Genomic DNA, 57,103 nt, shown 5'->3' with positions numbered 1-57,103 from the left:
ATGCGAGCCCGGGGCAAGGAACCCCGCCCCGCCCAATTGCGCGGCGGTTCCACCATCACTCAGCAGATCGCCAAGAACCTCCTGCTTTCCGGCGAACGAACCCTGCTGCGCAAAGCCCAGGAATTGATGCTCGCCACCGCCTTGGAACTGCTCCTCAGCAAGGAGCGAATCCTCGAGATCTACCTCAACAACGTCGAATGGGGCGAAGGCATCTTCGGCGCCGAAGCCGCTGCCCAGCGCTACTACAAAAAGCCTGCCTCCAAACTAAGCGTCAGCGAGTCAGCCAAACTCGCCGTCATGCTCCCCAGCCCGAAGTTCTTCGAACGCCGCCAAGCCTCAGGCTACTTGGCCAACCGCTCCGGCACCATAGCCGCCCGCATGCCCGCCGCAGACCTCCCCTGACCCGACCACCCCAGCGGCCGGCGAAACCAGGCCCCCTCGTGAAACACCGCGGAACCGGCTTCGCCGGGCCGCCGGTGTTGCCCCCGGCAGGGGGTGGAGAGCGACACGAAGTGCGCGAGCCTGGGGGCGAGTCAAAATACCCCATGCTCGCCAAGTTCACGGGATGGGGATTGCTGGCCATGATCAGGTTGCTCACCGGCGCACAAGCGCGCTGGTGGGGTTGCCCTCCGAAGGCCGAGCAGCGCATCTACTTCGCCAACCATCAAAGCCATCTGGACCTCGTCATGATCTGGGCTGCGCTGCCCGAAGAGCTGCGCAGCATCACGCGCCCCATCGCAGCGCGCGATTACTGGGCCACGACACCCTTCAAGCGCTGGATCACGACCGAAGTCTTCAATGCCATCTACGTCGAAAGAGGCGGCGGCCCTGCGACCGTGCCGCCCGCGCCACCGGCGCCCATGCAGCCCGAACGCATCGAGCCCTCGTTCGACGTTGCGCCACCTTCGCCCGTCGAGCCTGTCGCCGAGCCGTGGTCGGTTCAAGCCGAGTTGCCGCTCGCCCAGCCTGCCGCAAGCCCAGAGCCGCCCAGCATCCCGCCCGGAAGCGCAGAGGCGCTGGCGCCGCTGCAACCGCTGATCGACGCGCTTCAAAGCGGTGACTCGATCATCATTTTTCCCGAGGGCACACGCGGCCACACTGGCGAGCCGCAAAAATTCAAGTCAGGCCTTTTCACGCTGGCCCAGATGTTTCCTGACGTGGTGCTGGTGCCGGCATGGATTGACAATGTGCAGCGCGTAATGCCAAAGGGCGAAGTGGTTCCGGTGCCTATCCTTTGCTCTGTCACTTTTGGCGCGCCAATCGGGCTTGAAGAAGGCGAGGAGCGTCGTCCCTTTCTCGACCGCGCTCGCGGTGCCGTGATTGCGCTGCGAGATGTCTAGATGAACGAATACCTTCGAAACCTCTCATCGACCCATCAGGTCGCCGCCCTCTTCTTCATTGTTTTCGGTCTGCTGTTCGTGGTGAGTACCGCGGCGTTCATGCTGACTTTCAGGGAGCAGCGCAATCCGATGCACAACGAGGTCTGGCAGCGCGAGCTTCGGCATTTCCGCTCGCTGCTGCGAACGACCTGGGTGATGGTGGTCGTGTTCTGGATCGGATGGGCGCTGGGCGAAACTGTTGCGACCTTGCTATTTGCGATCATTTCCTTCCTCGCGCTGCGGGAGTTCATCACTTTGTCGCCGACGCGGCGGGGCGATCACCGCAGCCTGATCCTGGCCTTCTTTGTCGTGCTGCCGATCCAGTTCTGGTTGGTCGCGACGGCGCACTTCGATCTGTTCACGGTGTTCATCCCGGTCTATGTCTTCCTTGCGATTCCGGTGGTCAGTGCGCTGGCAGACGATCCGAGCCACTTTCTCGAACGCAATGCCAAGCTGCAGTGGGGAATCATGGTCTGTGTCTATGGCATGAGCCATGTGCCGGCGCTGCTGCTGTTGTCGTTCTCGGGCTACGAGGGCAAAAATGCCTTTCTGGTGTTCTACCTGGTGTTCGTGGTGCAGACATGCATGCTGGTGCAGCATCTGGTGTCGCGAAGAAAATCGATGCCCCCAGCGGGCGAACCCATGCCTGAGCCTCCGAAGGGCTGGCTGGGTGCCATCAGGCGCCGGTTGTTCTTTCAGCCGCCGGTCGCGCCCCATGTGAGCCGCAGCTTCAACTGGACGAGTTGGGCGCTGGGCATGATCATCGCGAGCTTTGTGGGCGCGCTGTTCTCGTTCATCACGCCATTCAAGTACGGCCAGGCGCTCGCGATGTCGTTGATCGCTTGCGTGGCGGGCTCGATGGGCCATCTGGTGATGAAGGCGCTGAAGCGCGATCGCGGGATCCCGAACTGGGGGCAGCGGAGTGTCGGCGTCACCGGGGCCAACGGTCTCCTGGATCGCGTCGATGCACTTTGCTTTGCAGCACCGGTGTTCTTCCACGCCGTTCGCTGGTATTTCAACGCGTGAGCATCGAATGCGCATCCTAGGTATCGACCCCGGTCTGCAAACGACGGGCTTCGGCGTGGTCGACGTGGACGGCCATTCGCTGCGCTATGTGGCGAGCGGAACCATCAGCACCCGTCATCTGACAAAGGGCGAGTTGCCGACGCGGCTCAAGGTGCTCTTCGACGGCATTGGCGAAATCAACGAACGCTACAAGCCGGATGCGGCTGCGGTGGAGATCGTGTTCGTCAACGTGAATCCACAATCGACCCTATTGTTGGGACAGGCGCGGGGCGCGTGCTTGACGGCACTGGTCACCTGCAATCTCACGGTGGCCGAGTACACGGCGCTGCAGATGAAGCAGGCTGTCGCGGGGCACGGACGCGCTGCCAAGGCGCAGGTGCAGGAGATGGTGAAGCGGCTGCTTCAATTGCCGGGTGTGCCGGGCAGCGACGCTGCGGATGCGCTAGGTATCGCCATCACGCATGCGCATGTGGGGAGCTCGATGGCGCGACTCGGGCAGGCTACTGTGCTTTCTCGGAGTACGAGTGGGATGTATCGGCAGGGGCGGACTCGGTAGGGGGTGCGGTTGATGTTGTTGAGGGGCCTTTGTGGGGGGCCGCCCGGTATGCCCTGTGGGCTGTGGCGACCCCGCTGCGCCGGTCCTTCGGACTTCCCTGCAGTGCTCGACTCAGGCGGGGTCCGCGTGAAACTCGCTTCGCTCAGACACACGCGGCCCTGATCCGCCTGAGTCTGCGCGCTTCGGCGGCGCAGAAGGGTCGCCACAGCCCACAGGGCATACCGGGCTCAGTGGTTGTGCGCCGATGCGCGCGTCTCGAACGTCCACGGCATGCCAGCTGGTCACAGCCACGGCGGCGGACCAATCACCCCCACCTTACCGGCGGAGGCGGGCGGTGTGCCCTGGGCCGGCCGTTGAGGCACCGCCGAGCAGCGCAGCGGTACGCGGATCAGGGCTCGCGACTGTTTGAGCCGAAGGCGAGTTTGAGCGGGACCCCGCGTACCGCGAGCAGCGCAGGGAAGCCGCAAAGCGGCCGGTGACGTCGGCCGGCCCAGGGCACACCGCCCGCCTCCGCCAACCCCAACCCAAATCCCTAAAACACCCGTTCAGCAATCAACACAGCAAAGAATCCAAACGCCGCGAGCAAGGTCCATTTAAGAACGATCCATCCGAACCGCCGGTACTTCACCTGCCCAGTCCCCGCATAAAAAGCGAACGAGGCCCCGGCCACCAACAGAAGCAACAGGATGGCCCAGCGAAACAGCAGCATCTGCGCTTCTTGCTACCAGGCGCGGGCGACTTCGGTAAACCCGACCGGCGCGCGTCGCTCGTCGTCGAAGGTCACGATTTCGTGCGCATCGTCGTGCGCCAAAAGCTCGCGCAGGAGCTTGTTGTTGAGTGCGTGACCCGAACGGAAGGCACTGTAGGCCGCGAGCAATGGCTGCCCGATGACGTAGAGATCGCCCATGGCATCGAGGATCTTGTGTTTGACGAACTCGTCGTCGTAACGCAGGCCACCCGCATTCAGCACCTTGGTGTCATCCATCACGATCGCGTTGTCGAGACCACCGCCGAGGGCCAGCCCCTTCGAGCGCATGTACTCGACCTCCTTGGTGAACCCGAACGTCCGGGCGCGCGCGATGTCGCGGCTGTACGAGCCGCTGCCCAGGTCGAATTCGACGCGCTGCCCGGTCGAGTTCACGACGCGATGGTCGAAGTCGATCTCGAAGCTGAGCTTGAACCCGTGATACGGCTCCAGGCGCGCCCACTTTTCGTCGGGGCCTTCGCCTTCGCGAACCTCGACCATTCGCGTCACGCGAATGAAGCGGCGAGCCGCGCTCTGCAACTCGATGCCTGCGCTCTGCAGCAGAAAAACAAAGGACGACGCCGAGCCGTCGAGGATCGGCACCTCGTCGGCCGTGATGTCGATCAGCAAGTTGTCGATACCCAGGCCGGCGCAGGCCGACATCAGATGCTCGACCGTTTGCACCTTGGCGCCGCGCGAAGACACGGTGGATGCAAGCCGCGTGTCCGTGACCGCCTCGGCAGTCATCGGAATCTCGACCGGCTCGGGCAAGTCCACGCGCCGGAACACGATGCCGTGGTTCACCGGCGCCGGGCGAAGCGTGAGCTCCACGCGTTGTCCGCTGTGGAGTCCGACGCCGACCGCGCGCGTGATCGATTTGAGGGTACGTTGTGGAAGCACGGGCGCGATTTTAGGAGCGCGAGACGTCCGGCGTACCGCCCGCCTCGCTATGTCCCCGATAGCTTCCACTGCCGCCCCGTCAATCCGCCTGACGGCGCAGGAAGGCGGGGATCTCGAAATCGTCCATGCCGCCCGACGACAGCGCGTCCACCTTGGCGGCGGCCATCGTGCGGTTGGTACGCCACACGCTGGGCACTGCCATGCCGTCGTAGTTCGGCTGGCCGGCCGCATGGCCCACACCGCCGCCGAGCGTCGGAACGGTGAACGGGATGTTGTCGGTGCCAGTGCGGATCACCTCCAGCGTCGGCGCCTGACGACGAGCATCCTGGCGCGAGAGGCCGGTTGCAACCACGGTCACGCGCATCTCGTCACCGAGGTTGTCGTCGTAGGCGGCGCCGTAGATCACATGCGCGTCCGGCGAGGCATAGGCGCGGATCGTGTTCATCGCCAGCTTCGATTCGCTCAGCTTCAGCGATCCCTTCGATGCCGTCACCAGCACCAGCACGCCCTTGGCGCCGGACAGGTCGATGCCCTCCAGCAGCGGGCAGGCCACCGCCTGCTCGGCGGCGATGCGGGCGCGATCCGGGCCGCTGGCCGCAGCCGTGCCCATCATGGCCTTGCCGGGTTCGCCCATCACGGTGCGCACGTCTTCGAAGTCGACGTTCACGCCGCCGTACTCGTTGATGATTTCCGAAATGCCGCCGACGGCGTTCTTCAGCACATCATTGGCATGCGCGAAGGCCTCGTCCTGCGTGACGTCCTCGCCCAGCACGTCGAGCAGCTTCTCGTTGAGCACAACGATCAGCGAATCGACGTTGGCTTCGAGTTCCGCCAGGCCGGAGTCGGCGTTCGTCATGCGACGGCCGCCTTCCCAGTCGAAAGGCTTGGTCACCACACCGACGGTGAGAATGCCCATTTCCTTGGCGACCCGCGCGATCACGGGCGCGGCGCCCGTGCCCGTGCCGCCGCCCATGCCGGCCGTGATGAACAGCATGTGCGCGCCCGCGATCGATTCGCGGATGTCGTCGACTGCCGCTTCCGCCGCATCGCGACCCTTCTCCGGCTTGCTTCCGGCGCCCAGCCCGTTGGTGCCGAGCTGGATGGTCTTGTGCGCATTGCTGCGCGACAACGCCTGCGCGTCGGTGTTCGCGCAGACAAACTGAACGCCCTGTACGCCGCGCTCGATCATGTGCGCGACGGCGTTGCCGCCGCCTCCGCCCACGCCGATCACCTTGATCTGCGTTCCCTGGTTGAACTCTTCGATCTCGATCATTTCGATAGCCATGTTCTGACTCCTTGAATATGCAGTTGCCATGTTTATGAATAAATTTGTTGTTGGAACCGTGAACGATGAAAAGGTGGCCCGGTTCTTCGCCATCGCTCGTTGAAATGAAGGGGCGGCCCGGCACGCGCCAACCAGAGTGATGCGCCATTCATAGCGAAGCTCCCATTCCAGGAACGCCGCGGAACCGGCTCCGCCGGGCCGCCGGCGTTGCCCCCTTGAAGGGGGTGTGCGGCCACACGCAGTGGGCAAGCATGGCGGTCATCAAAAGTTCCCCACGATGAAGTCCTTGAAGCGGCCGAAAGCGGTCTTGACCGACCCGTTCTTCTGCGCCACCTTGAATCCGCGCAAACGCGCATAACGCGCTTCTTCGAGCAAGCCCATCACGGTCGCCGCACGCGGTTGTGCAACCATGTCAGACAACGCGCTTGAATACTTCGGAATACCGCGCCGCACCGGCTTCAGGAAGATGTCTTCGCCCAGTTCGACCATCCCCGGCATCACCGCGCTGCCGCCGGTAAGCACCACGCCCGAGGACAACACCTCTTCATAGCCCGACTCGCGAATCACCTGCTGGACCAAAGAGAAGATTTCCTCGATGCGCGGCTCGATCACGCCGGCCAGCGCCTGCTTGCTCAGCAAGCGCGGACCGCGGTCGCCAAGGCCGGGCACTTCGACCTGCGTGTCCGGGTCGGCCAGCAGTTGCTTGGCATAGCCGTTCTCGACTTTGATGTCCTCGGCGTCCTTGGTCGGCGTGCGCAAAGCCATCGCGATGTCGCTGGTGATGAGATCGCCGGCGATCGGGATCACAGCCGTATGGCGAATCGCGCCGTTGGTGAAGATCGCAACGTCGGTCGTGCCGGCGCCGATGTCGACCAGCACCACGCCGAGTTCGCGCTCGTCCTCGGTCAGGACGGCCTGGCTCGACGCGAGCGGGTTCAGCATCAGCTGGTCGACTTCCAGGCCGCAGCGCCGCACGCACTTGATGATGTTTTCAGCCGCGCTCTGGGCGCCGGTCACGATGTGCACCTTGGCTTCGAGGCGCATGCCGCTCATGCCAATCGGCTCCTTCACGTCCTGGCCGTCGATCACGAATTCTTGCGGCTCCACCAGCAGCAGCCGCTGGTCGCTGGAAATGTTGATTGCACGCGCCGTCTCGACCACGCGCGCGACATCGGCCGGCGTGACTTCCTTGTCCTTGACCGCCACCATGCCGCTCGAATTGATGCCTCGGATGTGGCTGCCGGTGATGCCGGTGTAGACGCGGCTGATCTTGCAGTCGGCCATCAGTTCGGCCTCCTTGAGCGCCTGCTGGATGCTCTGCACGGTGGCGTCGATGTTCACCACCACGCCACGCTTGAGCCCGTTGCTGGGCGCAATGCCCAGCCCCGCCAGCTTGAGCTCGCCGTTGGACAGCACCTCGGCAACCACCGCCATCACCTTGGCAGTGCCGATGTCTAGCCCGACGACGAGATCTTTGTAATCTTTGGACATGAAGCTTCCTCTGTTCGCTCTCTCTTGCTGCTCTACTTTTTCTTCAGGTCGGGAACGACCGTGGTGACGCCGCGCAGCCGCAGCGCATACCCTTCGTTGTGCCGAAGATCGGCGCCCTCGACCGCCGCCATCGTTCTTCCGTACTGGCTCGCCACCGGCGTCACGGTGCGCAGAAAACGCTGCGTACGCGCCACCACTTCTTCGCCTCGCCCGCGCCCGAGTTCGACCGTCGCACCGGTATCGAGCGTCACGCGCCAGCTCCCGCGACTCGACAGCGCCAGCGCGTCGATCGAGAGGTCATAGGGCTGGAACAGCGGCGACAGCACGCGGTACATGCCAAGCACCTGTCCGGCCTGTTCGGCCGGACCATCGAGGTGCGGCAGGTCGTCATCGACTTCGGCCACGTTGGCTTCGAACACTTCGCCGAAGCCATTGATCAGCTTGGACTCGGCTTCGTCGCCCCAATGTGCAACAGGCTGGTGCTCGGTGAGCGTCACGCGCAGCTTGTTGGGAAACTCGCGCCGCACGACCGCCTTGCGCACCCACGGAACCGATTCGAAAGCCGTGCGCGCGCGCGAGAGGTCGACCGTGAAGAAATTGCCGGCCAGTTGCGGCGCCACGTTGGCGCGCAGCGTCACCGCGTTGTTGTGCGTGACTTCGCCATCGACCTTGATGCCCGAGAGCGGAAAGAAAGGCTGGCGCAGCACCCACCACGCACCCGCCGCCAGCAGCATGAGCGAGAACAGCGCGAACACCAGGCTCGCGGTCACGTTCATGAGCTTGACGTCGAAGGGCGCGGGGATGCTATTGGTCATGCCGCTCCTTCGTCTCTGGCCGGTTTCGAATCGAGAGTCGCCGTAGCCAGCACACGCACGCAAAGCTCTTCATAGGAGATGCCGGCCGCCCGCGCCGACATGGGCACGAGCGAGTGGCTCGTCATCCCGGGCGACGTGTTCATTTCCAGCAGGAAGGCCTTGCGGTCGCTGGCCCTGATCATCAGGTCGGCGCGACCCCAACCGCGGCAGCCGAGCTGGTGATAGGCGGCCAGCGTGATGCGTCGGATCTCCTGCTCTTCGTCGGCAGGCAGGCCACTCGGGCAGTGGTACTTGACGTCGTCCGTGAAGTACTTGTTCTGGTAGTCGTACGCGCCCTCGGGTGCGGCGATGCGCACCACGGGCATCGCCACTGCATCGAGGCCGCTGCCGAGCACTGCGCAGGTGACTTCCTCGCCTTCGATGAACTCTTCACACAGCACATCCGAGTCGTACCGCACCGAGAGCGACACCGCATCCTGCATCTGCCTGTCCACGTCATTTGGACCCATCACCTTGGTCACGCCGATGGACGAACCTTCGCGCGGCGGTTTGACGATCAGCGGCAGGCCAAGCACATCCGGCACTGCGTTGATCTGCTCGCGGCTCTGCTGGTCAAAGGCCAGGCGAACATAGCGCGGCGTCGGCAGGCCGTCAGCCTCCCAGATGCGCTTGGTCATGACCTTGTCCATCGCCACGCTCGACGCCATCACGCCAGAGCCGGTGTATGGAATGCCAAGGAGTTCGAGCGCGCCCTGCACCGTGCCGTCTTCTCCATGCCGGCCATGCAGCACGACGAAGCAACGCGCGAAGCCTTCGCGCTTGAGCTCGACCAGCTCGCGCTCGGACGGATCGAAGGCATGCGCATCGACGCCTTGCGAAAGCAGCGCATCCAATACACCCGTTCCCGACATGATCGAGACTTCGCGCTCGGCCGAACTGCCGCCGAACAACACGGCCACCTTGCCGAAGGATTTTGGATCAATCACGTTCACAGCCCACTCCCCTATCGAGCAACCTGCTCGGACTTGCCGGACGCCATCGCGCCGAGTTCAACCACTTTTGCTGGCACCGCGCCGATCGAGCCAGCCCCCATGCAGATCACCACGTCGCCTTCGCGCGCGTTGTCCAGGATGGCTTGCGGCATGGCGCCGATCTCATCGACGAACACCGGCTCGACCTTGCCGGCCACGCGCAATGCGCGGGCGAGCGAGCGACCATCGGCGGCCACGATCGGCGGCTCGCCGGCCGCATAGACCTCGCCGAGCAGCACGGCGTCCGCCTGGCCGATGACCTTGACGAAATCCTCGAAGCAATCGCGCGTTCGCGTGAAGCGGTGCGGCTGAAAAGCAAGCAACAAGCGGCGGCCCGGAAATGCACCCCGAGCGGCGGCGATGGTCGCGGCCATCTCCACCGGGTGATGACCGTAGTCGTCGATCAGCGTGAAGCTGCCTGCGCCGGCCTCGCCCCGCGCAGGCACTTCGCCGTAACGCTGGAAGCGCCGCCCCACGCCCTTGAAGTCGGCGAGCCCGCGCTGCACGGCCTCGTCCGGCACATTGAGTTCGACGGCCACGGCGATGACCGACAGCGCATTGCGCACGTTGTGCTCGCCCGGCAAATTCAGCACGATGTCCAGGTCCGGCAGCGTGACGCCGTTGCGGCGCTGCGCAGTGAAGTGCATCTGCGAGCCGACGGCCCGCACGTTGACTGCACGCACCTGCGCGTCCTCGCTGAAGCCATAGCTCGTGACGGGGCACGACACCTCGGTCACGATCTCTCGCACCGCCGGATCATCGGTACACAAGATCGCCACGCCATAGAAAGGCATGCGATGCAGGAAGTCGACGAAAGCCTTCTTGAGCTTCGCGAAGTCGTGCCCGTAGGTCTCCATGTGGTCGGCGTCGATGTTCGTGACCACGGCCATGACCGGCAGCAGGTTCAGGAACGACGCATCGGATTCGTCCGCCTCGACCACGATGTAGTCGCCACTGCCGAGCTGCGCGTTGGCGCCCGCGCTGTTGAGACGACCGCCGATGACGAAGGTCGGATCGAGCCCCGCAGCCGCGAGCACGCTCGCCACGAGGCTGGTCGTCGTGGTCTTGCCGTGCGTGCCAGCGATGGCGATGCCCTGCTTGAGGCGCATCAGCTCGGCCAGCATCAGCGCGCGCGGCACCACGGGGATGCGCTTCTCGCGCGCAGCCACGACCTCGGGGTTGTGCGCGTGCACGGCGGTCGAGGTGACGACGGCGTCCGCGCCCGCGATGTGCGCGGCGTCGTGTCCGACGTAGGTCGCGATGCCGAGACCGGCCAGACGCCGCAGCGTCGCACTGTCGGCGAGGTCTGAGCCCGAGATCTTGTAGCCGAGGTTGAGCAGCACTTCGGCAATGCCGCTCATGCCGGAGCCGCCGACACCCACGAAATGAATATGACGGATCGCATGCTTCATGAGCGGCCTCCGCGGCTGAGTTCTTCGCACGCGCGGACCACGGCATCTACCGCCTCGGTCTTGCGCATCGTCTGGGCCTTCAAGGCCCGTTGCAGGAGCGCGTCGCGCCCGGTTTTCTGTAGCAAGTCGGCCAACAATTCTGGTGTGAGTTCGGACTGTTGAACGAGCCAGCCACCACCCGCGTCGACAAGAAAGCGCGCATTGGTGGTCTGGTGGTCGTCCACAGCGGAGGGGAAAGGCACGAACAGCGCTGCTGCGCCGACGGCCGCGATTTCGGTGACGGTGCTCGCGCCGGCACGCGCGACGATCAAGTCGGCATCGGCGTACGCGCGGGCGGTGTCTTCGATGAAAGGTGTGAGTTCGCCGTCGACGCCGGCCGCTGCATAGTTGGCGCGGAGTTCGTCGATCTGCTTCGCGCCGCTCTGGTGCGTCACCTTCGGGCGTTGCGTGGGCGCGATCATGGCCAATGCTTTCGGCACCACCGCATTGAGCGCCTTCGCGCCCAGGCTGCCGCCAACGACCAGCAGTCGCAGCGGACCGGTACGGCCCGCGAAACGCTCGGCAGGTTCGCCCTGCGCTGTAAATGCCGCGCGCAACGGATTGCCGACCCACTGCGCCTTCTTCAGCACATTCGGAAAAGCGGTGAAGACGCGATCGGCCACGCTCGCAAGCAGTTTGTTGGCAAGTCCCGCCACGGAGTTCTGCTCGTGGAGCACCAGCGGCTTGCCCAGCAGCACGCTCATCATTCCACCCGGAAAGGTGATGTAGCCACCCAGGCCCACCACCACATCGGGCTTCACACGCCGCACCACGCCAATGCTCTGCCAGAAGGCGCGCAGCAGTCGCATCGGCAGCAGGGCGAGCGTGACGGGACCCTTGCCACGCACACCGCCGAACTGCACGGGCTCGAAGGCGAAGCCACGCGGCGGTACAAGCTGGTGCTCCATGCTGCCGGGCACGCCGAGCCAGTGCACGCGCCAGCCGCGCTCACGCAATGCTTCGGCCACGGCGAGCCCCGGGAAGATGTGCCCACCCGTGCCACCAGCCATGACGAGTGCCGTCCTGCTCATACTCGCCCTCCGCGCATGAGGACGCGGTTCTCGTAATCAATGCGCAACACGACGGCCAGCGCAATGACATTCATCAAGATGGCCGAGCCGCCGAAACTCATCAGCGGCAGGGTCAGCCCCTTGGTCGGCAACGCGCCCAGGTTCACACCCATATTGATGAATGTCTGGAAGCCCATCCAGATGCCGACGCCCTGTGCCACGAGCCCCGAGAAGACGCGATCGAGCGCAATTGCCTGACGGCCGATGTGCATGATCCGGCGCGTGAGCCACAGGAACAGCGCAATGGCGAGCAACACGCCCACGAGACCGAATTCCTCGCCGATCACCGCCAGCAGAAAATCGGTGTGCGCCTCGGGCAGCCAGTGCAATTTTTCGACGCTGCCGCCCAGCCCGACCCCGAAGACTTCGCCGCGCCCGATCGCGATCAGCGAATGCGAAAGCTGGTAGCCCTTGCCGAGCGCGTGTTCTTCGCTCCAGGGGTCGAGGTAGGCAAAGATGCGTTCGCGCCGCCAGGGACTGGTCGCCACGATCGTGCCGAAGGCGACCACCACCAGGGTAGCGATCACGAAGAACATGCGCGCGTTCACACCGCCCAGGAACAGGATGCCCATCGCGATCACTGCGATCACCATGAAGGCGCCCATGTCCGGCTCGGCCATTACGAGCATGCCGACCACGACCACGGCAATGCCCATGGGCAGCACGGCGCGGAAGAAGCGCTCCTTGATCTCCATCTTGCGCACCATGTAGCTGGCCGCATAGAGAACCATCGCGAACTTGGCCAATTCCGAGGGCTGGAAACGCATGATGCCGAGCGGCAGCCAACGGCGCGCACCATTGACGTTGATGCCCAGGTGCGGAATCAGCACGGCCACCAGCAGCAACAGCGACGCCACGAAGAGCCACGGCGCCGTCCTCTCCCAGGTCTTCATCGGAATCTGGAAGGTCAGCAAGCCAGCGACGAATGCGACCACCAGCGATGCCGCGTGCCGCGAGATGAAGTAGGTCGGGCTGTAACCGGCGCGCGCGAAGCGCGGGTTGTCCGGCAATGCGATCGACGCCGAATACACCATCACCAGACCCCACGCCAGGAGCGCGACGGTGACCCACACCAGCGCCTGGTCGAATCCCAGCACGCGCACCGGCGCTGCCTTCGTCTGCGTCATGCCCGCGTTCCCGAGACGCACGGGCAAGTGCATCGGCAATGCGTCGATGCCGCTCTTGGCGCGGCTGAACCAGCCGGCGAAGCGGCTGGCCTTGCCTGAAGTGCCGGAGGTGGCGGACGTCGTGCTCACGCAGGCCCCCCGTCGGCGAGCGCCTGCACGGCGTCGCAGAACACCGTCGCGCGATGCGCGTAGTCCTTGAACATGTCGAAGCTCGCGCAGGCCGGCGAGAGCAGCACCGCATCGCCGGGCTGCGCGAGACTGGCGGCCAGCGTCACGGCCTCGGGCAAAGAGGCGGCGGCTTGCATCGAGACGCCTGTGGACGCCAATGCGGCTTCGATGATCGGCGCGTCGCGGCCGATCAGCACCACGGCGCGTGCATATTGGCGCACCGGCTCTGCAAGCGGCGCAAAGTCCTGTCCCTTGCCCTCGCCGCCGAGGATGACCACCACGCGGCGCTCCTCGCCAAGCCCAATCAACGCGGCGACGGTCGCTCCTACGTTGGTTCCCTTGCTGTCATCGAAGTACTCGACCTCGTTGATGATCGCCACCGGTTCGACGCGGTGCGGCTCGCCGCGGTATTCGCGCAAGCCGTAGAGCATCGGCGCAAGCTGGCAGCCTGCCGCCGTCGCAAGCGCGAGTGACGCCAGCGCATTGAGCGCGTTGTGCCGGCCACGGATGCGCAGCGCATCGGCGGGCATCAGGCGCTGGAAGTGGATCTCCTCTTCCTCGACGGCGGCACCGCGCTTGCGCTTCTGGGTCTCGTCCGCTTCGAGCGCGCGCACCAGCCATGCCATGCCGTTGACGCGCTCGATGCCGTAGTCGCCCGGCCGTGTCGGCATGTCGCCGCCGAAGGTGACGATGCTTCGTGCGGTCTGGCCGCGGGCCAGCTTGACGGCCGCCGGCCGCATGGCCATCACGGCTTCGTCGTCGCGGTTCAGCAGCATCACTCCTTGCTTGCCGAAGATGCGAGCCTTGGCTGCGACATAGGCCGCCATGTCGCCGTGCCAGTCCAGATGGTCCTGGGTTACGTTCAGCACCGTGGCTGCGGTCGGTTCGAAACCTTGCGCGCCATCGAGTTGAAAGCTCGACAACTCCAGCACCCAGACATCCGGCAGCGTGTCCGCGTCCATGCGCTCTGAAAGGGTGTCGAGCAAGGTCGGGCCAATGTTGCCGGCCACGGCGACCGACTTGCCAGCGCGCTCGACCAATTGGCCGGTGAGTGCGGTGACGGTCGTCTTGCCGTTCGTGCCGGTGATCGCCAGCACCGCGGGTGTGTAGCCCTTGGGCGCCGGTGGCGGAACGATGACCGGTGCCGGTGCGGGCGAATCGTCGTCCTCGTCGGCCGCCTCGGTGTCGGGCTGCTGCGTCTCCGGCTCCGTCGACGGGGCCGCCTCGGGCAGGGTCGCAGGCTCTGCGACTTCTAAGCCTTCTGCAACTTCGGCAATGCGCAAATCCGCAAGAGCGTGCGCGAAGAGATCCAGTTCCCCGCCAACATGCAGCCCCATCGCGCGCGCCGCATCGAGCACCGAAGCAATTGACGCCGGCGAGAGACCGGGGGAGCGATACACCGCGCGCACGGAAGTACCTTGGACCAGCGAAGCCGCCAAAGGTCCTCCAACGAATTGCGCTTCGGGAATTTCTTCGCGCAACATGGCGAGTTGCGGCGGCGTCTCGCGCGTGTCCGCCGCGGTGATCTTCGCGCCGTGACGCGCACACCAGCGCGCCATCGCCAGGCCGGACGCACCGAGGCCCATGATCAGGACGTGAAGGTCTTGGAGATGCCGCATCGTCTTACCGGAGCTTCAGGGTGGAAAGACCCACGAGGCACAGCAGCATCGTGATGATCCAGAAGCGCACCACGACCTGCGTCTCGCGCCAGCCGCTCTTCTCGAAATGATGGTGAAGCGGTGCCATCTTGAGCACGCGCCGCCCTTCGCCAAAGCGCTTCTTGGTGTATTTGAAATAGGTGACTTGCGCCATCACCGAGATCGCCTCGACCACGAAGATGCCGCCCATGACGAAGAACACGATTTCCTGGCGCACGATGACGGCGATGGTTCCCAGTGCGCCGCCGAGCGCGAGCGCGCCCACGTCGCCCATGAAAACCTGCGCCGGATGCGTGTTGAACCACAAAAAGGCCAAACCCGCGCCGGCCATGGCCGAGCAAAACACCAGCAGTTCGCCCGAGCCCGGAATGTGCGGAAAAAGCAGGTAGCGCGAGTACACGGCACTGCCCGTGACGTAGGCGAACACGCCCAGCGCGGAGCCCACCATCACGACCGGCATGATCGCCAGGCCGTCGAGCCCGTCAGTGAGGTTCACCGCATTGCTCGCGCCGACGATCACCAGATAGGTGAGGATGACGAAGCCGATGCCGCCGAGCGGATAGCTCACTTCCTTGAAGAAGGGCACCAGCAGGTTGATCTTGGGCGGAAAGTCCAGGTCGAAGCCCGAACGCACCCAGGTGGCGAACAGTTCCAGCACGCGCCAGTTGGAGCTTTCGGAGATGCTGAAGAGCAAATAGAAGCCCGCGACCAACCCGACCACCGACTGCCAGAAGTACTTCTCGCGCGAACGCATGCCTTCGGGGTCCTTGCGCACCACCTTGCGCCAATCATCGACCCAGCCGATGGCGCCGAAGCCGAGCGTCACCCAGAGCACGATCCAGACGAAGCGGTTCGAGAGATCGAACCACAGCAATGTCGAAAGCGCGATCGAGAACAGCACCAGCACGCCACCCATCGTGGGCGTTCCGCTCTTGGTGAGATGCGTCTCCATGCCATAGCTGCGCACCTGCTGGCCGATCTTGAGCGCGGCGAGGCGGCGAATGACGTAAGGCCCGGCGAGCAGGCCGAGGAGGAGCGCGGTCAACGCCGCCATCAGCGCGCGGAAGGTGAGGTACTGGAAGACGCGCAGGAAACCAAACTCCGGCGAGACCGTCTGCAGCCATTGGGCGAAGGTCATCAGCATGCTGTGAATGGGCGCGGCTCATGCGGCATGACCGACCCCCTTGTCTTGTTGTTGTGGTGCAGCCGAAGCGACGATGGCCTGGACCACCCGCTCCATCTGCATGAAACGCGAACCCTTCACGAGCACGCTCGCGGCGCGGGGCAAACCCGCCATCACTGCCGCGTTCAGCGATTCGATGTCACCGAAATGCCGGGCCTCGCTGGCCTCATTGCCGGCGAATGCAGCCACGCTGTGTTTCGATTCCTCGCCGAGCGCATAGACGGTCTCGATGCCGCGCTCGCCGGCCCAGGCGCCGACTTCGGCATGAAACTCGGGTCCCTGGTTGCCGACCTCGCCCATGTCGCCGATCACCAGCATGCGCGGTCCAGGCAGGCTGGCGAGTACATCGATCGCCGCGCGCATCGAATCGGGATTGGCGTTGTACGTATCGTCGATGACGGTGATCGTGCGACCTTCGGCCACATGCAACTCGATGGCCTTGGAACGGCCTTTCACTGGCTCGAATGCGGCGAGCCCGTCGGCGATCTTGTCGGGCGAAACACCGCTCGCGAGCGAACAGGCAATGGCCGCCAGCGCATTGACGACGTTGTGGCGGCCCGCGATGCGCAATGCGCAGCGAACATCGCCCACCGGTGTCCGAGCCTTGAACTGCCAGGCGCCCCGCGTCCATTCGGCAGTGGCGAGCGCGATGTCCGCGTCCTCGTGTTCACCGAAGGTGAGACAGCGGCGAGTCGCACCTTCGCGCGCAATCGACTGCCACAGCGGCGTGAATTCATCGCCGAACGGAAACACCGCCGTTCCGCCATCGGGCAACACCGAAAGGACGGAGGCGTTTTCGCGCGCCACGGCCTCGACCGTCGCCATGAATTCCTGATGCTCGCGCTGGGCGTTGTTGACCAATGCGATCGTCGGGCGGGCGATGGCGGACAGGCGGGCGATCTCGCCCGGATGGTTCATGCCGAGTTCGACCACAGAGCGCTGATGCCGCGCACGAAGCCGCAGCAGCGTCAGCGGCACACCGATCTCGTTGTTGAAGTTGCCCGCCGTCGCGAGGGCGCCTTCGCCGCAGGCCGTGCGAAGAATCGAGGCGATCATCTGCGTCACGGTGGTCTTGCCGTTGCTGCCGGTCACTGCAATCAAAGGCAGGTCGAACTGCGAGCGCCAGCCGGCGGCCAGCGCGCCGAGCGCGGCCAGGGTGTCGGGCACTTCCAGGCCGGCGAGACCGGCCGCTTCGAGGCCGCCGTGTGCAATCGCGGCAACCGCGCCGCGCGCGCGCGCGCTGGCAAGAAACGCGTTCGCGTCGAAGCGCTCGCCCTTGAGCGCCACGAAAAGATCGCCAGCTGCCAGCGTCCGCGTATCGGTATGTACGCGAAGGATCGGTGTGGCGGGGTTGCCGATCAGGCGCGCGCCTGGAATCCAGTTCGCCGCCTGGGCCAGCGTCATCATCGAATCGGAAGCGGACATGGTGTTCATGCCTCGCTCCTTCTGGTGAGCGCGTCAATGGCATGCGCTCGGTCCGAGAACGCGATGCGTTCGCCCGCAATCTCCTGCCATGCCTCATGGCCGCGTCCGGCGATCAAGACCACGTCCTCGGGACGGGCCTGCGCGAGCGCATCTGCAATTGCCTTGGCGCGATCGGGTTCGACCTGCGCCGCCTCCGGACGCGCCAGGCCGAGCAGGATCTGGCTGATGATCGCGGCAGGCTTTTCGCTGCGCGGGTTGTCGCTGGTCACGACGATACGATCGGCCTGCGCCTCGGCCACCGCCGCCATCATGGGGCGCTTGACCGTATCGCGGTCGCCGCCGCAGCCGAACACGCACCACAACTCACCGCCGCGCTGTTGCGCCAACGGACGCAAACCGGCGAGCGCCTTGTCGAGCGCGTCGGGCGTGTGCGCATAGTCGACCACCGCCAGCGGATGGCCGGCGATGCTCAGGCTTTCCATGCGGCCGGGCACGCTGTCCAGGCCCGTGCAGGCGGCAACGGCTTCGTCGAGCGACATGCCGAGAGCGCGCAGAGTGCCCAGCACGCCCAGCAGGTTCGCGACGTTGTACTGGCCGATCAACTGCGTTGAAAGCCGCACCGGCAAATGGCCCTGCTCCACCACGGAGAAGGTGAGGCCCTGCGCGTCATAGCCGATGTCTTGCGCCATCAGGCGGGCGGGAGAGCCCGCGGCCGACAGGGTCCAGACATCGAGCGCGCCGACGCCGGTTTCGATCAGGTTGCCCACCAGCGCAGCGCCATGCACGTCGTCGATATTGACCACTGCGGCGCGCAAGCCTGGCCAGCGGAACAACTCCGCCTTGGCTTGCCAGTACGCATCCATGCTGCCGTGATAGTCGAGATGGTCCTGCGTGAAATTGGTGAAGACCGCGACAGCAATCCGCGTGCCGTCAAGCCGGCGCTCCACGATGCCGATCGACGATGCCTCGATGGCACAGGCGCCGTATCCGCGGTCCGCGAACCCGCGCAACTCTCGCTGCAGCAGCACCGGATCGGGCGTTGTGAGCCCGGTGTAGGTGAGTTCGGGCGGCACACCGACGCCCAGCGTGCCCACGACGGCACACGGCGCGCGGCCGGAGCGCGACAGCGACTGCGCCAGCCACCACGCCGTGGAGGTCTTGCCGTTGGTGCCCGTGACGGCGAGGACGTCGAGTTGCTCGGACGGGTTGTCGTAATACGCCGCTGCGATCGGCCCGGTGGCGGCCTTCAGGCCGGCGTAGGTGGCGATGGCCTCGCCATCGAATGCAAATGCATCGCTGCCCTCTTCTTCGACGAGGCAAGCCGCGGCGCCCTGCGCAAGGGCATTGGCGACGAAGCGCCGCCCGTCGGTGGCGGCGCCGGGCCACGCGATGAATCCGTCGCCCGCGCCGACGGCACGGCTGTCGGCGTGCAGCACCCCGCGCACGCGGGCCTGCAGCCAGCGCGCGGCTTCAGTGGGGTTGCGAAGCATCGTCGTCATCAGAAGCTCTCATCCACGCCCGTGGTCACGACCAGGGGTTTGACAGCGAGATCTGGCGCCACGTTCATCATGCGCAGCGTTTGCTGCACGACCTCGCTGAACACCGGAGCGGCCACGGTGCCGCCGAAATACTGGCCGTTGCTCGGCTCGTCGATCATGACCGCCACGATGATGCGCGGCTTGTCGATGGGCGCCATGCCCGTGAACCACGAGCGGTATTGCTTGCTGGCATAGCCCCGGCCCACCTGCTTGTGCGCCGTGCCGGACTTTCCGCCCACCGAGTAGCCCACGGTCTGCGCGAGCGGGCCCGTGCCGCCCGGGCCGGCAGCCATCTGCAGCATCTTGCGCACCGCCAGCGCGTTCTGGGCCGAGAAAACCTTGACGCCGACCGCCGGCTCCGAGCTCTTGAGGATGGTGACCGGGATGACGCTGCCATCGTGCGCGAAGGCCGTGTACGAATGCGCCATCTGGAACAGCGACGCCGACAGGCCGTAGCCATACGCCATCGTCGCCTGCTCGACCGGTTTCCATGACTTCCATGGACGCAGGCGCCCCGTGACGGCACCCGGGAACTGGATCTGCGGCTTCTGCCCATAGCCGAGCGCCGTGTAGGTGTCCCACATCTCGTGTGGGGTCATCTTCTGCGAGATCTTGAGCGCGCCGATGTTGCTCGACTTCTGGATGACGCCTTCGACCGTCAGCGAGCCGTAGTTATGCGTGTCGCTGATGGTGAAGCCGCCCAAGCTGTAGCGGCCGGGCGAGGTCTCGATCACGGTCTTCGGCGTGATGCGGCCGGCTTCAAGTGCCGTGGCAACAGTGATCGGCTTCATGGTCGATCCTGGCTCGAAGACGTCCGTCATGGCGCGATTGCGCAACTGCTCGCCCGTGAGGTTCTGCCGCTTGTCGGGCACGTAACTCGGATAGTTGGCCAGCGCGAGCACTTCGCCCGTGATTGCATCGAGCACGACCACGCTGCCCGCCTTGGCCTTGTGCAGCGTGACTGCGTCGCGCAGCTTCTGATAGGCAAAGAACTGCACCTTGCTGTCAACGCTGAGCTGGATGTCCTTGCCTTCGACCGGCGGCACCTGTTCGCCGACGCCTTCGACGACGCGCCCGAGCCGGTCCTTGATGACGCGGCGCGAACCGGGCTTGCCCGCCAGGTCCTTGTTGAAGGCGAGTTCGATGCCTTCCTGGCCGTTGTCCTCGACGTTGGTGAAACCCACCACGTGCGCGGCCGCCTCGCCCTCGGGGTACTGGCGCTTGTATTCCTTGCGCTGGTAGATGCCCTTGATGTTCAGCTCGGCAATCTGCTTGGCGATCGGCTCGTCCACCTGCCGCTTGATCCAGACGAACGTCTTGTCTTCGTCTTCGAGCTTCTTGTCGAAGTCTTTCTGCGGCATACCGAGCAGCTTGGCCACCTGCTTGAGCTTGGCCCTGACCTCGGCATCGTCGCGCTCGATGTCCTCGGGGATCGCCCAGATGCTGGGCGCAACCACGCTCTGCGCAAGCAGCAGTCCGTTGCGGTCGATGATCCGGCCGCGATTGGCCGGCAGCTCGAGCGTGCGCGTGAAGCGCACCTCGCCCTGGCGCTGGAAGAAGTCGTTGCCGATCACCTGCACATAGGCGGCGCGGCCCGCGAGCACGACAAAGCCCAGCGCGATGCCGCCGACGATGAACTTGCTGCGCCAGACCGGGGTCTTGCTGGCGAGCAGTGGGCTGGTCGTGTATTGAACGCTGCGACGGGTCATAGGCCCCCCGACTTGAGGCGGCTCGACATCGAACTCATCAATGCGCCCCCTTCGTAGCAGCAGTTCGCGGCGCGGACGCGGTGGGCGCGGGCGCAGCGATGGCGGGGATCACGGTGCCGTCTTCGCGCACGTACTGCGTGATGGCCGGCGTGGTCGTGCGCATCTTGAGCTGCTCCTTGGCGAGCTTCTCGACGCGCAGCGGCGTGGCCTGCGCCCGTTTCTCTACCTGCAGGCGATCGTGGTCCAGTTCGAGCCGGCGCGTTTCGAGCTCGACCCGGTGGAACTCGGTGAAGAGCTGGCGCGACATGTACTGCGTGTGCACGAGATAGATCGCCGAGCCCAGCACGGCGATCAACAGGAGCAGGTTGAGTCGAGCCATGATCTGCTCAGCCCTCGTCCGAAGTGCGCTCGGCGATGCGCAGGATCGCGCTGCGCGAGCGCGGATTGCCATCGACCTCGGCCTGGGACGGCTTGACCCGGCCAACAGAGCGCAGTTTCATTGCCTTGGGCACGGCGAAGGGCGCGCGACGGTCGTAGACCTCGCGTGAATGCTTCGCGATGAACTGCTTCACGATGCGATCTTCCAGCGAATGGAAACTGATCACCGCGAGCCGGCCCTGGGGTTGCAGCACGACGAGACTCGCTTCTAGCGCCTGTTGCAACTCTTCAAGCTCGGCATTGATGAAAATCCGAAGAGCCTGAAATGTGCGCGTTGCAGGGTTCTGGCCCGGCTCGCGGGTTTTGACCGCGCCAGCCACGAGCTGGGCCAACTCGGCGGTGGTTGAAACTGGGCCCCGTTCTTGTCGGCGAGCAACAATCGCCTTTGCAATCTGAACAGCAAACCGTTCTTCGCCATAGTCACGAATCACCTCCGCAATCTGCTGTGGTTCGGCCGTTGCCAGCCACTCGGCCACACTCTCGCCGCGCGTGGTGTCCATGCGCATGTCCAGAGGGCCGTCGAAACGAAAAGAAAAACCCCGCGCGGGGTTGTCGATCTGGGGAGAGCTGACACCGAGGTCCATCAGCAGGCCTGACACGCTCGCAGGCGGCAGCTCTCCAAGGTCCTTGAATCCCTGGTGGCGGATGGAAAAACGCGCATCCTCGATGCGCGCTGCTTCGGCCACCGCTTCCGCGTCCTTGTCGAACGCGATGAGGTGGCCCGCCGGCGCCAGCCTTGCCAGGATTTCCCGGCTGTGGCCGCCTCGCCCGAAGGTTGCGTCGACATACGTGCCGGTGCTGTCCGATCCTTCGGGAAAGAGGGCTTCCACCGCCTCTTTCAACAAGACGGTCGTATGGGTCCATGGCTGTTCCACTTGGGGCCTCAGAACGAGAAGTCCTGGAACACATCGGGCATCTGGCCCTGGGTCGCTTCAGCTTCCTTGGCGTCGTAGGTGGCCTTGTCCCAGAGTTCGAAATGATTGCCCATGCCGAGCAACAGGGCATCGCGGGAGATGCCCGCCGCGGCGCGCAGTTCGGGCGACACGAGCACACGGCCGGTGCCATCCATCTCGACGTCCATGGCGTTCCCAAGGAAGACGCGCTTCCACCACTGCGCCGACATCGGGAGGGCCGCGATGCGATCGCGGAACTTCTCCCATTCGGGGCGCGGGAACACCATCAGGCAGCCGTGAGGGTGCTTGGTGATCGTGAGTTGGCCGTCTGCCGTCGCGCTCAGGACGTCACGATGCCGGGTCGGCACGGAGAGCCGCCCCTTGGCATCCAGACTGAGCGATGAAGCGCCTTGAAACACGACCACGAAACCCCGGTTGCGGAGGCCGCCGCGTACCTGAACGCGGCATTCCCCGACACTTTTTCCCACTTAACTGCACTTTTTTGCACTGTAGCAGGAAACGCCTACCTCGCAACCCACGGTCGTCTGTATTTTTTGTAATGGAATCAACAACTTAGCGGTGTTTTTGCAACCGGCAAAACCGCGAATTTCGTTGTAAGTGAAGCACTTAGCTCGCGCAATGAATGTGTTGCGTGAAGCGTGTATCCGCGCAGGTGCCAATCAGAGGATGAAACGCGAAAGGTCTTCGTCGTGACTAAGTGCCGAAAGACGCGCATCCACGTAGGCCGCATCGATGTGCACGGCCCGGCCGCCGAGCTTGGCCGCATCGAAGCTGACCTCGTCGAGCAAGCGCTCCATCACAGTCGACAACCGGCGCGCGCCGATGTTCTCGGTGCGTTCGTTGACGTCGAAGGCGATGCTGGCGAGCCGGGTGATGCCGTCGGGCGCAAATTCGAGCGTCACGCCTTCGGTGGCGAGCAGCGCCTGGTATTGCTTGACCAGCGATGCGCGTGTCTGCGTCAGGATGCTTTCGAAGTCGGACACCGACAGCGACTGCAGCTCGACGCGAATCGGAAACCGCCCCTGCAGTTCGGGAATCAGGTCGCTGGGCTTGCTCAGGTGGAAAGCACCGCTGGCGATGAAGAGGATGTGATCGGTGCGCACCACACCGTACTTGGTGCTCACCGCCGTACCTTCGACGAGCGGTAGCAGGTCGCGCTGCACGCCTTGCCGGGAAACGTCGGTGCCCTGCGTCTCGTTGCGGGTGGCCACTTTGTCGATTTCATCGATGAAGACGATGCCGTTCTGCTCGGCGTTCTGAATGGCCTGGCTGCGGATTTCGTCTTCGTTGACCAGCTTGGCTGCCTCTTCGTCGATCAGCAGGCGCATGGCTTCCGCGATTTTCAGTTTGCGCGTCTTGCGCTTGACTTGGCCGAGTTGGCCGAACATGCCGCGCAACTGCTCGGTCATTTCCTCCATGCCGGCAGGCCCCATGATCTCGAGCGGCGTGCGGGTTTCGGCAAGGTCGATCTCGATCTCCTTGTCATCGAGTTCGTTTTGGCGAAGCTTCTTTCGAAAAGCCTGCCGGGTCGTGCTGCCGGCGTCGGAAGCGCCGCCGCCGTCAGGGAGGCGGGCCGGGGGCAGCAGTACGTCCAGGATTCGATCCTCTGCAGCATCCTCGGCGCGCATGCGGACCTTGCCGCTTTCGGCTTCTCGGGTCTGCTTGACCGCCATTTCGGCGAGGTCGCGAATGATGGAGTCCACGTCCTTGCCGACGTAGCCTACCTCGGTGAACTTGGTCGCCTCGACTTTGATGAAGGGCGCGTCGGCCAGCCGCGCCAGGCGGCGCGCAATCTCGGTCTTGCCGACGCCCGTCGGGCCGATCATGAGGATGTTCTTGGGCGTAATCTCGGCGCGCAGCTTTTCCTCGACCTGCTGCCGACGCCAGCGATTGCGCAGTGCAATCGCCACGGCGCGTTTGGCGTCGGGCTGGCCGACGATGTGGTTGTCGAGTTCGGAAACGATTTCCTGGGGGGTCATTGGCATGGGAGCGTTTCTCAGTCAGGCTTTCACAGGGTCTCTACCGTGTGGTGCATGTTCGTATAGATGCAGAGTTCGCCTGCGATCTCCAGCGCCTTCTTGACGATCTGGTCGGCGGGCAGGTCCGTGTGATCGACCAGCGCCTTGGCGGCAGCTTGCGCATAGGCGCCGCCGGAGCCGATCGCGATGATGCCGTTCTCGGGCTCCAGCACGTCGCCGTTGCCGGTGATGATCAGCGAAGTCGTCGCGTCGGCCACGGCCAGCATGGCTTCGAGCCGGCGCAGCACGCGATCGGTGCGCCAGTCCTTGGTGAGTTCGATGGCCGCGCGCGCCAGGTGCCCCTGGTGCTTTTCGAGCTTGGCCTCGAAGCGCTCGAACAGGGTGAAGGCGTCAGCCGTGGCTCCGGCAAAGCCGGCAAGCACCTTGCCGTGATAGAGCCGTCGCACCTTGCGTGCGCTGCCCTTGATGACGATGTTGCCCAACGTGACTTGACCGTCGCCGCCGATGGCAACCTGGTCGCCACCGGCGCCCTTGCGACGCACGCTGATGATGGTGGTTCCGTGAAATTGTTCCATGGGGCATTATCCCGCCCGAGGCCTGCCCACTTCCGAGGGCAGCCTACCGTCGCCAGGGGTCAATCCCTCGTCTTGACGCTCGCATGGTCGGTGATGCCGACGACGCCGAAGAAACATGCAACGAGGCGGTGGGCTTGCGTGAACTGGACGTTCTGGCCGCGCGCGTGGCGGCCGGTCACCCAGTTCAGCAGCGAACCAGCCGCTGTGAAGTCGACCCGGACGAGAGCCGCACACGAAATGCTCGGCGCCGCCGCGTCGCCCAGCTCGTCATCAAGCCGCTGCAGGGTCGAGAGCGATTCACCGACGAGATCGCCCGCCAGCGCCCCGCTGGCGGGCGGCTCCCCAGAACGGTGGGCCTCGCCCGACGTGATGCTCAGGGATGGCTTGGAAATCTTGGGGGTGTCGAGCGCCGCATAGTCGCCCTTGGGATCTTCCCAGGGCGGCGGTGACACCTCATAGGTGATGCAGTAATTGAGCGCAAGCAGCTCGAACTCGTCGGCCCGATGCATCACCCGAAGCGCCGCCATGTGCAACTGCCACCAGATGGCATCGATGCCTCGGTCGTTGGCCGGTGTCGCTTCGGCAAGCACCAAAAGCAACTGATCGGCGCCGGAAAACCGCAGCTGGACGGCCGAATCTGCCCAATGATTGAACAAGGCGCGCAGCGGGCCTGCGGCCTCGGCCTCGATGGCGCCCAGCGCGCTCCAGTCGAGCTTCCAGAAAGGACCGGCGGCCGCCAGTGCGCGCGTGAGCTCGATCAGGCCTTCGCGCGAAAGGCGCGCGGGGCTCGACCAGTCGGCGGTGCCGCCGCCAGCGACGACGGGCCTGGCCTGCGAAGCGGTCGCCGCGCGAGCCGTGCTTGCCAATGCCCGAAACGACATCCACTCGGGCGCCGAGCGCTTCATGCGCTGGGCATAACGGGTGCTGGTGACCACATACTTCTCGGCATCGCCGGTGGCTCGATAGAAGTCAAGCAGCGTCCGCCAGACATCGTCCTGATCGGCGCTCGGACTGTCCGGAGCCAGCGCCTGCAGCAGGATCGCCTCGGCTCCGGCATCGTCCCCATGGGCGAAGCGGATCGAAGCTTCCTCGATGCAGCCGTCTTGAGCCTGAGCCGGAGCCGGGACGGCCTGTCCGGGAACCCCGCGCTGCGGCACGCCGGGCACGGTGTCGGCGTAGGCACGCGCATGCTGCTCAGCCATGGGCGCCCCGCCGCTGGGAGCACCGTCGGCCTTTGCCTCGCCTTGCCCGCCGCGGGCCTTCCACCACTGCTGGGACATCTGCTCTTCGATCTCGTCGATCTTCTTGAGCGTGAGTGCCCTGCCGTCGGACTTGCCCGAGGTGCTGCTGACGTTGAAGGAGGACGCCGTACCGGCGGCATCGCCTCCGCCGGCCGCTTCGCGCTGCCGGAGCTTGCGGAGCATGTCGAATTCACGGCGGCGCACGAAGTCGTTGCGCTGCCGCCGCTCGATCATCTCCTTGAGCATTTCACGGCTGTAGCCGTTTTCGAGCGTGGAGGAGTCGTCGGCGTCGAGTTCGGACCAATCCTTGAGCGGATTGCGCACGAACTTCGCAACCTTGGACAGCAGGCGACCGGTTTCTTCCTTGGCCATGCGCTTCGTTTTCTCCTTCGCCTGCCGCGGCGATCAGTCGCCGAACATTTTCTGCTTGAGTTCGCGGCGCTGCTGGGCCTCTAGCGACAGCGTGGCCGTCGGGCGGGCCAGCAGGCGGCCCACACCGATGGGTTCGCCGGTTTCGTCGCAGTAGCCGTAGTCACCGGCATCGATGCGCTGGATCGACTGCTCGATCTTCTTGAGAAGCTTGCGTTCTCGGTCGCGGGTGCGCAGTTCGAGCGCGTGCTCTTCCTCGATGGTGGCCCGATCGGCCGGATCGGGCACGACCACGGTGTCCTCACGCAGGTGCTCGGTCGTCTCGCCGGCGTTTTCAAGGATGCCGCGCTTGAGTTCCTGCAGCTTCAGGCGAAAGAACGCCATCTGCTTTTCGTTCATGTATTCGGAATCCGGCATCGCGATGACTTCGGCATCGGTCAACTCTTCGGCCGACTTGGACTTCCAGTTGTTGGCGAGCTTGGGATCTTTCTTGATCGCGACGGGCGGCGGCGGCACCAGCGGGTTGGACGAAATCTGCACGAAGCTCGATTTCGCCGCGGTGGAGGCCACCGTCTGGGGCATGGAAGGCACGGTCAGCTGTGACAGCCGCGAGACGCGTCCGCCGCGCGCGGGTGCGGGCGTAGGGGTCGGGGCAGTCGTGGCGGTTGCCGGAGAGGTCACCGTGGCGGAAGAAGAATCGGAGGCGGCAGCCGTTTTTTTCATGGGAGTCGGTGGTGCAGGTGGCGCGGTGTGAGGGCCGGCCGGTTTGGATGACGAGACGCCCGCGCTCACGACCTTGGTCTTGCTCGTGGCGGGGACCTTGGACTGCGCTGCGGACTGGGGGGGCTTTTCGGCGGAAACCTTCTTCGCGGCGGGCACAGCCTGCTGGGCAACCTCCGTCTTCTTGACGGCCGGCTTCGACGCTGGCTTGGCTTTGGCGACAGGTTGCTTCACAGTGACTGGCTCCTTCGACGAACTCGAACGCACATTCTCAGTGGTGTCTCCCCCGTGGAAACCACGGGCGCTCGCCGTTCGCGAACCCAGGGGTTATACCCCTGAAAACGGCCCGAAAACGCGTGCAGTCCTATACCGGAAGTCACACACCGCCTCTAAAAAAAGGACAGGGTCACCCCGGAACAGGCGCGCGATTGTATAGAGAAGTCGAAGCGGGCGGCGTAATCGTCCGCCGGAATCACCGGCGGCCCGGCGCAGGCCTCAGACCAGGCACTGATCGAGGCCCTGCTCCAGGATCTCGCGAGGCAGGTCGATGCCGATGAACACCATGCGGCTGTTGCGCTTTTCGTCGGGGCCCCAGGCCGGCCCGAGGTCGCTGCCCATCAGTTGATGTACGCCCTGGAAGATCACCTTGCGCTCGGTGCCCTGCATATGCAGAACGCCCTTGTAGCGGAGCATGCGGGGGCCGTAGATGTTGACGATCGCCCCGAGAAAATCTTCGAGGCGAGCCGGATCGAAGGCGCGATCGGCGCGATAGACGAAGCTCTTCACGTCGTCGTCGTGGTGGTGGTGATGCCCGTGGCCTTCGTGTTCGTGCGATGGATGGTCGCAATGCTCGCCATGCGCGTGATCGTGGTCGTGACCGTGCTCGTCTTCCTCCTTCAGGAAGTCCGGGTCGATGTCCAGCTTGGCATTGAGATTGAAGCCTCGCAGGTCGAACACGTCTTTCAGGGGCACTTCACCGAAGTGCACCTTCTGCTGCGGTGCGCGTGGGTTCATGTGCTTGAGCCGATGGATCAGCGCCTCGGTCTCTTCGGCGGCGACGAGGTCGCTCTTGCTGATGAAGATCTGGTCGGCAAACCCCACCTGGCGGCGAGCTTCCTGCCGGTCGTTGAGCTGCTGAGGGGCATGCTTGGCATCGACCAGCGTCAGGATCGAGTCGAGCAGGTAGCTTTCGGCGATTTCGTCATCCATGAAGAAGGTCTGCGCCACCGGACCGGGGTCGGCGAGGCCGGTCGTCTCGATCACCACGCGATCGAAATCCAGCAGACCCTTGCGCTTCTTGGCCGCCAGCAGTTGCAAGGCCTCGCGCAGGTCTTCACGGATGGTGCAACAGATACAACCGTTGCTCATCTGCACGATCTGCTCCTTCGATTCGGTCACCAGGATGTCGTTGTCGATGTTCTCTTCACCGAATTCGTTCTCGATGACGGCGATCTTCTGGCCGTGGGATTCGCTCAGGATGCGCTTGAGCAACGTGGTCTTGCCGGCGCCGAGGAAGCCAGTGAGGATGGTGGCGGGAATGAGGGCCATTGAATGCTCCGGGGATCAGGATCGAGAGAGATCGGGGACAGAAAGTTTAGCCACGGCCAGCCGGCCATGCGCTGCCAGGGTCAACCGCTATTTGCGCACCACCACCAGCCCCTTCAAGTACTCCCCTTCCGGAAACTCGATCGTCATCGGGTGGTCGGGGGCGGCGCCGAGGCGCTCGGTGATGTAGCCGTCCACACCGGCGTCGATACCCGCGGAGGCCACGATCTTGTGGAACAGGTCTGCGCCGATGCCGCCCGAGCACGAAAAGGTCAGAAGGTGCCCACCCGGCGCGAGCAGCTTGAACGCCTGGCGGTTGAGGTCTTTGTAGGCGCGCGCGGCACGCTCGGCATGCGCAACCGTGGGCGCGAATTTAGGCGGATCGAGCACGATCGCGTCGAAGCTTCGTCCCTCTTCGACGAAGCGGCGCAATGAAGCATTGACGTCGGCATCGAGGAACTGCGCCTGCACATCGCTGAAGCCGTTCATCGCCAGATGCGCCCGTGCGCGCTCCAGCGCGGGCATCGACGAATCGATGGACGTGAGTTCGGCACCCTCTATGGCGCCGGCCGCCTTCAGGCCCGAAAGCGCCGCGACGGTGAAACCACCGGTGTAGCAAAAGCAGTTGAGCACCCGCCGAAAACGGCGTTGCGCGGCCAGTTCGGCAAATCGCTTGCGGCTGTCGCGCTGGTCCAGGTAGAAGCCGGTCTTGTGGCCGGTCGCGACGTCGAGCCCGAGTTGCCAATCGTGCTCGCGGATCGTGAGCTCGGTTGCGCCCGTCCCTCGCAGCCAGCCTGTGACGGGCTGCAATCCCTCGCGCTCGCGGCCGCTGGCGTCGGAGCGCTCATAGAGCTTCTGAAGCCCGGTCGCTGCGAGCAGCGCATCCGCCAGCACGGCCTTCCAGCGCTCGACGCCGGCCGACAGGAATTGCGCGACCAATGTGTCGCCATACCGGTCGACGATGAGGCCCGGCAGGCCGTCGGCCTCCCCGTGGATCAAGCGTACGCCGTCGCTCTGGATGTCGAACAATCCGCGTGCCGCGACCGCACTCGCCACACGCCCCGAGAAGAAGGATGCATCGATGCGCTGCTTTTCATCGAAGCTCCATGCACGCGCGCGGATCTTGGAATGGGGGCTGAAAGCGGCCCATGCAAGGAAATTGCCTTCGTCAGATTCGATGCGCACCGTTTCACCCGCATCGCCGCCGCCCTTGGCGATCGCTGATTCGAACACCCAGGGATGCCGCCGCAACAGCGAGCGCTCCTTGCCGGGCCTGAGACGGAGGTTCTTCATGCTTTCCTGCCCTTGTTCTGATTGTTTTGTTTGTTCTGGCTGTTCACGCTGTTCTGACGAGCGGGTTCCTCGCGCGCCTGAGCCCGGGGATGCGCCGCATCGTAGGTCTTCGCCAGATGCTGGAAATCCAGCCGCGTGTAAACCTGGGTCGTGGAGATGTTGGCGTGCCCCAGCAGTTCCTGTACGGCGCGCAAATCGCTGCTCGATTGCAGCACATGACTTGCGAACGAGTGCCGCAGCATGTGCGGATGCACCGGCGTCGCCAAGCCGGCCTTGAGGCTGCGCCGCCGCAATTGCTTCCATACCGAATGGTTGGAGAAGCGCAGGCCGTTGCGGCCAATGAAAAGCGCCGCCGCACTCGCAGGCTCGCGCAGCCGCGCCGATTCGAGCGCGGGGCAATCCTCTCGCACCGCCAGCCAAGCCTGCAAGGCTTCGATTGCCTTGCTGCCCACCGGCACCAGTCTTCGCTTGCTGCCTTTGCCCAGCACATTGGCTTCCGCGGCGTCGAGGTCGATCCAGCCCCGCGCCGTGCCGCTCGCTCGCACGTCCAGCCCGGTCAGCTCGCTGACGCGCAGACCGCATCCATAGAGCAGTTCGACGATCGCACTGTCGCGCGCCTCGGACCACGGGTCGGCGTCCGCATCGTGGAGGTCCGCCAATCGGACCGCGTCGTCCACGGCAAGCGCCTTCGGCAGTGGCCGGTCGGACTTGGGCGCGTGAACGTCCTGCACGGGGTTCGAACCCACCAGCCGCTCGTTGCCCAGCCAGCGGTAGAAGCTTCGCCAGCACGAAAGCACCAGCGCGATCCCCCGCGACTCGCGACCGGCGCCATGCAATTGGGCTGTCCAGCGACGAACGTGCGCCGTCTGGACCTTGTCGAGCGCCAGCCCCGCTGCCTGCGCCTTCTCGGCCAGCGTCTTGAGGTGAATGGCATAGAGCTCGACCGTGCGCGGCGCCAGGCGACGCTCGACGCGCACGTGCTCGAGATATCTCTCGATCAAGTCCATGCGCGGCGCGGCTTCAGAAGAGGTATCCACGGGCCGCATTGTTCACGATGGCCAGGGGCTCGCGCAAAGCACCCTTGAAGACCATGCCCCAGCGCTGCCAGCAGGAAGTCGACGCCGCAGCGTACTGGACCTCGAAGGCCCGGTCGAAGCCGCTGGCCCGGGCGAGCCGTTCCGCGCGCCACAAATGGTAGGGCTCGGTCACGATGATCACGCTCTTTACGCCGGCTGTCTGCAGCACGCTGCGCGACATCGAAAGGTTCTCCCTCGTCGACGACGAGACCGACTCCAGCAGCAAGGGCCCGCCGTAGCCGGCGGCCCGCGCGTGCCGTTCCATGACCTCAGCCTCGACGCGGCCGTCTTCCCAGTCCAGGCCGCCGCTCAGCAGCAGCCGCTGCGCTTGACCCGCATTGGCGAGGGCGATGCCGGCATCGACGCGGCCGGTCAGGCACGGATTGGGCTTTCCGTCGCGGTAGGCGCGATTGCCCAGGATCAGGGCCGCATCGGCGGCGCGTTGAGGCGGATGGTCCAGCACCCAGCGGGCGTGCCGCCACACGATGAAAGCGATCGCGAAATAGCCGACCAGCAGGATCAGCAGCGCGCCCCACAAACCGCGCCGGAGCGCGCGGTTCAAGGCCGCAGCCGCGACAGCGCGGCCGAGGCGAGCTCGGCGATGCGATCCAGGAAGTCGGTGCCCATGTCGGGGTTGTAGCGCTGCGCGTCAGGCGACGCGAGCAGCAGCAAGCCGAAAGCCGGCGCCTCGGGTTCCGGGCGCAACGGAATCAGGGCGATCGACACGGCCGCATGCGGCTCGGCGAGCCAGCCGGACACCTCGAAGCCGGAATTCAGGCCGCAATAAGGTGCCGTCAGCGAAGTCGCGAGTGCCTTCACGTCGTCACTCACCCACTGCGCGTAGGGCTCGTTCAGGTAGGCGCTGTCGCAATCCCAGATCTTGATGGCGGTCTGGGGCACCAGGAAAAGCGTCTCCAGCTGTGAGGCGATCTGCGTGGGCAGATGGCGCGGGTCGCGCAGGGTCAGCAGCCCGCGGGTCCATCGCTGGAGACGGTCGGCCGTCACCATGTTCTCGGTGCCATGCCGCACCATGTCCATGACCCGGTGCTCCAGCGCCTTGATCTTCTCGCGCAGCATCTCCGCTTGACGCTCCTGCAGGCTCACGGCGCGGTTACCGTGCGGACTCGTCAGCTGCACCTGACTCAACAGCTGTGCATGGCGTTCGAAGAAGTCCGGCGTGTTGGCCAGGTAGTTGGCGATGTCGTCTTCGGTGATCGGATTCATGGGGGTTTGGTTGAAATGGTTCATGGCTGGTCCGGCACCTCGATCTCGCCTTCGAACACCGTGACTGCCGGGCCGGTCATCAGCACCGGAGCGCCGTCGCCGGCCCATTGAATGGTGAGCAGGCCACCGTGGGTTTCGACATCAACACGGGGATCGAGCAGGCCGAGCCGGATGCCTGCGACCACTGCGGCACACGCGCCGGTGCCGCAAGCAAGGGTTTCGCCGGCGCCGCGCTCATAGACCCGCAGGCGCACGCGTGAGCGATCGACCACCTGCATGAACCCGGCGTTGACGCGCTGCGGAAATCGCGGATGGTGCTCGATCAGTGGCCCTTGAGCTTGAACAGGCGCCGTGTCGACGTTGTTGACGATCTGCACGGCATGCGGGTTGCCCATCGACAGCACTGCCACCGACACGATGGCGCTTCCGGCATGCGTGCCGAGCGCCAGATGCCATTTCTGCCAGCCGCCCTCATGCACCGGATCGAGCCCGGCAGTGTCGAAAGGCACCAGCGCGGGTTCGAAGATGGGCGCACCCATGTCGACAGTGACGCGGCCATCGGCGCCCATCCGCGGCTCGATCACGCCCGAGAGCGTCTGCACGCGCACGGCGTCCTTGGGTGTCAGGCCGTGCTCGCGCACGAAGCGCATGAAGCAGCGCGCACCGTTGCCGCACTGTTCGACCTCGCCGCCGTCGGCGTTGTGGATCACGTACTGGAAGTCGATGCCTTCGCCCGGCGACGGGCGCACCGAAAGGATCTGGTCGGCGCCGACGCCGAAGTGGCGATCGGCCAGGAAGCGGTATTGCGCTGACTCGAGGCCGAGCGGATTGCGGGTTTCGTCCAGCACGACGAAGTCGTTGCCGGCTCCTTGCATCTTGGTGAAGCGAATTCGCATCGGGGGATTATCTGCTGCTCGCGTCGGATGCTCTTGCATCCCGCTGAATGGCGAGGGCGCTGCCTAGAATGATCCAAACGATTTCAAGTGCAGGGAGGAAAAAGGTGATTCAACGCATCGCCGCGGGCCACGGCATGGCTGGCCGGAAGCTTCTGCGGAAGCTTCAATCAACGTTCAGACGCGAACCACGAACCGAGCGCTTCGCGGATTCTCTCGGCTCGAACGATTTTTACGATTTACAAAGGCAGTCGCCAGGACCCTCGCCAGGGTATCTGGCTCGCGGTCTCCTTGGCTTGTCGGCGGGATTTGTGCTGGGCGCCTGCTCGGTTGCGGCCGGCACACACCAACTTCATCCGGAAGAAAAAAAAATGTCCAGTCCCGCCATCGAAGCGAAACCAATCCCCGACGCGCCCGAAGTGCTGCGCCGGTTGCTGGCGCTGATCGACACATTGCATCAACCGCAAGATCTGACGACTGAACGGGTCGAGCAATTCACTGGCTACGCCATGACGCCGTTTTCCGACAAGCCCACCAATGACGCGTACGAGATATGGCAGCCGCTCACAGAGATGTGGACATACGGGTACACCTGGAAGTTAAACAGCGCCAGCGGACTTCCAAATCTTGGCCTCGGGTTTGACAAGACTAAAAAATACGCCAAGCGCCCTCCGATGACGGGGATTTGTCAATTGGATGCGACACAGTTTCATGACGCACTGCTCACGATGGGCTATCGGCATGTCGGAAATACTCGCCGAGAGAGTCCGGCTCGACAGTACCAGCGTGGCGTGGCAAAGGTCGAGATCGCATTTGTCGGTGAGAGCGGTGAAAGCCTCGAGAAGATTTCGCATGACTGCATCAAGAGAATCTCCATCGGCTTCCTTGTGGAATACATGGACTTGGGGGCGATGTAATGGGCGCTGTCGGTTCCAGGCTCGATCGCGTGATCGGGGAGGTCGGAGATTCAACATCGGCCGCCCATCGAAATCTGCGCGCCGTCATCGAAGAATCACCCGCCTTGACGCGACAGATGAACGAGGCCGTCGCGGGCGGTCATCTCAAGCATTTCTCGTTGATGGCGGCAAGCGAGAACGCCGGGGCAAGCTACAGCCCCGAGACGCAGACCATCAACATGAAGCACGGCGACCTTTCAGAGGTCGAACGGCGCGATCTGCTCACTTTCCTCATGGGCCATGAAGTCCAGCATGGCATCAACCGCGACCGCACCAGATTTGGACTGGAGCAGTTCGACCGGGAAGCCCGCCTCGTGCTGGAAAGCGGCCAGCCACTTCATGACTACAGCCCTACCCTAGAGCAAATGCTCTCGATCAACCGTAACGACGAAGCCAGCGCGCATATCGCAGGTTGGAATGCCTTGGTCAGCCGGGTGAAGCGCAGAAACCCCGAAGCCCAGTTGTCCGATATTGGAAAACTGGCTGGAGAAGTCGGCTACATCAACGACTTTGTCGAGAGCGAGCAAATCGAAGGGCGCAAGCACTTTTCTGCGAAGGCCGGCTTCACACTCAATGCCGATCTTTCAATCACACCAAACAAGCACAACATCGAAGCGGCCGGAAGGCACTATTTTGACAAAGAGCCGCAAGACACCCGGCTAGGCCATCACGGCAACTCCGACTACGCCAACTACTACGCGGCCGCTCTTGTCAGTTCGGTCTGCCAATACGAATTGCTCAATCCGCGCCTGGCCGGGGATGTGCAACTGGACATGCGCGGTCTTGGCTTGCAAGAAAAGCTGCTGGAGCAAAACGGCATCTCGCTCGGCACGGCATCCGCGCGCTGCGCCTACTTCGACACGCAGGCTCCAAGCATTGCAGCCCACTTCGACCATACGGCCGAAAGTCACGAGCACATGCCGGTCTACGGCCTGCCTGCGCCGTCCCGGCTGTCGCAGGGACTGAATCAGCGCTCAGAAGCTGTCCAGCTCGACCATCCTGCACATCCCGATCACAAATTATTCGGTCAGGCCCAAGCGGGAGTGAATTTGCTCGACGCAAAGGTAGGCCGCACGCCCGATCAGAAGAGCGATCAGCTGGCTGCCGCCCTGGTCGTGGCTGCCCGTACAAACGGAATCAATCGCATCGACCATGTGGTCCTGAGCACCGACGCTTCGAAGGTGTTCGCCGTCGAAGGCGCGTTGGACTCGGCTCTCAAGCGGATCGCCAGTATTCCGACGGTGGAGGCTCTCAGCACACCCATCGCCCTAAGTACGCAGGCGTGGCAGCAAGCATCTGAACTGAACAGGCAACAAGTCCAGGACCGAGCGCTGGACCACCCGCAGACCACGCAGCGCGAAGCACGGGCAATGAGGCTCTAGCCCTCAAGCCCCTAAACAACAGGACCCGAACCGCGCAGCCGATCCAGCGCACGGTCCAGGAACACGAGCCTGTCCTGGCCCCAGAAGCGCTCCTCGTGCAGGATGTATGTGGGCGCGCCGAAGACTCCCCTGTCGACGGCTTCAGCGCTGTTCGCCCGGTAAGTGGCCTGTGTCTCGGCCGTCTGCTCCAGCGCTTGCAACGCGGCGCCGTCGTAGCCGTTCTCGTCGGCCACCGCGATGCGCACCGCGGCGTCCGCGGTGTCGCGCTCTTCCGCCCACAGGGCACGCAGCAGCGCATGCGAAAGCGGCTGGGCGTCCAGGCCCTGCAACTGCGCCGCAATCACCATCCAGCCGGGGTACTTGTTCCAGTTGGGATCGCTCGCCTGCCCCTTCGGGTAGTGCGCGGGCTCCAGGTTGAGCGGCATGCCCAGGTGCTCGCGCCAGCGCGCAAGTTCAAGCGCGTGGTAAGTGCGCCGAGGTTCCGGCCGGGTCTTGAGCGGAATGCCGCCGGTCTGCGGGACCACCGCCTGGAAGTCGTAGGGCTTGAGCGTGAGCCGCACATGATGGCGGCGGACGATGTCCTGAAGTTGCGGCCCTCCAAGGTAGGCCCAGGGAGAAGAGAGGCTGTAGTAGCAGTCGAGCGCGATCATGTTCTGGATTATCTTCACGCCATGGCCTCAGACGACTCTTTTTCCGACGCACGCTCCGGCGAACTTCCGCCGGTGCCGCTGCAATTCATCGCAAGTCCGCGCGACACCGCCGCGCTCGAGCGCCTCGCGGCCCAGGCACGCGCCGATCTCGAACGCATCAACGTGCCGCCGCCGGCATGGGTACTTCCCGCGGAATCGTCCACCGACGAGGCGCCGATTCTCGACGTCCTGATTGCCGGCGCCGGAATGTGCGGCCAAACGGCTGCCTACGCGTTGCGCCGGGAAGGCGTCACGCGGGTACGGGTGATCGACCGCGCCCCGCGGGGCGAAGAAGGCCCGTGGGGCACCTACGCGCGCATGCTCACGCTGCGCAGCCCCAAGCACGTGGGCGGCCCCGAACTCGGCGTGCCCTCGCTCAGCTTTCGTGCATGGTACGAGGCGCAGCACGGCGAAGGCGGTTCGACGTCCAAAGAGGGCGTGCCCGGCTGGGAGGCGCTGCACAAGATCGGGCGCGTCGACTGGCGCGACTACCTGCTCTGGGTGCGCGAAACGGTCGGCCTTGCGGTGGAAAACGGCGTCTCGCTGCGCTCCGTGTCGCACACGCAGGACGGACGGGTGCTTGAAGTCGAACTCGAAGACGCCCACGGCAGGCGCGAATCGGTGCGCACGCGGCAACTGGTACTGGCGCTGGGACGCGACGGCAGCGGCGCGGCGCGCTGGCCTGCGTTTCCTTCGTTGCAGCGTGACGATCCCTTCGCAGCCGGGCGCGTCTTCCATTCCGCCGATACGATCGATTTCGCGGCTTTCGAAGGCCAGCGCATCGGCGTGCTCGGCGCTGGGGCGTCGGCGTTCGACAACGCCGCCTGCGCGCTCGAAGCGGGTGCCGCAAAGGTGACACTCTTCGCGCGCCGCGCCCAACTGCCGCAGGTCAACAAGAGCAAGGCCGCATCCAGCCACGGCTTCCTGCGCGGCTTCGAGGGACTGGACGACGCGCGCAAGTGGCGCGTCTATACCTACATCTTCGACGAGCAAGTCCCGCCGCCCTGGGAAACCGTGCGCCGCTGCGATGCGCACGATGCCTTCGATCTGCGCCTCGGAACCCCGTGGGACGATGTCGCACCCGACGAGGACGGCGTGACGGTCACCCTGCCGAACGGCGGAATGGAGCGCTTCGACGCGGTGATCTTCGGCACCGGCTTCGACGTCGACCTGCTTGACCGGCCCGAAATCGCCGCGTACACATCGCAGATCGACACCTGGGCAAACCATGTTTCGGCGACCGAAGCCGAGCATCATCCCGAGCCGGCGCGTTTTCCGTACCTGGGCGCCGGCTTTGAACTGCGCAGTGCCGATCCGGCGAGCCCGCAGGCGGATGCTTTGGCGCGAATGCGTCTGTTCAACTGGGGCGCGACCATGAGCCATGGCGCACTGGCCGGCGATATTCCGGGCCTCGCCATCGGCGCGACCCGGCTGGCGCAGGCCATCGCGCGCGACCTGTTCGTGGAAGACGCCGACCGGCACTGGGAGCGCCTGCAAGCACACGATGAGCCCGAATTGATCGCGACACGCTGGCACGTACCAGGCACGCCGAACGAATGAGCCAGAGCCGCCCAGCGGCTTTCGTGACATTTGCGCGCGATCGGCGCTTCTTCTCGGCGAAGTCGGCGCCCCGAGCTCGTTATATTCCAGGCCCGGCTTGCGCTCCACGTAAGCCGTTTCGGAACCAGGAAGGACAAAAGAACGAATCACGCTTCAAGCGAGGGCAACGCCTGCCCTCCGCATCTCGGCGCACGCCACGGCCTGTCACGGCCACCCATCACCAACGTGGCGCTGGCGCTTTTTCAAACGCAGTCAATTGCCGGTGATCAGCGCGTCTTCAAACGTGCGGTTGCCGGTCATGTTTTCGGGAGCTCTCATGAACAACAACAATTTCAAAATCTGGTCGGCCGAATTCCTCGGCACCTTCTGGCTCACCTTCGGCGGTTGCGGCAGCGCAGTCCTCGCCGCGGCCTTCCCTGACCTGGGCATCGGCTTTCTCGGGGTGTCGGTCGCATTCGGGCTGACTGTGATCACCGGCGCCTATGCGTTCGGGCCGATCTCGGGCGGCCACTTCAATCCCGCCGTCTCGCTCGGCCTGGTGGCGGCCGGCCGCATGCCCGCCAGCCAGCTTGCGGGTTACGTGGTCTCCCAGGTGGCGGGCGCATGCTTTGCCGCGGGCGTCCTCTACCTCATCGCCTCGGGGAAGCCCGACGCCGACCTGGGCGGATTTGCGGCCAACGGTTTTGGCGAGCACTCGCCAGGGCAATACGGCATGGCGGCCGCGTTGCTCTGCGAAGTCGTGCTGACGGCCGTGTTCCTGATCGTGATTCTCTGCGCGACCGCCAAGCGCGCGGCGCCGGGCTTCGCAGGCCTGACGATCGGACTCTGCCTCACGCTCATTCACCTGGTTTCCATTCCTGTGACCAACACGTCGGTCAATCCGGCGCGCAGCACCGGCCCGGCTTTGTTCGCGCCGGCATGGGCGGTGGATCAGCTTTGGATGTTCTGGGTCGCTCCGCTCGTCGGCGCGCTTGTCGGTGCGGTGATCTACAGATTGGCACTGGCCGAAGCGCGGACGGAAGCACCGGCAATACGGGCCGCCTGAAGCTGGCTCGATCGTTCACCGTGTAGGGCGCCATGCAGTTCGGCCAGGAGCCCGGTGTGCACGTCGCCTTCGCGAAATCTCGGATGCGCGAGCACGGCATCGAGATAGCCCAGGTTGCTGGTGAGCCCGCTCAGGCGGACTGAAGCCAGCGCCGAGCGGAGCTTGTCGATCGCTGTCAGCCTGTCGGCGGCGTGGGCCAGCACCTTCATCACCAACGGGTCGTAGTAAGGCGTCATGACGTTGCCCTGCCGATAGCCGCAGTCGATGCGCACGCCCGCCATGGCCGGCAGCACCAGTTCGGTCAGCGGTCCAGGGCTGGGCATGAAGTTCCTGGCCGGATTCTCGGCATACACACGGGCCTCGACCACGTGGCCCTCGGCGCGGATGTTCTCCTGCGCGAGTTCAGCATGGAGCGCCTCGCCCATCGCCAGCCGCAACTGCGCACCCACGAGGTCCACACCCGTGAGCATCTCCGTCGCCGCATGCTCGACCTGAATGCGGGTGTTCATTTCCAGGAAGAAGAATTCGCCGGTCACCGTGTCGAAGAGAAACTCGACCGTGCCCGCGCCTTCGTAGCGGCACGATGCGGCCAGCCCGATAGCGGCCTGCGCCATCTTGCGGCGAATCTCGTCCGCAATCAGCGGCGCACCGGCTTCTTCCAGCACTTTCTGATGGCGCCGCTGCATCGAGCAATCTCGATCGAACAGGTGCACGGCGGTGCCGTCGCCGAAGCCGAAGACCTGCACTTCGACGTGGCGCGCGCGCTGCACGACGCGCTCCAGGTACACCGCGCCATCGGCGAAGGCCTTGTGCGCCAAGCTGCTGGCCGTGCACACCGAAGCCACGAGTTCGTCCGGCTGCGCGACCAGGCGCATCCCGATGCCGCCACCGCCGGCCGCCGCCTTGACGAACAGCGGAAACCCCGTCGCGGCACCGGCGGCGTGCAGCGCCGGTTCGTCGGTCGGGTCGAGCTTTCCGGTGCCGGGCAGCACCGGGACACCGGCGCGGACAGCGGATTGCCGCGCCTGTTCCTTGTCGCCCATCAGCGCGATGACTTCGGGCCTCGGGCCGACGAAACGGATGCCCGCTTCCTGGCATGCGCGGGCGAATGACGCGCTCTCGGCCAGGAAGCCGTAGCCGGGATGCAGAAGCGTCGCGCCGGTGCGCCGGGCGACCTCCAGGATCACATCCTTGCGCAGATAGCTTTCCGAAGCGCGCGCCGGTCCGATCGCGACCGCCTCGTCGGCCATTTCGACGTGCGGCAGGTCCCGGTCGACCTCGGAGTGGATCGCCACCGTTCGAAGCGACAGTTTCCGCGCCGCGCGGATCACGCGACAGGCGATCTCGCCGCGATTGGCAATGAGCAGTGTGGGCTTGGTCATTCGGTCGCCACTTCCTACTGCCAGGTCACCTTGCGGAAATCCAGGAATCCCGAACCTTCCTGAACCTGCCAATACAGGTCCTTCTTCTTTGCGAAAACATTGAACAGCTCCGTCACGAGCAGCGCCGAAGCATCGTCGTGCAGCGCGCGGCCGATCTTGCGGAAGAGCGCGCCGCGCGCTTCGGCGCCGGTCGTGCTGTCGAGTTCGGTGATCAGCTTCTCGACTTCGGGGTTGTAGTAATCGGACCAGGTGCCGTTCTTGGAGAACGAGCCCGCCACGGGATGGATCGGATCGTAGATGGCGTTGGTGAACTGTGTCGTCGTCATGGGTCCCGACTTGTGCGTGTTGTTGAGTCGGCTCCAGGCCGCATAGTCGATGCGGTTGATCTTGACGCGCACGCCGACTTGCCCGAGATAGGCCGCCACCGCTTCGGCAAACTCCTTGGGCGTGCCGACGGCATCGTTGAGTTCGATGTCGAAGCCGTTCGGATAGCCGGCCTGCTTGAGCAGCGCCCGCGCCTTCGCCGGGTCGTAGGCATAGGGCGCGATGTCGGGGCTGCTGCCGTAGGGAAAGTACTTCGAGATGAAGGTTCCCATCGGCGCGCCGACGCCGTGGAAGACGCCCTTGATGATCGCGTTGGCATCCACCGCATGGTTGAGGGCCTTGCGCACCTCGACCTTGGACAGCGGCGTGCCCGGCACGTTCGAATAGAGGCGCACGTGCATCGGCGAGGACACCGGATTGGTGATGACGCTCAACGCCGGGTCCTTGCGCAGGCGCTCGACGTCCGACAGCGGCACCATCGAAGCCACATCGATCTCGCCGGTGAGGATGGCGTTGACGCGGCTGGCCGGCTCCGGAATGTAGGTGAAGGTCAGCGTCTTGATGCCCGGCTTCTCGCCGTAGAAGTCATCGAAGCGCTCCAGCTCCAGGTACTGGCCGATCTTGTTTTCCTTCACTCGGAAGGGACCAGTCCCGATGGGGGCTGCCGCGAAGGCTTCGGCATTCGGCAGCTTCGACGTGTAGTTCTTGCCGACGATGAAGAGGAAGCCGGCGATCTTGTTCATGAAGGCGCCGTCCGGCTGCTTCAGCTTGATGACGACGGTCTGCGCATCTGGTGTCTCGATGCTGTCGACCACCGGGGCAAAGTAGGGCCGGCGCGTGCTCTTCGATGCCGGGTCGATGATCCGCTCGATCGAGTATTTCACGTCGGCCGAGCTGAAGATGTCGCCGTTGTGGAACTTGATGCCCTTGCGCAGCGTGAAGGTGTAGGTCAGGCCGTCGGGCGAGATCTTGTAGGCGTCGGCCATGCGCGGAACGATGTTGCCCTTGGGGTCGAAGCCGTAGAGCGTGTCGTAGATCTGCATGGCGTAGCGCTGCGAGTCGCCGCTGGCCGTGATCTGCGCGTCCAGGTTCTGGATCTCCTTGTCGAGCGCGACGACCAGCGTTTCCTTGTTCACGGCCGGTGCGGTCTTGCTGGCCGCCATGGCGCCAAAGGCTGGCGCCAGAAAGGCCAGCACGGCGCCGGCCAGGAAGCGGCCCATGCGCGCCCGCGATGTCGATCGGTTCATGCGTAATGCTCCTGTGTGAGGAATGGATGAAGGGGGTGCCGTGCAATGGCCGTCACTGCCAAGCGACGCGGCGGAAGTTCAGGAAGCCCGATCCCTGCTGGACCTGCCATTGCAGGTTCTTCTTGCGGCCATAGACGTAGAACTGCTCGGAAACATTGACCGACGCCGCGTCATCGTGGAGGAGCCGTCCGATCTTGCGGAAGATGGCGCCGCGCGCCTCCGGCCCCAGGGTGCCTTCGAGTTGCCCGATGAGCGCCTCGACCTCGGGGTTGTAGTAGTCCGACCAGGTGCCTTCCTTCGAGAAGGTGCCGACGATCGGATGCACCGGGTCGTAGATCACGTTCGAGAAGATGGTGACCGTCGCCGGGCCGGCCTTGTGCGTGTTGTTGAGGCGGATGAATGCCGGATAGTCCATGCGCACCAGTTCCGTCCGTACGCCGACCTGGGTCCAGTAAGCGGCGATGGCTTCGGCGAATTCCTTCGGCTGGTCGGTACCGTTGTAGAGCTTGACGTCGATGCCGTTCGCGTAACCCGCCTTGCGCAGCAGCTCGCGGGCCTTGGCCGGGTCGTACGGATAAGGCTTCAGGTCGGGATCGGCGCCGTACGGGTAGTAGCGTGAGATGAAGGACGCCATCGGGCTGCCGACGCCGTGCAGAACACCTTTGATGATCGCGTCGTTGTCGACCGCGTAGTTCAGCGCGCGGCGCACATCGCGATTCGCGAAGGGATGGCCGGCCACGTTCGAATAGAGCCGCACGTGCAGCGGGCCGCCGTTCGGATTCGTGACGACCTCCAGTCGCTTGTCGGCCTTCAGGCGGCTGGCGTCCTGGAGGGGAAGCACGGTCGCCAGGTCGATCTCGCCATTCACGAGCGCGTTGACGCGGCTGGCCGCCTCAGGGATGAAGCGCAGCACCAAGCGCTTCACGCCGGGCATTTCGCCGGCATCCTTGCCCCAGTAGCCATCGAAGCGCTCGAGCTCCAGGTACTGGCCGACCTTGAATTCCTTGACGCGGAAGGGCCCCGAGCCGATGGGTGCGGCGGCGAATGCCTCCGGGGTTCCAAGACGCGTGGTGTAGTCCTTGGGAACGATGAAGAGAAAGCCGGCCACCTTGTTGAGGAAGGCGCCGTCGGGCTGCTTGAGCACGATCGTGACGGCGTTGCCGCTGGCATCCACACGCTCTACCACCGGCGCGAAATAGACGCGGCGCGTGCTCTTGGTGGCCGGGTCGAGGATGCGCTCCAGCGAGTACTTCACGTCCTGCGCCGTCAGCGCATCGCCGTTCTGGAAGCGGAGCCCTGGTCGCAGGGTGAATGTGTAGCTCTTCTGGTCGGGCGCCACCTTCACCGCGCTGGCCATGCGCGGAACGAGATTCCCGACCTGATCGAAGCCATAGAGCGTGTCGTAGACCTGCCATGCATAAAGCAGCGAATCGCCGGTGGAGGTGACCTGGGCATCGAGGTTGCTGATCGATTTCTCGAGGCCGACCACCAGCGTGTCGCGATCGATGGCCGGTTCGTACTCGGCAGCGGCACCGCCGCCCGTCAGCCCGAGCAACAGTGCGGCTCCGAACATCCATCCGGTGACCCACGCGCGCATGCGCCCGTGACGAGTCGCTGTGATCATTCACTGTCTCCTTCTAGGTCCACTAAGTGGACTTATAAAGTCTATGATGGCTGGAATCGGCGCTGTTAATGACAAGGGGCCTGACCCTAAAATCTTGTCCGCACGATGTCAATCACTGGAATACCCTCTGATCTCACACCGTTCAGGCCTATATGGTGCCTCAGCCGCATAGTCGGAAAGCAAATATCAATATATGGAAATCCATGGATAAGAGTGTTCTAGACGAACTGAGCGCGCGGCGCCGCGAAGCCCAGGAAACCCGCCCCGAGGCGCTCGAAAGACTGCACGCGCTGGGCAAGCTCTGTGCGCGCGAGCGCATCGATGCCCTGCTCGATCCGGGCAGCTTTGTCGAGATGGGCCTGCTCGGCCGCAGCGGCCACGCGGCGTTGCGCGATCGAACGCCGGCCGACGGCGTCGTGGTCGGGCACGGCACGATCGATGGGCGCGTGGTGTACGTGGCCGCGGACGATGCGGCGGTCATCGGCGGCACGCGAGGCAGGGTGGGTGAAGTCAAGATCAGCCGCATCCGCGCGGCTGCGCTCGCCCACCGCGCACCGTTCATTGCGCTGATGGAGGCCGGTGCGGCACGCACTCAGGAAACGTTCGGCGCGATGGCGGCCGGTGTCGGGTCGCGCTTCGGCGACCACTTCCGCATGTCGGGGCGTGTGCCCCAGGTCGCGGCCGCGCTGGGCTCGGCGTTCGGCGGACCCTCGTTCACTGCGGCGCAATCGGACTTCGTGACGCTGGCGCGCGGCACCGGCTTTCTCGGCATGTCGGGTCCGCTGGTGGTCAAGGTCGGCACCGGCGAAGTCGTGACCAGTGACGAGATCGGCGGCGCTGAGATGTCGAGCGAGGTCACGGGCCTGGCCGATCACGTCGGCGAAACGGAGCGGGAGAGCCTGGCGGCCATCCGCACTTTTCTATCCTTTCTTCCGAGCCATTGCGATGAGTTGCCGCCAGTCGCCCCGCCGCGGCCCGCGGCGCTGGACACGCCCGAAGGCCGCGAGCGTCTTCGCGCGTTGATCCCGGACCTCGGTCGCCAGGCCTACGACATGCGCAAGGTGCTGGCGCTCATCGTCGATGGCGGCGAGCTCTTCCAGCTGCGCCCGCGCTACGGCGGCAACCTGATCACCGCCTTCGGCCGCATCGAGGGCGAGCCTGTCGGCTTCGTTGCCTCCAATCCCATCGTGCGCGGCGGCGTGCTCGATGAGAAGACCGCGCGCAAAGCACGCAAATTCATCGAGCTGTGCGACGCCTTCCATGTGCCGCTTGTCTTCATGACCGACGCGCCGGGCTTTCTGGTCGGGCCGGCCATCGAGCGCCAGGGCATGGTCGCACTCGCAGGGCGCTTGCTCAACGTCGTCTGCGCGGCGTCAGTGCCGAAGATCACGATCGTCGCGCGCAAAGCGATCGGGCTGGCCTACCTCGCGCTCTGCGGGCGGGTGATGAACCCCGACACGCTGGTGGCCTGGCCCATGGCCCATTTCGACGTGATGGGCCCCGAAGCCGGCGTCGAGCTGACGCACGGCAAGGACATCGCCGCGGCCGAGGATCCCGTGCAGCGGCGCGCCGAAATCATGCAGAAACTCGAAGTCGAATCGAGCGCCTACGAGGCTGCCGCCATGGGGCTGATCGATGACGTCATCGACCCCGGCGAAACCCGCGAGGTCATCATTCGCTCGCTTGCCAAAGTCAAGGCCGCCCGCACGCCGGGCTTCAAGCATCGCATCGATCCCTGACGGACGAACCATGAGCATCGACATCGAGGTCCGCGACGGCATCGCCACGGTGCGCCTCAATCGACCGGAGGCGCTCAACGCGATCGACAGCCGGATGCGCCGCGACATCCAGGCCGCATGGCGGCAGCTGGCCGCCGACGACCAAGTCCAGGTCGTCATCGTCACCGGCGTCGGCGATCGGGCGTTTTCCGCGGGAGCGGACCTCAAGGATGCGGCGCAACCAGCGCAGTCGTTTGCCGGCGAGGCTTTCGGTGATGCGAGCAACGGCTCGCTGACCCACGGCATCGAGATGCACAAGCCGTTGATCTGCGCCTTCAACGGGCTGGCGTTCGGCGGCGGCCTGGAGATCGGCCTCGCCTGCGACATCCGCATCGCGGCCGAAGGTGCGCGCTTCGCGTTGCCCGAGGTGCGCGTCGGAACATTGCCGGGCTCGGGCGGCACGCAGCGCCTGCCCCGGTTGATCGGCCGCTCGGACGCCATGCTGATGCTGCTCACAGGCGATTCGGTCGATGCCGCCGAGGCGCTGCGGATCGGCCTGGTGAGCAAAGTCGTTCCGGCCGCGCAATTGCGGCAGACCGCGGAATCGATCGCACTGCGCATCGCGGCCAATGCGCCCCTGGCAGTGCGCGCCGTGAAGCGCCTAGTGCTGAGCGGGCTCGACCTGCCGTTGCCGCAGGCGCTCGAGTCGGAGCGCCTGACCTGGGGCTTGCTGCGCGATACGGAGGATCGCCGCGAAGGCCGTGCGGCGTTCGCGGCGCGGCGAAAGCCCGTCTATCGCGGCCGCTAGGCCGGCTCGATCAGCCGGCGCTGGTCTCGATGGTGAGCAGCAGGTCGCCTTCGTTGACCATGTCGCCTTCGGTGACGTGGATCGAAGCGACACGGCCGGGCCGGGGCGTGCCCACCGGGATTTCCATCTTCATCGACTCCAGGATCGCAAGGGTGTCGTCTTCGCCGACCTGGCTGCCCACTTCGACCGAGACCTTGCAGACCGTGCCTGCCATGTCGGACGTGATCTTGATCGATGCCATTTCTGATGTCTCCAAAGATGGAATGTTTGAGCAAATGAAAACTATGTGGAATCGCCAGAATCACTCCGACCAGCGCTGAAGAACTATAACCCGACACGGGTTATCGCGGGATGAAGTTGGCTTCTCCATTGGCAGAATCGCGCATTTTCGAGCAAGATGTTGTTTATCCGATCTCGCTGAAGTCGAGATCGATGAAGACATTCGCATTCGAATACTCAAATCACAGGACCACATAATGGAATCACCCAATGAGCTTCGCGACGGGGCGCGATCGTTCGACCTGATCGTCGTGGGGTATGGCGCGGCCGGCGCGGTTTGCGCGATCGAGGCAGCACGCGCAGGCGCGCACGTGCTACTGATCGAGAAGATGGCCGATCCCGGCGGCATATCGATCCTCTCGGCGGGCGGCATCCGCGTCTGCGACGACCCACAGGAGGGATTTCGATACCTGCAGCACACCTGCGGCGGTCGCACGCCGGACGACGTGTTGCGCACGCTGGCAGAGGGAATGGCCGAGATGCCGGACTACCTCCGCGATCTCGCTTGCATCAACGGCGCGCGGGTGAAGGTGGAACCCGCCGTCGGCAACTATCCCTTCCCCGGGTGCGATTCGCTCGGCTATGCCGAAATCGAATCGATCCCCGGCTTCGGCGAGCCCGGCGGACCGGAGGCCGACGGCTACCTGGCCGCGCGCCCGCTTCGGCCCGGCTGCTTCCTGTTCAAGGTGCTGGCCGACCAGGTCGACCATCACGCGGCGGCCGGGCGCATCGAGGTCTGGTTGTCCACGTCCGTGGAGCGTCTGCTCCAGGATGCGCAGGGCCGTGTGTTGGGCGTTGCGGCACGGCGCGACGGCGAAGCGGTGCGTGTGCGGGCTCGGCGCGGCGTCGTCCTCGCCTGCGGCGGCTTCGAGGCCGACGAGGAGATGAAGCGCCAATACCTCGTGTCGACGCCGGTGCTGACCGGCAGCTTCAGGGGCAACACCGGCGACGGCATCCGGATGGCGCAGGCGGCGAATGCGGCGCTCTGGCACATGTGGCATTGCCACGGCCCCTACGGCATGCGGCATCCGGATCCGGACTTTCCGTTCGGGCTCTACGTCAAGCTGCTGCCCATGTGGACGCCGGAGCGCAAGGGACGCCCGCTGCCCCGGATGGCGTGGATCATCGTGGACCAGAAGGCACGTCGCTATGTCGACGAATACCCGCCGTACATGTCGGACACCGGTGTGCGGCAGTTCGACCATTTCGACCCCGCGACCGGCCGCCATACGCGCCTGCCGTCATTCCTGCTGTTCGACGAGGCGGGCCGCAAGCTCTATCCGATGGGCCGCTCGATCACCAATGACCGCGAGGCCTACTACGAGTGGAGCGCCGACAACCTGCGCGAAGTCGACAACGGCATCCTGGTGCGCGCGGACACGCTGGAGGAACTCGCTGCGCAGCTCGGGCTCGACGCCGCCGCGCTGATTGCCACGGTCGAACGCTGGAACGCCAATGTGGCGGCGGGCGCCGATCGCGACTTCGGCCGGCGACCCGAAACCATGATGAACCTCGCCACACCTCCCTTCTATGCCGCGAAGCTCTGGCCGGTCGTCATCAACACGCAAGGGGGCCCCGTGCACGACGCCAGCCAGCGCGTGCTCGATCCCTTCGGGCAACCCGTGCGCCGGCTTTACGCCGCCGGCGAACTCGGGAGCGTGTTCGGCCACGTCTACATGGCCGGCGGGAATCTGGCCGAGTGCTTCGTCGGAGGCCGAAACGCGGCGCGTGCGGTCTTGCAAGAGCCGCTCGTCGACGACGTTTTGTACAACTGAATTTGCACTGTTCCACATAGTAGATGCTTAAAAAGCGCTCGGAATCCAGACGGAATACAGGCCGCGCCGAGTGCTCATCTCCCCCGATCTTCAGGGATATTTCCCCAATGAACCGTGCAGTTCGAGGCAGGTCGAAGCCGGTGGCAGTTTCGCTGCCCGGTATCAGCCTTTTTTTGAGGCTCCGGAAAACTACCTATCGATATCTGAATTTCATATATTGACACTCCAAGATGCACCCGCCTAGACTCGTTCCGAAGCAAGCATCTGCATCGATCTGGAGACAAGATTCATGAGCAAGCGATTCGAAGGCAAGGTGGCCATCGTCACGGGCGGCGTCCGAGGCATCGGCCTCGCGACGGCCCAGGCCTTTGCCCAGGAAGGTGCGGCCGTCGCGGTCTGCGACCTGGCGCAAGATGCAGCGGTGAGCGCCGCCGCTGGCCTGACTGCCGACTACGGCGTGCGCGCCCTCGGCCTGGCCTGCGACGTGGCGGACGAAGCCCAGGTCGATGCCTTCGTCTCACGCGTGGTGGCCGAACTCGGCGGGTTGGACATCCTCGTCAACAACGCCGGCATCACGCGCGACAACCTGCTTTTCAAGATGAGCGTGACCGACTGGGACCTCGTGATGGGCGTGCATCTGCGCGGCACCTTCCTCTGCACGCGCGCGGCGCAACGCCACATGGTCGAGCAGCGCAGCGGCAAGATCGTCAATCTCTCGTCCACCTCGGCGCTCGGCAATCGCGGCCAGGCCAACTACTCGTCGGCCAAGGCCGGCCTGCAGGCCTTCACCCGCACCGCGGCCATCGAGCTCGGCCCCTACAACATCAACGTGAATGCGGTGGCGCCCGGTTTCGTCGACACCGAAATGACGCGCCAGACCGCCGCGCGCCGGGGCATCGATCCCGAGGAGTACATGAAGATGCGCGCCAAGAACATCGCGCTCGGCCGCGTCGGTGTGCCCAAGGACATCGCCAACGTCATCACCTTTCTCTGCAGCGAGGAAGCCTCTTTCGTCTCGGGCCAGATCCTCTACGTCAAGGGTGGTCCGGAGACGGTGCGCTGAAAACCTCCGTCCGCGCGCGGCCTTCGACGGCCGCCTGCTTTCTGTTCACGAAATAGCCATTGCGCCGTTGCGCCGGAAATCCATCCATGTCGTTTCCCGATTTCTCTTTCTCCCTACGCGCGGCAGCATGGGCTGCCGTGGCGGCTTCCTTCACCCTGATGGCGAGCCCGGCCCTTGCGATTGACGGCAAGCCCGCGGTGGACCGCGACACGGTGGTCTTCGGCATCGGCAAGGAGATCGGCAACCTCGACGGGCAGGTCGCCGCCACCGGCGATTCGCAGCGCTATGGCTTCCAGCTGTATGACACGCTCTATGCGTTCGACCTCAAGGGCAACCTGCAGCCGAGCGTCGCCACGGCGGTGAAGATCTCCGACGATGGGCTGACCTACACCTTCACGCTGCGCAAGGACGTGAAGTTCCACAACGGCGCGCCGCTCACCTCGAAGGACGTGAAGTACTCGATGGAGCGAATTCTCCAGCCGGAGATCAAAAGCACGCGCCGCCCCTACTTCGTGAACCTCATCGACAAGGTCGAGACTGCCGGCGATACGACGGTCGTCTTTCACCTCAAGCGCGCGGACGGCGCCTTCGTGAACAAGCTGGCGGGCTACCTGTTGCTGGTGCCCAAGGAATACACCGAGTCGCTCCCGAATCCCGAAGCCTTTGCGCGTGCGCCGGTCGGCTCGGGGCCCTACAAGTTCGTGTCGCAGAAGATCGGCCAGTCGGTCGAGCTGGAACGCTTCGACGGCTACTGGGGCCCGAAGCCGGGCATCAAGCGGCTGGTCTTCAAGCTGATCCCCGACGCGTCGAGCCGTGTCAACGCCATCGTCTCGGGTGAGGCCGACATCGTCGACTACGTGCCCACCGCCGATGCGCAGCGCTTGCGCGGCAATGCGGGCCTGATCGTGAAGCCGGTGCCGGTCGGCAGCCCGCTGGCGGTACGGCTCTACTCGAACGTGCCCGGCACGCCCCTGTCCAAGCAGAAGGTGCGGCTGGCGCTCAACCATGCGCTGGACACCAACGCGATCATCAAGAACGTGCTTCACGGGATCGGCGCGCCGTTGGGCTCGTACATCTCCGCGTCCTATCCGTATGGCGCGGATCCCGCGCTCAAGCCCTACACCTACGACCCCGCGCTCGCCAAGCGCCTGCTGACCGAGGCCGGCTACCCGAAGGGGTTCGACAGCGAGCTGCTGTGCCCGAGCGACATCCCGAAGGATCTGTGCGAAGTGATCTCGGCGTACTGGTCGGCCATCGGCGTGCGCGCCAGCGTCAAGGTCATGGACTACACCGCATGGAGCCGTCTCAACAACACCCACAAGGGCGGGCCGATGTCGATGATGCAGTTCTCCAACGCCATCTACGACCCGATCCATCCGATCCTCGGCGCCGCCAGCAAGGACGGCTCCTGGTCGGACTACAGCAATCCCGAAGTGGAGAAGCTGATCGCCGAAGCCGACGCGGAGAGCGACCGCGCCAAGCGCGACCAGCTCTTCCGCAAGATCGGCCACGTGCTGCACGACGACGGACATGCCGTGCTGCTGACCGAGCTCTACTACACCTTTGCACAGGACGCCAAGCTCGAATGGGCCCCGCAGACCGGGAGCGGCTACTACAACCTGCGCAACGTGCGATGGAAGTGAGCGCAGTGATCGACAGCCCCTCCCTCGCGCGCGATGCCGCGCTGGAACAGCCTTGGCTCGGGCGTTCCTTCGCCGACGCGCTGGCCCATGGCGAAGCCGTGCACGGCGACCGCGAAGCGCTCGTCTATGGCAACGAGCGCTACAGCTTCGCGCAGGTCGCCGCACGGGTACGCGCCTTTGCGCGCGGCCTGATCGAGCTGGGCGTGCAGCCGGGCGAGCACGTGGCTCTCTGGATGAGCGACCGGCCCGAATGGCTTGTCGCGCGCTGGGCTGTGCCGTTGATCGGCGCCGTGCTGGTGCCGGTGAACACGCGCTTTCGCGACAACGACGTCAGCTATGTGCTCGCGCAATCGGACTGCGTGACGCTGATCATGCAGGACGAGGCGCGCGGCACCCGCTACTTCGACATCCTCGCCAAGGTCGTTCCGGACTACGAGACGCAGCCGCAGGGCGCATGGTCCACCAGCGCCCTGCCGGCGCTGCGCCGGGTCATCGCACTGTGCACCGCGTCGCCGGCACCCGAAGGCATGCGGGGCTTCCAGGGCGTTGAAACGCTGGGCCGGCGCCGACTGGCCGAGGCCGATGCGAGCGACGGCATGGACGAGCGCCTGCGGGCTCGCGCCGCGGCAGTGCGCGGCTCGGACGTCGCACAGATCCTCTACACCTCGGGGACCACGTCATTCCCGAAGGGCGCCATGGTGTGCCACGGTCCGCTGCTGCAGAACAACTACTACGCCAGCACCTGCCTCGCGCTGACGCCGGCGGACCGCTACCTGTCATGCGTGCCGCTGTTCTCCGCGACCGGCACCTTCTATACGCTGGCGACCTGGTTCTCGGGCGCAACCATGGTGATCGTCGACCACTTCGAGCCGCGCCTGTTCTGCGAGACGGTGGAGCGCGAACGCATCACGCTGAGCTTCTTCGTCGAGACCATCGTGCAGGACCTGCGGGCCTTCGCGGACATCGGCCGCTATGAGCTCTCCAGCCTGCGTACGGGCACCGGTGCGCCGCTGCCGACGGATTCCTTCCTGTGGCTCACCAACGTCATTGGCATACCGCAACTGGTGAGCGCCTACGGGATGTCCGAGACCTCCAATGCGGTGGTGCGCACGCGCTGCAGCGATCCGCTGGACAAGCGTGCCGGCACGAACGGTCGCCCGGTCGAGGGGGTTCGCATCCGCATTGCCGACGTGGAGACCAACCAGACGCTGCCCAGCGGCACGGTCGGGGAGATCTGCATCGCCGGCTACGTGCTCATGAAGGGCTACTACAAGCGTCCCGAAGAAGACGCCAAGGCTTTCGACGCCGAAGGCTGGCTGCACAGCGGCGACCTGGGCGAGCTGGATGCGGAGGGCTATCTCATCTATCGCGGGCGGGTCAAGGAAATGATCAAGCCCGGGGGCTTCAACGTGGCCACGCAGGAGATCGAGGTGTTCCTCAAGACCTACCCGGGCGTGCGCGAGGCGGTGGTGGTGGGCGTGCCGGACCGGCGCCTGGGCGAGGTGGGCTATGCCTACATCGAGGCGCGTCCGGGCGTGACGCTGGAGGCAGCGCAGCTGCAGGCGTACTGCAAGGCATCGATCGCCAGCTACAAGGTGCCCAGGCACGTGGAGTTCGTGACCAGCTGGCCGCTCACGGGCAGCCAGAAGATCCGCAAGCTCGAGCTCAAGGCCAGGGCACAGGCCACGCTCGACCAAGCAGCGGCGAGCGCGCGCGAGGAGGCAAACCGGTGATCCACTACATCCTGCGGCGTCTCGGCCAGTCAGCGATCACCGTGCTGCTGGTGACGCTGATCATCTTCGTGATCGTTCGCCAGGTGGGCGACCCGACCCACCTGATGCTGCCCCCCGAAGCCACGGACGCCGACCGCGCGCTGCTGCGCACTCAGATGGGCCTCGATCGTCCGGTGGTGGTCCAGTACGGCGCCTACCTGCTCGACCTGCTTCGCGGCAACCTCGGGATGTCGTACCGCTTCTCGCGACCGGCGCTCGGCGTCGTCATGGACGCGCTCGGCCCGACACTGTTGCTGACGCTGACCTCGCTGGGGTTGGCCGTGGCCGTCGGCGTGCCGCTCGGCGTCGCCGCCGCGGTGCGCCGCGACAGCTGGATCGACCAGTTCTCCAAGGTCTTTGCCGTGCTGGGGCAGGCGGCGCCGCCGTTTCTCTTCAGCCTGCTTTTCATCCGGCTCTTCGCGATCCAGCTCGGATGGCTGCCGACCGGCGGCTACGGCCGCTCCGTCAATCTCATCCTTCCGGCGATGGCGCTCGGCTGGTATTCGTCCGCCGGGATCATGCGTCTGACGCGGTCGTCGATGACAGAAGTGCTCGACTCCGAATACATCAAGCTGGCACGCATCAAGGGCGTGCCCGAGCGGGTGATCGTCTACCGGCATGCGCTGCGCAATGCGCTGCTGCCGGTCATCACCTTCATCTCGCTGCAGTTCGGCGTGCTGATGGGCGGCGCCGTCTCGGTCGAGTTCGTGTTTGCCTGGCCGGGGGTGGGGCGCCTGATCCTCGAGTCGATCTCCAATCTGGACTACACGGTCGTGCAAGCGGCCGTGACCGTCGGGGCCCTGATTTTCACCAGCGTCAACCTGGCCGTGGACATCGTCTACGCCACCATCGATCCGAGGATCCGCTATGCATGAAGTCCCCTCCACGGCCGCGGTCCCCGCGGGACGGCCCCAGGTGCACCGAAGGCCGGCCGATGTGCGCGTCGAGCTTCCCACGACCGGCTCGCGCAGCATGTTCCTGTCGCGCCTGCAGTTTGGCGTCGCCGCCTTCCTGGCCCTGGTGCTGATCGCATTCGCCCTCTTTCCCGGCTTCTTCGCGCCACAGGATCCGGCGGCGATCTCGCTGTCGGCGACCCTCAAGCCACCGTCGGCCGAGCACTGGTTCGGCACCGACCAACTGGGCCGCGACATGCTGTCGCGCACCATCTGGGGCTCGCAGGTCTCGCTCTTCGTCGCACTGTGCGCCGTGCTGGTCGCCGGCCTCTTCGGCGGGCTGCTGGGCATCGCGGCAGGCTATCTCGGCGGCGTGGCCGATGCTGTCGCCATGCGGCTGGCCGACATCCAGCTTGCGCTGCCCGCGGTGATCCTCGCGCTGGTGCTGGTCGGCGCGATCGGGTTCTCGATGTTCAACCTGATCCTCGTTCTGAGCCTGGCGAACTGGGCGCGCTTCGCACGCGTCACCCGCAGCGAGGCCCTGAGCCTGAGAGAGCGCGACTTCGTCCTGCTGGCGCGGCTGGCCGGCGCCTCGCGGCTGCGCATCATCCTTCAGCACATCTCGCCGAACGTGATCAACACCTTCATCGTGCTCGCCACGCTGGACGTAGGCATCATCGTCATCCTGGAGGCCACGCTGAGCTTCCTCGGACTCGGCGTGCAGCCGCCCACCGCGTCGTGGGGCTCGATGATCGCCGACGGCCGCGGCTACCTCGAAACCGCCTGGTGGATCTGCGGCATCCCGGGCATGGTCCTCATGCTCGCGGTGGTTTCGGCCAACCTGCTGGGCGATGCGCTGCGCGACTGGCTCAGCCCCAACCTGACCCGGGCATGGTGAACGACGTGCAGCCACTTCTCGAGGCCCGCAATCTCACCACCATGCTGCGCAGCCGCCAGGCCGCGGGGCGCGGCGGCGCCGGTGTCGTCACTGCCGTCGACAACGTGAGCCTGAAGGTCGGCGCCGGCCGCGCACTCGCGATCGTGGGCGAATCCGGTTCCGGCAAAAGCATCACGTGCCTGTCGATGCTCGGACTGCTGCCCTCCAACGGGCGCCTCGTGCAAGGCGAGGTGCTGTTCAAGGGCCGCGACCTGGCCCGCATGTCGCAAGCCGATCTTCAGAAGGTGCGCGGCCGCGAGATCGGAATGATCCTGCAGGATGCGATGACCTCGCTGAACCCGCTCTTCACCATCGGCGACCAGGTGTCGGAGGTGTTCCGCTACCACCAGGGCATCACCGATCGCGCGACCCTCAAACGCAAGTGCATCGAGGTGCTGGAGAAGGTCAAGATCCCCGCTGCCGAAGAGCGCCTCAACAGCTATCCGTTCCAGTTCAGCGGCGGCATGCGCCAGCGCGTGTCGATCGCGATCAACATCGCCCTGTCGCCGGACCTGCTGGTCTGCGACGAGCCCACGACCGCGCTCGACGTCACGGTGCAGCTGCAGATCCTCAACCTGCTGCGCGATCTGCAGCGCGAGCAGAACATGTCGATCGTGTTCGTCACGCACGACCTTCATCTCGCGGCGCAGTTCTGCGACGACGTGGCGATCATGTATGGCGGTCGCATCGTCGAATCCGGACCGATCCGCGATGTCTTCGAGCGGCCGGTGCATCCCTACACGGTCGGCTTGCTGCAGGCGGTGCCATCGCTGGGGGCCTACGAGCGCCGGTTGGCCGCCATACCGGGCCAGCAGCCGACGCTCGCGCGCCTGCCCGAGGGCTGCCGCTTCCAGCCGCGCTGCAAGTTCGCCGTGCCGCAGTGCGCCACGCAATACCCCGACTGGTTCGAGTGGAACGAGGGCGAACGCCGGGTGGCCTGCTGGCTCACCGAGCAGCGACTGGGCGCCTACGAATCGCCGGCGCCTGCCGCCGCACGTCACGCCGAAGCACTGCAGGAGGTCGGGCGATGAAGCGCATGGAAGACGGCGCGGCCGACGCCTACCTGAAGGTCCGCGACCTGCGCAAGGTCTACCAGATCCGCCGCGGCCTCTTCGGCCGGGCGCGGCCGTTGCAGGCGGTGGCGGGCGTGAGCTTCGATGTCCCTGCCGGCACCACCTTCGGGCTCGTTGGCGAGTCGGGTTCGGGCAAGACCACCATCGCCAAGATGCTCATGCTGGCGGAGCCGCCGACTTCGGGATCGATCGAAGTGGATGGCCAGAACCTCGATGGATTGAGCAAAGCCGAGCGCGATCGCTTCCATCTGGCGCTCCAGCCGGTGCTGCAAGACCCGTACAGCTCGCTCAATCCGCGCATGCGTATCGGCCGGATCATCGACGAACCGTTGCGCATCCATCGCGTTCTGGGTAGCGGCGAGCGGGACGCACGGGTTCGCGAGCTTCTGGAGCTGGTCGGCCTGCCCGGCGATGCCGGACGGCGCTTTCCCCATGAGCTTTCGGGCGGCCAGCGCCAGCGGGTTTCGATCGCACGCGCGCTCGGCCTGAACCCGCGCTGCATGATCCTGGACGAGCCCGTCTCCGCGCTCGACGTCTCCATCCAGGCGCAGATCCTGAATCTCCTGAAGGACCTGCAGCAGCGCCTGGCCCTGACCTACCTGCTGATCTCGCACGATCTTGCCGTGGTGGCCTACATGAGCCAGCGCATCGGTGTCCTGTACCTCGGGCAGTTCATGGAGATCGCCGACACCGCGGACATCGTCGAGAACCCGCGGCATCCGTACACCCGCGCGTTGATTGCATCGGTCGATTCCCGCGGCGCGCAGCGCGACGGCGAAGCGCCCGTGTCCGGCGAGATCCCGTCGCCGATGAATCCGCCGAGCGGCTGCCCCTATCACACGCGCTGCCCGCAAGCGACCGAACGCTGCGCGGCCGAGAAGCCCGTGCTGCGCACGCTGGCCCCGGGTCACTGGGTCGCCTGCCACTACGCCGAAACCCTGGTGCCGATGCGAGGGGCGACCGCCAGCCCTCGCGCGGTGCCGCCATCCGAAGTCCTGCCCGCCGGCGAAAGCCGTCCCCAACAAAAGGAAATCTCATGACATTCGATGCCCATGCCGTGCTCGACACGCCGCTGTTCAAGAAGCTCGACGAACTCGCAAAAACCAAGTTTCGCGAGCGCGAGCGCAAGACGCACGAAGAGGCATCCATGCCGATGGAAAACCTCCAGGACCTCTGGGACCTCGGCCTGCTGACGGCCACGGTGCGCCGCGATCACGGCGGTCTCGGCAGCAATGTCATGTCCGGCGATCCCGCGACCTTTCTGCAGGGCATCCGCACGGTGGCTCGCGGATCGCCGGGCACCGCGCACTGCATGCAAGTGCAGAACCACGTGGCGTGGGCCATCGACGAGATCGGGACGACCGAGCAGCGCGAGATGTTCGTGAAGCCGATGACCCGGTCGATGAAGCTTTCGTCCTTCGTCGGCAGCGAAGCCAACCGCAAGCACATGTACGTGCTGAAGACCACAGCCAAGCCGGTGGATGGCGGCTACATCGTCAACGGCAGCAAGAACTACGCGACCAACGGCTTCGAGAACGGCCTGGCGATCATCTTCGCCACCATCGAGGGCGAGACCGAGTACTTCAAGGGCCACCTGATGGTGATCGTCGAGCCCGGCATGAAGGGCGTCACCGCCAACCACGACTGGTACCGCCCGACGGGCATGCGCGCCTGTCCGAGTCCCGAGATCTACCTGGACAACGTCTTCATCCCACACACGCACGTGCTGGGCGAACCCGGTGCCTATCCCAAGGGGCGCTGGCAGGGGCGGTTCCACCTGGGCTTCGCGGCCAACTACCTGGGCGCCATCGAAGGCGCCTACGAGTGGGTAATGAAGGGCCTGAGGGAGCGCGGACGCGGAAAGGATCCGCTCGTGCAGCTGCGCGTGGGCGAAACGCAGACGATGCTGCACGGCGCGCAGGTGGTCTTCGAAGACGCACTGGCCTCCTGGACCCGCGGTGATGTGCAGGCAGCGGAGCTGGCATCCATGAAGGCGAAATCGATCTGCGCCCATGCGGCCCTCACGATGTCGCACACCCTGATCATGCTGGCCGGCTCGACCGCCCTCTTCGACGAATTCCCGCTCGGACGCCTGGTGCGCGACCTGGA

Annotated in this window: 51 protein-coding genes (2 of these 51 cut by a window edge); 19 read left to right on the top strand and 32 right to left on the bottom strand. The window is 65.1% G+C overall.

The features are described from left to right. The 4 genes from mtgA to ruvC form a co-directional block, all read left to right on the top strand. Positions 1-402 carry the 3' portion of a monofunctional biosynthetic peptidoglycan transglycosylase gene (mtgA, locus tag AC1DEK_RS14785; RefSeq protein ID WP_478126003.1) on the top strand. The gene continues 348 nt to the left of window position 1, outside the view, so the window shows 402 of its 750 coding nt (coding positions 349-750); its start codon lies beyond the left edge, outside the window; the stop codon is at positions 400-402. A 143-nt stretch (positions 403-545) separates the two neighbouring features. Continuing rightward, positions 546-1,340: a lysophospholipid acyltransferase family protein gene (locus tag AC1DEK_RS14780; RefSeq protein ID WP_478126315.1), complete on the top strand. Its 795-nt coding sequence runs from the start codon at positions 546-548 to the stop codon at positions 1,338-1,340. Continuing rightward, positions 1,341-2,405 (top strand): phosphatidate cytidylyltransferase, encoded by a 1,065-nt coding sequence (locus tag AC1DEK_RS14775; protein WP_478126002.1) that lies wholly within the window; start codon positions 1,341-1,343, stop codon positions 2,403-2,405. A 7-nt stretch (positions 2,406-2,412) separates the two neighbouring features. Further along, a complete protein-coding gene (ruvC, locus tag AC1DEK_RS14770) occupies positions 2,413-2,961 on the top strand; it encodes a crossover junction endodeoxyribonuclease RuvC (RefSeq protein ID WP_478126001.1) in 549 nt (182 codons plus the stop codon). Positions 2,962-3,493: 532 nt separating this feature from the next. Here the strand turns inward: ruvC and AC1DEK_RS14765 are convergent. The 27 genes from AC1DEK_RS14765 to dapF form a co-directional block, all read right to left on the bottom strand. Continuing rightward, entirely contained in the window at positions 3,494-3,670 is a 177-nt protein-coding gene (locus tag AC1DEK_RS14765; protein WP_478126000.1) for a hypothetical protein, read from the bottom strand. A 12-nt stretch (positions 3,671-3,682) separates the two neighbouring features. Next, positions 3,683-4,606 (bottom strand): UDP-3-O-acyl-N-acetylglucosamine deacetylase, encoded by a 924-nt coding sequence (lpxC, locus tag AC1DEK_RS14760; RefSeq protein WP_478125999.1) that lies wholly within the window; start codon positions 4,604-4,606, stop codon positions 3,683-3,685. Between the two features lie 79 nt (positions 4,607-4,685). Beyond that, positions 4,686-5,891 (bottom strand): cell division protein FtsZ, encoded by a 1,206-nt coding sequence (ftsZ, locus tag AC1DEK_RS14755; RefSeq protein WP_478125998.1) that lies wholly within the window; start codon positions 5,889-5,891, stop codon positions 4,686-4,688. Positions 5,892-6,152: 261 nt separating this feature from the next. Further along, positions 6,153-7,382: a cell division protein FtsA gene (gene ftsA / locus AC1DEK_RS14750; RefSeq protein ID WP_478104541.1), complete on the bottom strand. Its 1,230-nt coding sequence runs from the start codon at positions 7,380-7,382 to the stop codon at positions 6,153-6,155. Positions 7,383-7,414: 32 nt separating this feature from the next. Beyond that, positions 7,415-8,197, bottom strand: a complete 783-nt coding sequence (locus tag AC1DEK_RS14745) for a cell division protein FtsQ/DivIB (protein WP_478125997.1) — start codon at positions 8,195-8,197, stop codon at positions 7,415-7,417. Then, positions 8,194-9,189 (bottom strand): D-alanine--D-alanine ligase, encoded by a 996-nt coding sequence (locus AC1DEK_RS14740; protein ID WP_478125996.1) that lies wholly within the window; start codon positions 9,187-9,189, stop codon positions 8,194-8,196. Before AC1DEK_RS14740 ends, AC1DEK_RS14745 begins: the two co-directional genes overlap by 4 nt. Before the next feature lie 11 nt (positions 9,190-9,200). Continuing rightward, a complete protein-coding gene (murC, locus tag AC1DEK_RS14735) occupies positions 9,201-10,640 on the bottom strand; it encodes a UDP-N-acetylmuramate--L-alanine ligase (protein ID WP_478125995.1) in 1,440 nt (479 codons plus the stop codon). Next, the gene (gene murG, locus AC1DEK_RS14730) at positions 10,637-11,710 is read right to left on the bottom strand and encodes an undecaprenyldiphospho-muramoylpentapeptide beta-N-acetylglucosaminyltransferase (protein WP_478125994.1); all 1,074 of its coding nucleotides are present in this window, start codon (positions 11,708-11,710) and stop codon (positions 10,637-10,639) included. The genes murC and murG overlap by 4 nt, the downstream gene beginning before the upstream one ends. Next, entirely contained in the window at positions 11,707-13,005 is a 1,299-nt protein-coding gene (gene ftsW, locus AC1DEK_RS14725) for a putative lipid II flippase FtsW (protein ID WP_478125993.1), read from the bottom strand. The genes murG and ftsW overlap by 4 nt, the downstream gene beginning before the upstream one ends. Continuing rightward, positions 13,002-14,663: a UDP-N-acetylmuramoyl-L-alanine--D-glutamate ligase gene (murD, locus tag AC1DEK_RS14720; protein WP_478125992.1), complete on the bottom strand. Its 1,662-nt coding sequence runs from the start codon at positions 14,661-14,663 to the stop codon at positions 13,002-13,004. Before murD ends, ftsW begins: the two co-directional genes overlap by 4 nt. Positions 14,664-14,667: 4 nt before the next feature. Then, entirely contained in the window at positions 14,668-15,846 is a 1,179-nt protein-coding gene (gene mraY / locus AC1DEK_RS14715; RefSeq protein WP_478125991.1) for a phospho-N-acetylmuramoyl-pentapeptide-transferase, read from the bottom strand. Between the two features lie 18 nt (positions 15,847-15,864). After that, positions 15,865-17,319 carry a UDP-N-acetylmuramoyl-tripeptide--D-alanyl-D-alanine ligase gene (locus tag AC1DEK_RS14710; protein ID WP_478125990.1) on the bottom strand — a complete coding sequence of 485 codons (1,455 nt, stop codon included), beginning with the start codon at positions 17,317-17,319 and terminating at the stop codon, positions 15,865-15,867. After that, positions 17,316-18,809 (bottom strand): UDP-N-acetylmuramoyl-L-alanyl-D-glutamate--2,6-diaminopimelate ligase, encoded by a 1,494-nt coding sequence (locus AC1DEK_RS14705; protein WP_478125989.1) that lies wholly within the window; start codon positions 18,807-18,809, stop codon positions 17,316-17,318. Before AC1DEK_RS14705 ends, AC1DEK_RS14710 begins: the two co-directional genes overlap by 4 nt. After that, positions 18,809-20,557 (bottom strand): peptidoglycan D,D-transpeptidase FtsI family protein, encoded by a 1,749-nt coding sequence (locus AC1DEK_RS14700; RefSeq protein ID WP_478125988.1) that lies wholly within the window; start codon positions 20,555-20,557, stop codon positions 18,809-18,811. Before AC1DEK_RS14700 ends, AC1DEK_RS14705 begins: the two co-directional genes overlap by 1 nt. Before the next feature lie 37 nt (positions 20,558-20,594). Beyond that, the gene (ftsL, locus tag AC1DEK_RS14695; RefSeq protein WP_478125987.1) at positions 20,595-20,936 is read right to left on the bottom strand and encodes a cell division protein FtsL; all 342 of its coding nucleotides are present in this window, start codon (positions 20,934-20,936) and stop codon (positions 20,595-20,597) included. A gap of 7 nt (positions 20,937-20,943) precedes the next feature. After that, positions 20,944-21,870: a 16S rRNA (cytosine(1402)-N(4))-methyltransferase RsmH gene (gene rsmH, locus AC1DEK_RS14690; protein ID WP_478125986.1), complete on the bottom strand. Its 927-nt coding sequence runs from the start codon at positions 21,868-21,870 to the stop codon at positions 20,944-20,946. A gap of 8 nt (positions 21,871-21,878) precedes the next feature. Then, positions 21,879-22,307 carry a division/cell wall cluster transcriptional repressor MraZ gene (gene mraZ / locus AC1DEK_RS14685; RefSeq protein WP_478126314.1) on the bottom strand — a complete coding sequence of 143 codons (429 nt, stop codon included), beginning with the start codon at positions 22,305-22,307 and terminating at the stop codon, positions 21,879-21,881. 261 nt (positions 22,308-22,568) lie between these two features. Beyond that, entirely contained in the window at positions 22,569-23,894 is a 1,326-nt protein-coding gene (gene hslU / locus AC1DEK_RS14680; protein WP_478125985.1) for an ATP-dependent protease ATPase subunit HslU, read from the bottom strand. 23 nt (positions 23,895-23,917) lie between these two features. Continuing rightward, positions 23,918-24,463: an ATP-dependent protease subunit HslV gene (hslV, locus tag AC1DEK_RS14675; protein WP_478125984.1), complete on the bottom strand. Its 546-nt coding sequence runs from the start codon at positions 24,461-24,463 to the stop codon at positions 23,918-23,920. Between the two features lie 59 nt (positions 24,464-24,522). Then, positions 24,523-26,076, bottom strand: coding sequence for an STAS domain-containing protein (locus AC1DEK_RS14670; protein ID WP_478125983.1), 1,554 nt, complete (start codon positions 26,074-26,076; stop codon positions 24,523-24,525). A gap of 33 nt (positions 26,077-26,109) precedes the next feature. Beyond that, positions 26,110-27,027 (bottom strand): RNA polymerase-binding protein DksA, encoded by a 918-nt coding sequence (gene dksA, locus AC1DEK_RS14665; protein WP_478125982.1) that lies wholly within the window; start codon positions 27,025-27,027, stop codon positions 26,110-26,112. A gap of 261 nt (positions 27,028-27,288) precedes the next feature. Further along, positions 27,289-28,341 (bottom strand): CobW family GTP-binding protein, encoded by a 1,053-nt coding sequence (locus AC1DEK_RS14660; RefSeq protein ID WP_478125981.1) that lies wholly within the window; start codon positions 28,339-28,341, stop codon positions 27,289-27,291. An 87-nt stretch (positions 28,342-28,428) separates the two neighbouring features. Further along, on the bottom strand, positions 28,429-29,631 hold the full coding sequence (locus tag AC1DEK_RS14655) for a class I SAM-dependent rRNA methyltransferase (protein ID WP_478125980.1): 1,203 nt from the start codon (positions 29,629-29,631) through the stop codon (positions 28,429-28,431). Beyond that, positions 29,628-30,677 carry a tyrosine recombinase XerC gene (locus AC1DEK_RS14650; RefSeq protein ID WP_478125979.1) on the bottom strand — a complete coding sequence of 350 codons (1,050 nt, stop codon included), beginning with the start codon at positions 30,675-30,677 and terminating at the stop codon, positions 29,628-29,630. Before AC1DEK_RS14650 ends, AC1DEK_RS14655 begins: the two co-directional genes overlap by 4 nt. Continuing rightward, complete coding sequence (locus tag AC1DEK_RS14645; protein WP_478125978.1) at positions 30,652-31,269, bottom strand: YdcF family protein; 618 nt, start codon at positions 31,267-31,269, stop codon at positions 30,652-30,654. Before AC1DEK_RS14645 ends, AC1DEK_RS14650 begins: the two co-directional genes overlap by 26 nt. After that, on the bottom strand, positions 31,266-31,955 hold the full coding sequence (locus tag AC1DEK_RS14640) for a DUF484 family protein (protein ID WP_478125977.1): 690 nt from the start codon (positions 31,953-31,955) through the stop codon (positions 31,266-31,268). The genes AC1DEK_RS14645 and AC1DEK_RS14640 overlap by 4 nt, the downstream gene beginning before the upstream one ends. Next, positions 31,952-32,827, bottom strand: coding sequence for a diaminopimelate epimerase (dapF, locus tag AC1DEK_RS14635; protein ID WP_478125976.1), 876 nt, complete (start codon positions 32,825-32,827; stop codon positions 31,952-31,954). Before dapF ends, AC1DEK_RS14640 begins: the two co-directional genes overlap by 4 nt. 104 nt (positions 32,828-32,931) lie before the next feature. Here dapF and AC1DEK_RS14630 point away from each other — a divergent pair, with 104 nt between their 5' ends. Both AC1DEK_RS14630 and AC1DEK_RS14625 read left to right on the top strand, forming a co-directional pair. Then, positions 32,932-33,741 carry a hypothetical protein gene (locus AC1DEK_RS14630; RefSeq protein ID WP_478125975.1) on the top strand — a complete coding sequence of 270 codons (810 nt, stop codon included), beginning with the start codon at positions 32,932-32,934 and terminating at the stop codon, positions 33,739-33,741. Then, positions 33,741-35,162, top strand: coding sequence for an XVIPCD domain-containing protein (locus AC1DEK_RS14625; protein ID WP_478125974.1), 1,422 nt, complete (start codon positions 33,741-33,743; stop codon positions 35,160-35,162). Before AC1DEK_RS14630 ends, AC1DEK_RS14625 begins: the two co-directional genes overlap by 1 nt. An 11-nt stretch (positions 35,163-35,173) precedes the next feature. Here the strand turns inward: AC1DEK_RS14625 and AC1DEK_RS14620 are convergent, their stop codons facing one another. After that, complete coding sequence (locus AC1DEK_RS14620) at positions 35,174-35,830, bottom strand: DsbA family protein (RefSeq protein WP_478125973.1); 657 nt, start codon at positions 35,828-35,830, stop codon at positions 35,174-35,176. A 3-nt stretch (positions 35,831-35,833) separates the two neighbouring features. Between AC1DEK_RS14620 and AC1DEK_RS14615 the strand changes: the two genes are divergently transcribed. Then, positions 35,834-37,411: a SidA/IucD/PvdA family monooxygenase gene (locus AC1DEK_RS14615; protein ID WP_478125972.1), complete on the top strand. Its 1,578-nt coding sequence runs from the start codon at positions 35,834-35,836 to the stop codon at positions 37,409-37,411. A gap of 316 nt (positions 37,412-37,727) precedes the next feature. Continuing rightward, positions 37,728-38,456, top strand: coding sequence for an aquaporin Z (aqpZ, locus tag AC1DEK_RS14610; protein ID WP_478125971.1), 729 nt, complete (start codon positions 37,728-37,730; stop codon positions 38,454-38,456). Here the strand turns inward: aqpZ and AC1DEK_RS14605 are convergent. The 3 genes from AC1DEK_RS14605 to AC1DEK_RS14595 are packed head-to-tail and all read right to left on the bottom strand — an operon-like array spanning position 38,399 to position 43,033. Further along, on the bottom strand, positions 38,399-39,838 hold the full coding sequence (locus AC1DEK_RS14605) for an acetyl-CoA carboxylase biotin carboxylase subunit (protein ID WP_478125970.1): 1,440 nt from the start codon (positions 39,836-39,838) through the stop codon (positions 38,399-38,401). The genes aqpZ and AC1DEK_RS14605 overlap by 58 nt on opposite strands. Before the next feature lie 14 nt (positions 39,839-39,852). Next, positions 39,853-41,409 carry an ABC transporter substrate-binding protein gene (locus tag AC1DEK_RS14600; protein ID WP_478125969.1) on the bottom strand — a complete coding sequence of 519 codons (1,557 nt, stop codon included), beginning with the start codon at positions 41,407-41,409 and terminating at the stop codon, positions 39,853-39,855. A 52-nt stretch (positions 41,410-41,461) separates the two neighbouring features. Then, the gene (locus AC1DEK_RS14595; RefSeq protein ID WP_478125968.1) at positions 41,462-43,033 is read right to left on the bottom strand and encodes an ABC transporter substrate-binding protein; all 1,572 of its coding nucleotides are present in this window, start codon (positions 43,031-43,033) and stop codon (positions 41,462-41,464) included. A 203-nt stretch (positions 43,034-43,236) separates the two neighbouring features. Between AC1DEK_RS14595 and AC1DEK_RS14590 the strand changes: the two genes are divergently transcribed. Next, positions 43,237-44,772, top strand: a complete 1,536-nt coding sequence (locus tag AC1DEK_RS14590) for an acyl-CoA carboxylase subunit beta (protein WP_478125967.1) — start codon at positions 43,237-43,239, stop codon at positions 44,770-44,772. Between the two features lie 10 nt (positions 44,773-44,782). Then, on the top strand, positions 44,783-45,559 hold the full coding sequence (locus AC1DEK_RS14585; RefSeq protein WP_478125966.1) for an enoyl-CoA hydratase/isomerase family protein: 777 nt from the start codon (positions 44,783-44,785) through the stop codon (positions 45,557-45,559). A gap of 10 nt (positions 45,560-45,569) precedes the next feature. Here AC1DEK_RS14585 and AC1DEK_RS14580 read toward each other — a convergent pair whose 3' ends face one another. Then, on the bottom strand, positions 45,570-45,800 hold the full coding sequence (locus tag AC1DEK_RS14580; RefSeq protein WP_478125965.1) for a biotin/lipoyl-binding carrier protein: 231 nt from the start codon (positions 45,798-45,800) through the stop codon (positions 45,570-45,572). 235 nt (positions 45,801-46,035) lie between these two features. On the opposite strand from AC1DEK_RS14580, the gene AC1DEK_RS14575 reads away from it, so the two are divergent. The 9 genes from AC1DEK_RS14575 to AC1DEK_RS14535 form a co-directional block, all read left to right on the top strand. Beyond that, entirely contained in the window at positions 46,036-47,613 is a 1,578-nt protein-coding gene (locus AC1DEK_RS14575) for an FAD-dependent oxidoreductase (protein WP_478125964.1), read from the top strand. Between the two features lie 289 nt (positions 47,614-47,902). Next, complete coding sequence (locus AC1DEK_RS14570) at positions 47,903-48,676, top strand: SDR family NAD(P)-dependent oxidoreductase (protein ID WP_478125963.1); 774 nt, start codon at positions 47,903-47,905, stop codon at positions 48,674-48,676. Between the two features lie 86 nt (positions 48,677-48,762). Then, positions 48,763-50,319 (top strand): ABC transporter substrate-binding protein, encoded by a 1,557-nt coding sequence (locus AC1DEK_RS14565; RefSeq protein WP_478125962.1) that lies wholly within the window; start codon positions 48,763-48,765, stop codon positions 50,317-50,319. Then, positions 50,310-52,052 (top strand): AMP-binding protein, encoded by a 1,743-nt coding sequence (locus AC1DEK_RS14560; RefSeq protein ID WP_478125961.1) that lies wholly within the window; start codon positions 50,310-50,312, stop codon positions 52,050-52,052. Before AC1DEK_RS14565 ends, AC1DEK_RS14560 begins: the two co-directional genes overlap by 10 nt. Continuing rightward, positions 52,049-52,966: an ABC transporter permease gene (locus tag AC1DEK_RS14555; RefSeq protein ID WP_478125960.1), complete on the top strand. Its 918-nt coding sequence runs from the start codon at positions 52,049-52,051 to the stop codon at positions 52,964-52,966. The genes AC1DEK_RS14560 and AC1DEK_RS14555 overlap by 4 nt, the downstream gene beginning before the upstream one ends. Further along, positions 52,959-53,882: an ABC transporter permease gene (locus AC1DEK_RS14550; protein WP_478125959.1), complete on the top strand. Its 924-nt coding sequence runs from the start codon at positions 52,959-52,961 to the stop codon at positions 53,880-53,882. Before AC1DEK_RS14555 ends, AC1DEK_RS14550 begins: the two co-directional genes overlap by 8 nt. Positions 53,883-53,887: 5 nt before the next feature. Continuing rightward, positions 53,888-54,952, top strand: coding sequence for an ABC transporter ATP-binding protein (locus tag AC1DEK_RS14545; RefSeq protein WP_478125958.1), 1,065 nt, complete (start codon positions 53,888-53,890; stop codon positions 54,950-54,952). Beyond that, positions 54,949-56,034 carry an ABC transporter ATP-binding protein gene (locus tag AC1DEK_RS14540; RefSeq protein ID WP_478125957.1) on the top strand — a complete coding sequence of 362 codons (1,086 nt, stop codon included), beginning with the start codon at positions 54,949-54,951 and terminating at the stop codon, positions 56,032-56,034. The genes AC1DEK_RS14545 and AC1DEK_RS14540 overlap by 4 nt, the downstream gene beginning before the upstream one ends. Further along, positions 56,031-57,103 carry the 5' portion of an acyl-CoA dehydrogenase family protein gene (locus AC1DEK_RS14535; protein WP_478125956.1) on the top strand. The gene runs 94 nt beyond the window's last position, so 1,073 of the gene's 1,167 nt are visible here — the first part of the coding sequence; its start codon is at positions 56,031-56,033; its stop codon lies beyond the right edge, outside the window. Before AC1DEK_RS14540 ends, AC1DEK_RS14535 begins: the two co-directional genes overlap by 4 nt.

The organism is Variovorax sp. 10N420, from assembly GCF_056394705.1.
The sequence above is the reverse complement of the archived record's forward strand: the minus strand, read 5'-3'. Positions and strand labels throughout refer to the sequence as shown.

Excerpts from the sequence above, each read along its gene's own strand:
- AC1DEK_RS14780 (WP_478126315.1), top strand. The coding sequence starts at position 546 with ATGCTCGCCAAGTTCACGGGATGGGGATTGCTGGCCATGATCAGGTTG.
- AC1DEK_RS14775 (WP_478126002.1), top strand. The coding sequence starts at position 1,341 with ATGAACGAATACCTTCGAAACCTCTCATCGACCCATCAGGTCGCCGCC.
- ruvC (WP_478126001.1), top strand. The coding sequence starts at position 2,413 with ATGCGCATCCTAGGTATCGACCCCGGTCTGCAAACGACGGGCTTCGGC.
- AC1DEK_RS14765 (WP_478126000.1), bottom strand. The coding sequence starts at position 3,670 with ATGCTGCTGTTTCGCTGGGCCATCCTGTTGCTTCTGTTGGTGGCCGGG.
- ftsZ (WP_478125998.1), bottom strand. The coding sequence starts at position 5,891 with ATGGCTATCGAAATGATCGAGATCGAAGAGTTCAACCAGGGAACGCAG.
- ftsA (WP_478104541.1), bottom strand. The coding sequence starts at position 7,382 with ATGTCCAAAGATTACAAAGATCTCGTCGTCGGGCTAGACATCGGCACT.
- AC1DEK_RS14745 (WP_478125997.1), bottom strand. The coding sequence starts at position 8,197 with ATGACCAATAGCATCCCCGCGCCCTTCGACGTCAAGCTCATGAACGTG.
- murC (WP_478125995.1), bottom strand. The coding sequence starts at position 10,640 with ATGAAGCATGCGATCCGTCATATTCATTTCGTGGGTGTCGGCGGCTCC.
- murG (WP_478125994.1), bottom strand. The coding sequence starts at position 11,710 with ATGAGCAGGACGGCACTCGTCATGGCTGGTGGCACGGGTGGGCACATC.
- murD (WP_478125992.1), bottom strand. The coding sequence starts at position 14,663 with ATGCGGCATCTCCAAGACCTTCACGTCCTGATCATGGGCCTCGGTGCG.
- mraY (WP_478125991.1), bottom strand. The coding sequence starts at position 15,846 with ATGCTGATGACCTTCGCCCAATGGCTGCAGACGGTCTCGCCGGAGTTT.
- AC1DEK_RS14710 (WP_478125990.1), bottom strand. The coding sequence starts at position 17,319 with ATGAACACCATGTCCGCTTCCGATTCGATGATGACGCTGGCCCAGGCG.
- AC1DEK_RS14705 (WP_478125989.1), bottom strand. The coding sequence starts at position 18,809 with ATGACGACGATGCTTCGCAACCCCACTGAAGCCGCGCGCTGGCTGCAG.
- AC1DEK_RS14700 (WP_478125988.1), bottom strand. The coding sequence starts at position 20,557 with ATGACCCGTCGCAGCGTTCAATACACGACCAGCCCACTGCTCGCCAGC.
- ftsL (WP_478125987.1), bottom strand. The coding sequence starts at position 20,936 with ATGGCTCGACTCAACCTGCTCCTGTTGATCGCCGTGCTGGGCTCGGCG.
- hslU (WP_478125985.1), bottom strand. The coding sequence starts at position 23,894 with ATGCCAATGACCCCCCAGGAAATCGTTTCCGAACTCGACAACCACATC.
- hslV (WP_478125984.1), bottom strand. The coding sequence starts at position 24,463 with ATGGAACAATTTCACGGAACCACCATCATCAGCGTGCGTCGCAAGGGC.
- AC1DEK_RS14670 (WP_478125983.1), bottom strand. The coding sequence starts at position 26,076 with ATGGCCAAGGAAGAAACCGGTCGCCTGCTGTCCAAGGTTGCGAAGTTC.
- AC1DEK_RS14660 (WP_478125981.1), bottom strand. The coding sequence starts at position 28,341 with ATGGCCCTCATTCCCGCCACCATCCTCACTGGCTTCCTCGGCGCCGGC.
- AC1DEK_RS14655 (WP_478125980.1), bottom strand. The coding sequence starts at position 29,631 with ATGAAGAACCTCCGTCTCAGGCCCGGCAAGGAGCGCTCGCTGTTGCGG.
- AC1DEK_RS14650 (WP_478125979.1), bottom strand. The coding sequence starts at position 30,677 with ATGCGGCCCGTGGATACCTCTTCTGAAGCCGCGCCGCGCATGGACTTG.
- AC1DEK_RS14640 (WP_478125977.1), bottom strand. The coding sequence starts at position 31,955 with ATGAACCATTTCAACCAAACCCCCATGAATCCGATCACCGAAGACGAC.
- dapF (WP_478125976.1), bottom strand. The coding sequence starts at position 32,827 with ATGCGAATTCGCTTCACCAAGATGCAAGGAGCCGGCAACGACTTCGTC.
- AC1DEK_RS14625 (WP_478125974.1), top strand. The coding sequence starts at position 33,741 with ATGGGCGCTGTCGGTTCCAGGCTCGATCGCGTGATCGGGGAGGTCGGA.
- AC1DEK_RS14615 (WP_478125972.1), top strand. The coding sequence starts at position 35,834 with ATGGCCTCAGACGACTCTTTTTCCGACGCACGCTCCGGCGAACTTCCG.
- aqpZ (WP_478125971.1), top strand. The coding sequence starts at position 37,728 with ATGAACAACAACAATTTCAAAATCTGGTCGGCCGAATTCCTCGGCACC.
- AC1DEK_RS14605 (WP_478125970.1), bottom strand. The coding sequence starts at position 39,838 with ATGACCAAGCCCACACTGCTCATTGCCAATCGCGGCGAGATCGCCTGT.
- AC1DEK_RS14600 (WP_478125969.1), bottom strand. The coding sequence starts at position 41,409 with ATGAACCGATCGACATCGCGGGCGCGCATGGGCCGCTTCCTGGCCGGC.
- AC1DEK_RS14595 (WP_478125968.1), bottom strand. The coding sequence starts at position 43,033 with ATGATCACAGCGACTCGTCACGGGCGCATGCGCGCGTGGGTCACCGGA.
- AC1DEK_RS14590 (WP_478125967.1), top strand. The coding sequence starts at position 43,237 with ATGGATAAGAGTGTTCTAGACGAACTGAGCGCGCGGCGCCGCGAAGCC.
- AC1DEK_RS14585 (WP_478125966.1), top strand. The coding sequence starts at position 44,783 with ATGAGCATCGACATCGAGGTCCGCGACGGCATCGCCACGGTGCGCCTC.
- AC1DEK_RS14580 (WP_478125965.1), bottom strand. The coding sequence starts at position 45,800 with ATGGCATCGATCAAGATCACGTCCGACATGGCAGGCACGGTCTGCAAG.
- AC1DEK_RS14575 (WP_478125964.1), top strand. The coding sequence starts at position 46,036 with ATGGAATCACCCAATGAGCTTCGCGACGGGGCGCGATCGTTCGACCTG.
- AC1DEK_RS14570 (WP_478125963.1), top strand. The coding sequence starts at position 47,903 with ATGAGCAAGCGATTCGAAGGCAAGGTGGCCATCGTCACGGGCGGCGTC.
- AC1DEK_RS14565 (WP_478125962.1), top strand. The coding sequence starts at position 48,763 with ATGTCGTTTCCCGATTTCTCTTTCTCCCTACGCGCGGCAGCATGGGCT.
- AC1DEK_RS14560 (WP_478125961.1), top strand. The coding sequence starts at position 50,310 with ATGGAAGTGAGCGCAGTGATCGACAGCCCCTCCCTCGCGCGCGATGCC.
- AC1DEK_RS14550 (WP_478125959.1), top strand. The coding sequence starts at position 52,959 with ATGCATGAAGTCCCCTCCACGGCCGCGGTCCCCGCGGGACGGCCCCAG.
- AC1DEK_RS14540 (WP_478125957.1), top strand. The coding sequence starts at position 54,949 with ATGAAGCGCATGGAAGACGGCGCGGCCGACGCCTACCTGAAGGTCCGC.